The organism is Comamonas trifloxystrobinivorans (assembly GCF_043359985.1).
GTDB classification, from domain to species: Bacteria; Pseudomonadota; Gammaproteobacteria; order Burkholderiales; family Burkholderiaceae_C; genus Comamonas; species Comamonas trifloxystrobinivorans.
In genome coordinates this window covers 110,126-167,796 of sequence record NZ_JBHZGV010000002.1, presented here as the reverse complement: position 1 = coordinate 167,796, position 57,671 = coordinate 110,126, and the positions used below count along the sequence as shown (strand labels likewise).

Here is a 57,671-nt window from a genome sequence, read left to right as displayed (position 1 = left end):
CTGACCGCCCGCGCTGTGGTGCTGCAACCCAGCCAACACGCCAGCACCGACCGCCTTTGCGCCTTGCTGTGCTGGGGCCTGGCCGCCATGATGCTGGCCATGTTTGGCATGGCCATCTTTGCTTCGCTGGTGCAGTTCTGGCCGTACCAGCTGGGCCTGACCCTGTCGCACTACACCAGCGGCCTGGTGGATGCGGGCGTGGACACCGCCATTTTCAACAGCCTGACCATGGCCGTGAGCAGCGCGATTGTCGGCCCGATCGTGGTTTTTGTGGGTGCCTATCTGCTGGAGAAAACCAAGGGCATGGACGCCGTGCGCCCCGTGCTGCGCGTGCTCGCCATGGTGCCGATGGCCGTGCCCGGCCTGGTGCTGGGCCTGGGCTACATCTTCTTCTTCAACGCACCGGCCAACCCGCTGAATTTTCTGTACCAGACCATGCCGCTGATGGTGCTGTGCACGGTGATGCACTACTTCACCACCGGCCACATGACCTTGGTGACCGCGCTCAAGTCGATTGACGGCGAGTTCGAGGCTGTCAGTGCCTCGCTGAAAGTGCCTTTCTACCGCACCTTGCTCAGCGTCACCTTGCCGATGTGCCTGCCGGCGCTGCTGGAAGTGTCGCGCTACTTCTTTGTGGCGGCGATGACGACGATCTCGGCTGTGGTCTTTTTGTACTCGCCCGACACGCGCCTGGGTGCAGTCGCCATCTTGAACCTGGACGAAGCCGGCGACATGGCCGCCGCCGCCGCCATGGCCGTGATGATCGCCGCCATCAGCTGTGTCGTGACCGTGCTCTACCAGTTGCTGGGCTGGTGGCTGAACCAGCGCACGCAGGCCTGGCGCAAGCGTTGATTTTTCTGAAAACTGAATGTGATAGCAATAGAAGGTGAAAAGCAGTGAGCAGCAGTAGTTTTGATGTGTTGGTGGTAGGCGCAGGCATTGTGGGTTTGGCCCATGCTTATGAAGCCGCGCGCAAAGGCCTGAAAGTGTGCGTGGTGGACCGCGACGCGGCCTGCGTGAGCGCTTCGATCCGCAACTTTGGATTTGTCACCGTCACCGGCCAAGGTGCTGGCGACACCTGGCGCCGTGCGCGTTTTGCCCGCGACGTCTGGGCCGAGATTGCACCCCAAGCCGGCATCCGCGTGGTGCACGAAGGGCTGAACCTGGTGGCCACGCGCGACAAATCGGTCGACGTGCTCAACGCCTTTATGAAAACCGCCATGGCGCACGGCGTGGGCTGCTCGCTCTGGAGCCCCGAAGAAGCGGCGCGCCATGCGCCCGAGCTAAAGCTGGACCACGCCAAAGCCGTACTGCACAGCCCGATTGAAATGCGTGTGGAATCACGCGAAGCCATTGGCCAGCTCACCCGCTGGCTGGCCGAGGCCCATGGCGTGGTTTTCCGCTTTGGCGAAGCCGTGCTGGAAATCGCCACGCCCAAGGTGGTGACCGCCCAAACCACGCTGCATGCCGAGCGCGTGGTGGTCTGCACCAATGCCGACATTCATGGCCTGTACAGCGAGCTGTTTGCCAGACACCAGGTGCGCTTGTGCCAATTGCAGATGCTGCGTGTGCAGCCGCAAGCGGGTTTCAAGCTGAACGCATCCGTCATGGGCGACCTCAGCCTGGTGCGCTACCACGGCTACAGCCAGTTGCCCGAGGCGCAGCCATTGCTGCAAGAGCTGCAAAAAGAAGAGGGCGCCAGCCTGGACAACGGCATTCACCTGATCGTAGTGCAAAGCGCTGACGGCAGCCTGGTCGTTGGCGATTCGCACCACTATGGCGCGGCAGTGGGCCCGTTTGCGCACGACGCCGTGGACGAGCTGATGCTGCGCCACATGCGCGAGGCGCTGCACATCACCGATTACCGCGTGACCGAGCGCTGGGTGGGCATTTACCCGTCGGCGCCGAAAACCGACTGTTTTATCGAAGCTCCGGACGACGCCACCCGCGTTGCCGTGGTGACCAGCGGCACCGGAGCCAGCACCGGCTTTGGCGTGGCGCATGACACCTTCGCCGCCTGGTAAAGCACGCAGATATTGAGCACTATTTTTTGGATTGACGAGAAGAGGGGAGAGCACTCCATGACGAATTTTCACAACCCGCAGCGCGTACAAGCCGTTGTTTTTGATTGGGCCGGCACCATTGTCGATTTTGGTTCGCGCGCACCTATGGGCGCCTTTGTGCAACTGTTCAAAGACTTTGGTATAGACATCACGATTGCGCAGGCGCGCGGCCCCATGGGTTCGGCCAAATGGGACCATATCCACGCGCTGTGCAGCCTGCCCGAAGTAGCGGCGCAGTGGGAGCGCAAATACGGCAAGCCGGTGGCGACCAGCGATATCGACCATCTGTACGAGGTTTTCACGCCCATGAACGCCCGCGTGGTGGGCGATTTTGCCGACTTCATTCCCGGCGCACTCGACGTGGTGGCCAAGCTGCGCGCTGACGACATCAAGATTGGCAGCACCACGGGCTACAACCGCCCGATCATGGACATCTTGCAACCCATCGCCGCCAAAGCCGGCTACGCGCCCGACAACATCGTCTGCGCCGGCGACCTGGCTGCCGGCCGCCCCAGCCCCTTGATGATGTACCGCTGTTTTGCCGACCTGGGCGTGTGGCCCGCATCCACCGTGGTGAAGGTGGACGACACCGGCGTCGGCATCGCCGAAGGCCTGAACGCCGGCTGCTGGACAGTGGGCGTAGCCATCAGCGGCAACGCCAATGGCCTGTCGCTGCCCGAATGGCAAGCCCTGCCAACCGCCCAACAATCCGAAGTGCGCGCCACCGCCACCCGGCAGTTGCGTGACGCCGGCGCCCATTTCGTGATCGACAGCGTGGCCGATCTGCTGCCGGTGGTGGCACAGATCAACGAGCATTTGCAGCGCAAGGAGTTGCCAGCGCTGGCGGCTTGAGCCGCCCAGTTTCTGTGCCCATAGAAAAACCCGCTGCGAGGCTGACTCGCAGCGGGTTTTTTACTGGGTTTATTTACTGCTTGTCTTTATAGGTATCGCCCAGCACCACACCTTCGCGGCGCGGATCGGCGCCACCGGTCAGACGGGTTTCGCCGTTGCTGGACGTGCGGATCACCGTGCCCACGCCGCTCGATTGGGCGTTGACCGATACCGTGTGGCCCATGCCGCGCAGCGCGATGACCAGCGGATCGTTGTCGCCGCTGTTGGCCGCCAAAATGTTGGGGTGCTCGCCGCCGACGTTGGTGGTTTTGCTGTTGGCTGCGCCAAAGTTCACCATATTGGTGGCCTGTTGCGCGTCCATGCCCCAGTCCAGCGCGCCTACCAAGGTCTTGGTGACAAACTGGATGATGGTGCTGCCGCCAGGTGAGCCTGTCGCCATTTTGAAGGCGCCGGGCGTGCCATCGGCATTGGCTTCAAACACCAAGGTCGGCGCCATCGAGCTGCGGGGGCGCTTGCCAGCTTCCAGCTTGTTGGCAATCGGCAGACCGTCGGCGCTGGTGGGCGCGGCCGAGAAATCGGTCAGCTGGTTGTTCAGCACAAAGCCTTGCGTGACGTGGTAAGAACCCATGCCGGCCTCCACCGTGGTCGTCATGCTGACGACGTTGCCCTTGGCATCGACGATGGTCATGTGCGTGGTGCCGTTTTCATGCACGTTGCTCACACCCAGGCGCGCGCTGCCAAATTGGCCAGCCGTGGCCGTGCCCATGCTTTGCGTGCTGGACACCAGCGCAGCGCGGGATTTGAGGTAATCCTTGCTCAGCAGCGTGCTGTGCACTGGGCCGGGCAGGGGGGTGAAATCGGTATCGGCCACATAGACATCGCGGTCGGCATAAGCCAGGCGCTCTGCTTCGCTGACCAGGTGCACGCCCATGGCGGTGGGTTTGCCGCCTTCCACGTCCATGGCTGTGGGTTTGTGCGGTGCCAGATCGAAGTTCTCCAACACACCCATGGCCTGCGCCACAGCAATACCGCCAGACGATGGCGGCGGCATGCCGCAGATCACGTATTTGGCGCGGTAAGTGGTGCAGATGGCCTCGCGCTTTTTGGCCTGGTAGCCGGCCAGATCGGCCATGGTGGTAACGCCGGGCGTGATGGCGCTGCCGGTGGTAACGTTTTGCGTGACTGCAATTTTGTCGACAATGCCTTGGGCCACGGCACCGGTGTAGAAAGCATCGGCGCCGCCGGTGGCAATCTTGCTCAAGGTAGCGGCGTAGGCCGGGTTGGTGAAGGTTTGGCCCAGGGTCTTGGTGGTGCCGTCTGCGTTGAAATACAGCGCCAGTGCATCCGCATCAGCCTGCAGCGCGGTCTTGGCGCCGGCCAAAGCGTCCGACATGCGGCCGCTGACCTTGAAGCCGTTGGTGGCCAGATCAATACCGGGCTGGATCAGGTCCTTCCAGGGTTTGGAGCCGTGGTCTTTGTGCGCCATATCCAACATGCGCACAGCGCCGGGCGTGCCCACGGCGCGGCCACTGGCGCGGGCGCTCGGTTGCGGCGCGGTTTTGTCGCTGTCGCTGATGTAGCGCAGGTAATCTGGCGTGGCAGCGGCGGGCGCGGTTTCGCGGCCGTCATAGGCGGTCACTTTTTTGCTAGCCGCGTCGTAATACATCATGAAAGCGCCGCCGCCGATACCGCTCGATTGCGGCTCCACCAGGCCCAGCACCATCTGCACAGCCACTGCAGCATCCACCGCCGAGCCGCCAGATTTCAAAACCTCGCAACCAGCCTTGGAAGCCAGCGGGTTGGCTGTGACCACCATGTACTTGTGGCCCTCGACCACTTTTTTACCGGTGCGGTAGCCCGATGCCAGCTCGGGAAACGAAGGATCGCCGGGCAGGCCAGAGCCCACCACCACCGATCCATCCCCAGTTGTAGCCTCACAAGCACTGCTGACGAGCTGGTTGTCGCTATCGCTGCCCGAGCTGCCGCAGCCAGCCAAAGTCAGGGCAACAATCGAAGCCAGCGCCGCTACGCTGTAACGCGCAGGAATCGCAGAACGGATGGAACGCATGTATTTTTCTCCTCGGGTCAGTCCAAGCAGAAATTGTCTGAGGGAAATCAAACTTTGCGGCACGCAACGCACCCGCATTTACCCTGAAAAGTCTCGTAGCGGACTGGAGCAGAGCGCTTTTGGGCAAGTAGTGCTGATGGAAAGTAGGCAACTAGCGGTTGCTTAACTTCACAAGCTACTTAACATAATATACATCGTATTAATTAAGCAGCCTTTGGGCCAATAGGACATCAACAGAAGCAGTTACGGCTCTTTCCACGAAAACCCAGCGCGCCAAAAAAGCCTGCTCGCTGGGCTCGGTTCCATCACGGCGTATGCAGATCCGGGTCGTGTTTGTCGTTGCGTTGCTCTTCCACGCTTTGCAGCGCCTGGTCGAGGCGTTCGCTGGTCATTTTGGGCGCAGGTGGCACGCCGTGGTTGTCTTCCAGCGACTTCATCAGGTACTCGGCCATGCCTTGCAGTACTTCCAGATCGTCCTCGAACATGGTTCTGGGTTCGCGGTCGAGAATGCACAAGGCACCCAGCACGGCGGAGCGTTTGTAGCGCAACGGCACGGCGGCATAGAAGCGCACACCGTATTTGTCGACAAAGGAGTTATGCGTAAAACGCGGGTCGCGCAAGGTGTCTTCGATCACCAGCGATTCGTCATCGGCCACCACAAATGAAGCCAAGGCTTTGTCGCGCGCGATGCCGGTTTCGGCCAGCTCTTCGCTGGCTTCGTCCATCAGCGCGCCTGGTGTGTGGACCCAATCGCGGTCTACCCAGGCCACATGCGCCCAGGAAACCTGGAAAGCGTTGCAGGCCTGCTGGGCGGCGTCGCGGTACATGTCGAGATGACCCGGGTGCAGCACGCCACTTTTGTGCAAGGCCTTGAGGCGCTTGTCTTCATTGGCCGGGATTTCAGGCGCTACGGCTTGCTGCACCAGTTGTTCGTTGCCCGACTCCACCTGGATGCGCAGCACCAGTTCCTGGATGGTGCTGACGCCGTAATCGGCCTGGATGCTTTCGATTGCATTGGTTTCCAGCAGTTGGCCTTCGGTGTTCCACAGCGCCACCACAATGCCCATTTCTGGCCAGCGCTGGCGGATGCGCTTGCCCAGTTGGCGCAGCTTGGTTTGCGGGTGCGGGTTGAAGGTGCAGATGATCACCGCTTTGATGCCAGCCCAGTGCTCCAGATCTTCATCACGGGGCAAAACTGGCAGTGCCGCACTGTCATGGGCTGCGGGCAGACCGGCCAGTTGCAATGCATGGGCGGCCATGGCCGCAGCGTGTACGTCAATATCCCAGCGCAGGCCTACGCACAAGATGGCTGGTGCCTCTGCAGGTTGGGCGCCCTCTTCGCGCTTGCGTTTGCCGTTGGCTTGGGCCGGGTAATGTTCGCGCAGCTCTTCCACCAGTTCGGCTGTGCCTACGGCCAGGCGCAACCGGTGCTCGGCCGTGGATTGGTTCAGGTAGTTGCGGGCGGCGAGCTTGAGCGCGGGGATGGCCACGTCGTCATAAAAGCGCGTGACGGCCTTGGCCATTTCCAGCTTGCTGGGTTTGGAGGGCAGCTCTTCGTCGATGCTGCTGGTGGCTACATCCACGGCTTCGTCCACATCGCCGCCGAGCAAGCGCTGGAAGAGTTTTTGCGGCGGGTCGAACACCGCCTGGCTGCCCAACAGTATTTCAAAGAAGCCCAGCGCCGGTATGTAGCGGCCCAGCACCAGCAAGCAAACAGTCAGCGGCGTGGAAAGAATCAGCCCGATCGGCCCCCACAGTGCAGTCCAGAAGGTAGCGGCCAAGATGATTGACAGCGTAGACAGCCCAGTGCTCGATCCATACAACCACGGCTCGATGATGTTGTTGCTGATCAGCTCCAACAATAAGATCAGCGCCAAGGTCCACAAGAACAGATTCCAGCCCGGGTCTACCGCAAAGGCCAGCGTGAGCGGAAACACGGCCGAGACCATGGGGCCAATGTAAGGCACAAAACGCATCACCGCCGCCAGCGCGCCCCACAATATGGCGCCAGGCACACCAATCCACCAAAGCCCCAAAGCCATGGGAATACCGTAGCTGAGGTTCACAACGAACTGCATGCGCAGGTATTGGCCAATGCGGGTAGATGCTTCGTCCAGCGCATCGGTGGCCATGTGCACGTTGCGGCCCATCAGGCGCAGCAAGCGATCCTGGATTTCGCTGCGATCGAGCAAAATCAGAATCACGAACAGCAGCACAATGCCCGCCGTGGCTACCGGCTCCCCTACTTTGGCCAAGATGTCGAGCGCCTGCTGTGCGGGTTTGCTGGCCGGCCCCTGGATCTCTACCTTTTGCACGCGGTTTGCGCGTGTCTTGGCGTCGGGCTGGGTGATCTCGGTTTCGACGGTGCTGAATACCTTGACTGCGCCGTCAAAAATGCTCGGACCGTTGAAGTAGCCTTTGAGGTTGCGCAGTTTTTGGCGGATGGTGTTCTGGTACGTCGGCAGCTCGGCGCTCAGCTCGGTCACCTGACTGCCCACATACAAAGCGCCGGCGCCAATGCCGCCCAGCGCCACCGAGACCACCAGCAGCACGGCCAACATGCGCGGCAGGCCCCAGCGCTTGAGGCGGCTGACCGCCGGATCCAGCAAAAAGCCCAGCAAAGCAGCCAATGCCAAGGGCAGCAGCAGATCGCGGCCCACGTACAAACCCAGAATCACTACGGCGGCGATGACCAAGCCCACCATCAGCCGCAAGCCGGGCACCATCGACAGCAGCGGAGCCCAGCCCGGCGCTGTGTCACTGGCTTCGAGCATGCGCACACTGCCCTCTTCCTGTTTGCTGCGCTTGCCATCGGCCGGCAGGGCGGGCGTGGCTGGGGAAGGGTTACGCGGAGGCAAATCGGGCGGCATGGTCAACGCTGGTGGGTGCAGGGAAGGTTTGCTCTATTACACCCATAAATCCAGGACCCGCCTGTCATCCAGAGTTTATTTTTGTTGCGCCTTGTTCAAATCAGCCCACGCACCATGGCGCTTTGCACCGCATGGGCGCGGGAGCGCACATGCAGTTTGCGGTAGGTGTTGCGAATATGGGTGTTCACCGTCATCTGGCTGACCTGCAGGCGCTCGGCAATGACCGAGCTGGTGTTGCCGTCGGCCACCATGCGCAAGATTTCCGTTTCGCGCGGCGACAAGGGCTCCAGCATGGCGCCCGGCGCTGGCCTGGCCTCATCACCGCAGGCTGCCAGATCAAAACCATGCGGTTGCAGCAGACGCTTGGCCAACTGGGGCGACAAGGCGGCGCCGCCGTTGGCTACCTGCAACACCGATTGGGCAAAACTGCCAAACCACGAGTTTTTGAGTAAATAGCCTGCAACGCCTTGGTCAAATGCCTGGCGCATGTACAGCTCCTCTTCTTTGGTGGTGCAGACAATGGCCAGGCAGCGGGGTTGCTGGGTGCGTAAAAAATCCAGCAATTGGTAGCCCGAGCCGTCGGCCAGCTCCAAATCAAGCAGCAGCACGTCGATCTGGACCGAGCGCACCAGCCGCTTGCCTTTTTTGAAGCCCTGCGCATTGCCCACCATCTGCAGGCGCGGGTCTTGCGTCAGCTCTTGCTGCAGCACGCGGGCAAAGTGGATGTCGTCATCCACCACGGCCACGCGCACCGGTTTGTTTTTTTGCCCGACCAGAAACGACGGCCACAGCGACGGTGGGTTGCTGACCATCTCAAAGCCGTTGTCCAGCCCGTTCAAATCCTGGCCCGCCAGTGCCTGTTGTGCAAGCACCGTGTCCGGAATGTCTTCTGTATTGCTCACGTCCTACGTCTCCCCTGCCTCACCGATAGACAAAGCAAGCGCCATCGCGGCAGTTATTCAGTAATTCCTATTGTTAATCATAAATCAAATAGCAATTGATAATAAATATTTAACGTGGGATCTTGACTTTTAGGCTTGGATCAGTCATGCACCAATCACCCTGGAGAAGCCGGGAAAGCTGTTGCTGGGCGCCGAACCGCGCCTTCGCCACTGCTCAAACATGGCCTGTCTTGCAAAGCTCGGCTGGTCGGGCTCCACCGCAGGCGATGAGGCTCGTTGGCCAAAGCTCGCACCAGGCGTGTTGAGCGGAACTCAGGGCAGCGTGGCCGTCGATTCCAGCTTGGGCTGCTGGCCCATCACAATTTGCGCGGCAATGCGGCGCGTCAGCGGCTGCAGCACCGAGAAATGGTCTTCACCCGCTACCAGCACACATTGCACCTGGTCTGATTTGCGGGCTTGGCACAGCTCGGCCAGCGCAGGTACGTTGGCAGGCGGCTTGGCGCCTTCAATGATCCAGGTCGGTGCCGCTACCGCATGCATCCAGTGCTTGGGTGCACGCAGGCGCAGCTCTTCGTCGCCCAGCAGCTTCCAGTTCACCGGCAACTGATCGCGCGCATAAGTGCTGGGATCGGCCACCGGCCCAAAAGCGAAAACACCGGCAATCGGCAAACCGGTGCCCGCCGCCAACAAAGCCAAGGTGCCGCCCGTGCTGTGGCCGCCCAAATAGATCTTGGTCGGGTCTACATAAGGCAGTTTGGCCACGTGCAGCACGGCGGCGATTACATCGTCCACCTCGCCCCAAAAGTATTCGCGCGTGCCCGGGTTGCTGTTGCCGCCGCGCAATGCGGGGAACATCATCACCATGCCTGCCTTGCGGAAGGCGCTGGCACTTTGGTCGTTGCTTGGGTCGCCCTCGTTCCAAAAACGGCCCAAGGTATTGCTGTCACCGCCTGTCAACCAGACGATGGCCGGGTGCCGCTGCCCGTCCTTGGGATTGGGCGAGACAAAGCTGGCCAGCTCCATGCCGCCGCTTTGGTAGGTGCTGGGCACAAACAACTCAGCCGGTGGCTGCGGCAAAGCTTCGGGCTTTTCGGGTGCTTTGAGCAGCGCTTGGGCGACCTGCGTGCTTTTGCCGCTGCGCGCCTGGGCCAGGTTTTGCAGGCTGATGGCGCCCTGCCCCACTTGCTGGGCCACGGCCTGGTCCAGCTCGGCTTGCAGCTTTTGCTCCAGCGCCTGTTTGTTCTCGGTGGCTTCGCGCTGCGCACGCTGGGCAGCGCGCTCGGCCAGGTAAAGATCGTGCGCAGCCCGGGTTTCTCGGGTGATGCAACGCCGCGCCTGGTCTACCGCCAGACCCTCTTCGTTGGCTTTGTCCACCTGCGCCATAGTCAGCTTGACGCTGTCGCAAACGCTGTCCGATGCCGGCGCCGGCTTGGGCGGCCATTCCAGCGGCGTATTTTGCGCTGCTGCCTCCCTGGCCTCCAGCTTGGCTGCATAACCACGGTAGACCAGCTTGAGCCCGATCAACGCCGCAACCACCACGATCGCCAGCAAACGCAGCGTCGTGTTTCCCCTCGATATCTGCATGATTCCCCTCTTACAGCACCGCGCTTGGTTTATGGATGTAAAACGCCGCAAGCCCCTGGCGGAGCATGCGGCGCTGTGCGCGGCCTGGGCCCGATTATTTCTTCAAGCCCTGCAATTTGGCAAATGCCGAGGCCATGGCGCCTTGTTGTGCGGGCTGGTTGTTGCGTTGGGGCTGCGCGTATTCGTTACGGCCGCCGCGGCTTCCGCCATAGCTGTTGCCACGGCCTGCGCCTTCAAAGCGGTTGTCACGCGGGCCGTCGCGGCGGGCGGGAGCGGCGTCCAGCTTCATGGTCAGGCTGATGCGTTTGCGGTCCACATCCACCTCCAGCACCTTGACCTTGACGATCTGGCCGGTCTTGACCACTTCGCGCGCGTCTTCGATGAACTTGTGGCTCATCTGGCTCACGTGGACCAGGCCGTCCTGGTGCACGCCCAGATCGACAAAGGCACCAAACTGGGCCACGTTGCTGACCGTGCCTTCCAGCGTCATGCCTTCGCGCAGGTCCTTGATGTCTTCCACGCCGTCGTTGAAGCGGGCCACGACAAAGTCCGGGCGCGGATCGCGGCCGGGTTTTTCCAGCTCGCCCAGAATGTCTTTGATGGTGATGGCACCAAACTTCTCGCTGGCAAACTGCTCGGGCTTGAGCGCCTTGAGTACTTCGCTGCGGCCCATCAACTGGTCCACGGGCTTGCCGGTGGAGACAATGATCTGCTCCACCACCGGATAGGTTTCCGGGTGCACGCCGGTCATGTCGAGTGGGTTGTCGCCACCGCGAATGCGCAAGAAGCCGGCTGCCTGCTCAAAGGTCTTGGCACCCAGGCCGGCCACTTCCATCAGCTGCTTGCGGTTCTGGAACGAGCCATTCGCATCGCGCCAGCGCACCACCGATTTGGCCACCGAGCCGCTCAGGCCCGATACGCGCGTGAGCAGCGGCGCGGATGCGGTGTTCAAGTCCACACCCACGGAGTTCACGCAATCCTCGACCACCGCATCGAGCTGGCGGGCCAGCTCGCTCTGGTTCACATCGTGCTGGTACTGGCCTACGCCGATGCTCTTGGGGTCGATCTTCACCAGCTCGGCTAGCGGGTCTTGCAGGCGGCGGGCAATCGATGCCGCACCGCGCAGGCTCACGTCGATATCGGGCATTTCCTGCGCCGCAAACTCGCTGGCGGAATAGACGGATGCACCTGCTTCGCTGACGACTACCTTGTCGATCTTTTTATCTGCCTTGGCCGCGATCTTGATCAGATCTGCCGCCAGCTTGTCGGTCTCGCGGCTGGCGGTACCGTTGCCAATGGCGATCAGGTTGATATTGTGCTTTTCTACCAGGCGGGCGAGCACGGCCAGCGAGCCGTCCCAATCCTTGCGTGGCTCGTGTGGGTAGATGGTGGTGGTGTCCACCAGCTTGCCCGTACTGTCGACCACGGCCACTTTCACGCCAGTGCGGATGCCTGGGTCCAAGCCAATCACGTCGCGTTGACCAGCGGGTGCCGCCAGCAGCAGATCGCGCAGGTTGTCGCCAAACACCTTGATGGCTACCTTCTCGGCGTCTTCACGCAGGCGGCTGAACAGATCGCGCTCGGTCGAGAGGCTCAGTTTCACGCGCCAGGTCCAGGCCACACATTTGCGCAGCAGGTCGTCCGATGCGCGCTTGGCATGGCTCCAACCCAGATGCAGGGCAATCTTGCCTTCGGCCAGGCTCGGTTGGCCGGGTTCGGGCTCGATCGGCTGCACCAGCTTGGCTTCCAGAATTTCGAGCGCGCGGCCGCGGAAAACCGCCAGCGCGCGGTGCGAAGGCACGCGGCCAATCGGCTCGTCGTAGTCAAAATAATCGCGGAACTTGGCCACTTCGGGGTCGTTCTCGTTCTTGCTCTCGACCTTCTTCGATTTCAGCAGACCTTCGTCCCACAGCCATTCGCGCAGCTTTTGCACCAAGGCCGGGTCTTCGGCCCAGCGCTCGGAGAGGATGTCGCGCACGCCGTCCAGCACGGCAAAGGTGGTGCTGAAATCCGGGCCAGGTTTGCCGTCGTCCAGCGTGGTGGCGGGTTGGCAAAAGGCTTCGGCCTCTTTGTGCGGATCGAGCGTGGGGTCGGCAAACAGCTTGTCAGCCAGCGGCTCGATGCCGAATTCCTTGGCGATCTGGCCCTTGGTGCGGCGCTTTTGCTTGAAAGGCAGGTAAATGTCTTCCAGCTCTTGTTTGGTGGGCGCTTGGGCAATGGCCAGGCGCAATGCGTCGGTCAGCTTGCCTTGTTCGTCGATGGCTTTGAGCACCGTCTCGCGGCGGTCTTGCAGCTCGCGCAGATAGGTCAGGCGCTCGGCCAAGTCACGCAGTTGCGTGTCGTCCAGGCCGCCGGTCGCTTCCTTGCGGTAGCGGGCGATAAAGGGCACCGTGGCGCCGCCATCCAGCAGCTCGACCGCTGATTTCACCTGCGATTCAGCAACCTTCAACTCCGCTGCAATCTGCGCAATGATCTTTTGCATGCTCTGCTCTCGCTCCAATGCTTCTCTGGCAAAGCGGCAAGTGTGCCATAGGCGCTGCGCGCTACTGGGGATTTGCACAGGTATCGCAGCAAGATGCTATGGTGTTGATAGCTAAAATTCTATTGCCACCAATGCTTTTCCTAGTATTTGGCTCAAAAAGTAAAACAATGCGAGCGCGACAGACGCACCTTCTCAGGCGCCAAGCTCTACACTCTGCGTTGCTGGCCAGCACAGCAGAGCGTAGTGCAGCAGCGTAAAACCATGTCCAGTTCCAGCCCCGATCCTAATTTCGACCTGTTTGGCGAGCCCGTTGCAGCAACACCTGCCGAGGCCAAAGCCGCTGCGCCTGCGCCTGTCCGCAATGAGCGGGAGACAACCGCAACCGGCCGCACCTTAGCCGGCCGCACCTCAGGCGGCCCCGCCTTAGCCGGCCGCACCAAAGCAGTAGAACCTGCGCTGCCTTTGCTGGGCGAAGATTTGGCGCCTGCTTTGCCGGATTTGCTGCGCCTGGGCACCTCGTCCTGGTCTTTTCCCGGCTGGCAAGGCGCGGTCTGGGCCAAGGCCTATAGCGAACGCATTCTGGCGCAGCGCGGCTTGGGTGCTTATGTGCAGCACCCGCTGCTGCGCACGGTGAGCATAGACCGCAGCTTTTACCGCCCGCTGGCTGCGTCTGAATATGCGGTCTACGCGGGCCAGGTGCCAGCCGATTTTCGCTTTGTCGTCAAAGGTCCGGCCCTGGTGTGCGATGCCCAGGTGCGCAGCGAAGACGGCCGCGGCCGCGAGCTCAACCCGGTGTTTCTGCAGCCCGACTTGGCTTTGGACAGCTTTGTGCGCCCCGCGTGCGAAGGTTTGGGCGCCAACCTGGGCGTGTTGCTTTTCCAGCTCAGCCCTTTGCCGATTTCGCGCCTGGTAGATATGCAGCCCACGCTTGCGCAGTTGGAGCAGCTGGCGTTGGCCGTGCAAGCGCAGTTGGCACAAATGCCCGCTGCGCAGCGCCCGATTGTCGCCTTTGAGGTGCGCGACCCGGATTGGCTGCGCCCTGATGTCATGCCGCGCTTTGCCCAGATTTTGCGCAGCACGGGCGCCACCTACTGCCTGGGCTTGCACGCCAAAATGCCGCGCATGGCCGAGCAATTGCCCTTGCTGCGGGCGCTGTGGCCGGGCCCGCTGGTCTGCCGCTGGAACGTGAACCCGGTTTTTGGCCCTTACGGTTATGCCGACGCTGAGCAAAAACTGGCGCCTTTCGATCGTATTCAGCAGCCTGATGACGCCACCGTGCAGCTCTTGGCGCGCACCATTGCCGGCATTTGCGGCAAAGGCCAGCCCGCTTATGTCACGGTCAGCAACGAAGCCGAAGGCAGCGGCCCCTTGAGTATTCTGCGTTTGGCCGAGGCTTTGCAGGCTTTGGGCCAGAAATAGGAGAAATCGGGCCGGCTGTTTGCATCCGCTTGCGAAGTTTTTCGCAAATTTGCGCCAAATCAGGGACATGCGGCCAGCAGTGGTATTGGGCGGGCCTATCATTTCCGCACTGCAAAACGCCGCGTCTTGCAGCCACGACAACGCCAACTCTCGCCCGTTTACCCATGCGCCACCGCAACTCTTGCCGCCTTGCCAGCCTGGCGGCAACCTGTTTTATCAGTCTATTCAGTGCCATCAGCCCGCTTGCAGCCCAAGCCGGCGATTCAAAAATCAACTCTTTTGCTGTCGCCGACGCGGTGACCAATGTCCAGCTGTGCGGCGACCGCAACCACGGTAGCAAAAAAGCCGAGCAGCCCTACCGCGTGGTGCTGGGCGAGCAAAACGGCCAATCCGCCCTGTTTGTGCAGTGGATGAACCAGCCCGAAGGCGCTGACAGCTGGCGCGGCGTGGCCGCCCACACCATGGGTTTTGCCGAAATCAATGCTGACAAAACCGGCCTGACCCTGAGCAATCTGCGCTGCACTACACGCGGCAAAGGCATTGTGATCAGCGCCAACGTCAGCGGCGGCCCCAAAACCAGCAAGCGCCGTACCCTGCACCTGGAAGTGGGCCCGGCGCTGGAAAAGTACGAGATCAAGTTCACCCCGCCGCTCAAATAAGCCTGTGGCTTGGCCACGCAAATCGCGCCATGCGCAGCCCCCGTTTGGGAGCCAACGCATGGCGCGTTTCTTTTTGTACCTTGCCAAGGCGCAGTGTTCGCGTGCCTTGGCGGTTGGCAAGCTTACAAAATCCCCAGCGTCTTCACGTCTTTGGCCCAGCGCGTCAGCTCTTCGTCGATCAGGCGCTGAAACTCGGCCGGCGTGCTGGTTTCCGGCTCCACGCCCTGTTGGGCGAAGACCTCGCGCACTTCGGGCTTGGCCACAATGGCATGGATTTCACGTGCCAGACGGTCGATCACCGGCTGCGGTGTGCCGCCCGTGGTTAGCACGCCGTACCAGGAGGAAAACTGGTACCCGGGCAAGCCGGTTTCAGCCACCGTGGGCACGTCAGGCAGCGATTTCAAACGCTTGGCCGTGGTGACTGCCAGCATGCGCGTCTGGCCGGTGCGCACCGAGGCCAAGGCAGGCGGGATGCCGGAGAAAGCCATGTCCACCTGGCCACCGGACAAATCGGTAATCGCTTGCGAATTGCCTTTGTAGGGCACGTGCAGCATCTCCACCTTGGCCTGCTGCGCAAACAAGGCACCGGCCAAATGCAAGGTCGAGCCTTGGCCGCTGGAGCCATAGCTCAGCTTGCCCGGTTGCTTTTGCGCGGCGGCAATCACGTCTTTGGCGCTTTGATACGGCAATTTGCTGTTCACCAACAGCACGTTGCCCGAATCAGCCACCAAAGTCACCGCGGCCAAACCCGTACGTGGATCGTAAGGCGGCTTGGCCAGCAGGCTGGGCGCCACGGTTTGTGCGCCCATGGAGCCCAGCAACAAGGTGTGCCCATTGGGCTGCGCCTTGGCAACAATGTCGCCAGCAATCAAACCACCGGCGCCGGGCTTGTTCTCTACTACCACCGATTGGTCCAGGCGTTGCTGCAACTCTTTGGCAATCACGCGGGCCAGAATATCGTTGCCACCGCCGGCCGCAAAGCCCACCACCATGCGGATCGGGCCTGATGGGAAAGCGGGCTCTGCCGCTTGCGCACTGGCTGCAACACCAAACAAAGCGACAGCCGAGAGCAGCACACGGCGCTTGAAACAAAACTGCATACAACCCCCTTGGATTTTTTTGTAGAAAAAACTTACTTGGCAGCACCCGTTGCCGCCGTTACCTGCGGCGCAGCGGTGTCGGCCCGCTTGGCGTACTTGGCAGCCAAGATGGCGCACACCATCAGCTGCATCTGGTGGAACAGCATCAGCGGCAGCACCATCATGCCGACCGTGCTGCTGGCGAACAGTACCTTGGCCATGGGAACGCCGCTGACCAGGCTCTTCTTGCTGCCGCAGAACACGGCGGTGATCTCGTCTTCCTTGTTGAAGCCCAGGCGGCGCGAGACAAAGGTGGTCAGGCCCAGTGCCAGCGCCAGGATGATGGCGCAGATCACCAACAAGCCGATCAGCGTGCTGGCCGATACCTGCTTCCAGATGCCTTGTACCACGGCGGCGCTGAACGCGGTGTAAACCACCAGCAGGATGGAGCCCTGGTCGACCACCTTGGTCAGCTTGCCGTGCGCCTTGATGAAGGGGCCCACCCAGCGCTGCAGCAAATGGCCCAGTGCAAACGGCAGCATCAGTTGCAGCAGAATTTTGACGACCGCATCAACAAACGAGCTGCTGGCGCCGCTGTCCGTCACAAAAATGCTCACCAACAGGGGCGTGATGAACACGCCCAGCAAGGTAGAGGCCGAGGCGCTGCAAATGGCAGCCGGAATATTGCCGCGCGCCATGGACACAAAGGCAATCGACGATTGCACGGTCGATGGCAGCACGCACAAGAACATCACGCCCACATAAATGGCAGGCGAGACCAGCGGCGACAGCACCGGCTTGAGCAACCAGCCGATCAGCGGAAACATGACGAAGGTGCTGGCCACAATGAACAGGTGCAGGCGCCAATGCATGATGCCGTCGAGGATGGCCTTGCGCGAGAGTTTGGCGCCATGCAAGAAGAACAGCAGCGCCACGGCGCCGGTAGTCACTTTTTCGAGGGCCGATGCGGTAGCACCGGTGGCGGGCAAAAAACTGGCCAGCAGCACAACGGCGACCAGCATCAGGGTGAAGTTGTCGGGGCGGAATTTCATAGCCGCCATTGGACGCCAGTGGGGTGTAAAAGTAAAATTGATTTATAAGATAGATTAATGACTCTAGCTCATAAATATGACGGGCATGGCCGCTTTGCCGCCTGTCCCAACGCCTTTTCGCCACGCCATGCACGTCACCTTCCGCCAGTTGCAAGTTTTTTTGGCGCTCAGCCAGTGCCAGAGCTTCAGCCAGACCGGCCAGTCCCTGGGCCTCACCCAATCGGCCGTGAGCCGCGCCATGGTGGAGCTGGAAGGCCAGCTCAATGTGCGCTTGCTCGACCGTACCACGCGGGAAGTACTGCTGACCGATGCCGGCCAGCTCTTGGCCCAGCGCGTGGCGCCGCTGCTGCAAGAGCTGGGTGAAGCCTTGGCCGAAGTGGCCGATGTGGGCCACGCCGCACGCGGCCAAGTGCGGGTGGCCAGCAGCCCTACCCTGTCGGCAGCGCTCATGCCTGCTTGCATTGCCGCTTGCGGCCAGCAATTGCCGCAAGTGCAGTTGCAGTTGGTAGACCGTTTGCAGCAAGAAGTGCTGGCCCAGGTGCGCAGCGGCGAGGTGCACTTTGGTCTGGTGGTGGAGCCGCCTGAGTTGGGCGACCTGGAGCACATCACCGTGTTGTTTGACCCCTTTGTGGCAGTGCTGCCGGCCCAGCACGCGCTGGTACGCGACCAAGCCGACAGTGCCACCGTGGCGCTCAACTGGGCACAGCTGCAAGGCCAACCGCTGGTGTTGCTGGACCACGCATCCGGCAGCCGGCGCTTGATGGATGCCGCCTTGCTGCAGCACGGTTGTGGCCCCGAGCACTGCCCGGTGGTGCAGGAAGTGGGCCATGTCACCACCGCTTTTCGCATGGTGGAGGCCGGCATTGGCATCAGCATCATGCCGCGTTTGGCTATTCCGCCACATGGCCTGCCGGGTTTGCTGGTGGCGCAATTGCAGCCGCAGGTGCAACGCGCCATCATGCTGGTGCGGCGCCGCCAGCGCAGCTTGCCGGCAGCCGCCCAGGCGGTCTGGAATTTGTCGGCGGCCTTGCTGCAAGCGCCGCACCGGGCTGATGACAATGGTTCATCAATAGCGCCAGACCTACACATTGATGGTGGCTATGATGCTAAAAACTAGCCTTGGCCCAAGCCGCTACAACCATTCATCAGGAGGAAACCCATGGCCCCAGCCCGTACCCGAATCGCCGCCCTTGCCTGCGCTGCAGCGCTCACCGCCCTGCTCGGCGCCTGCGCCTCTACCGACCGCAGCACGCCGGTGGCAGAAGCCAATATCAAGCCGACGCAAGGCAACAACGTCAGTGGCACCATCAGTTTTTACCAAGCGACGCCCGACACCATGCGCGTGAACGTGCAAGTGAACGGCTTGGCACCGAACAGCGAGCATGGCTTCCATATCCACGAGCACGGCAACTGCTCGGCGCCTGACGCCATGAGCGCTGGCGGCCACTACAACCCCACGGCCAGCCAGCACGGCAAACATGGCCCGGATGTGCATGTGGGCGATCTGCCCAGCCTGGTGGCCAACCAGCAAGGCGTGGCGTACCTGAACTTCGAAACCAAGACCGTCTCCATCGGCTCGGGCAAGCCTACCGATGTTAAGGGCCGCGCCGTGGTGGTGCACAAGGACAAGGACGACTTCACCACCCAGCCCACCGGCAATTCCGGCGCGCGCCTGGCCTGCGGCGTGATCCAGTAAATCAACACCACGATGGCAGCCTGCGGGTTGCCGAAATTTTGCAAAGCCTGCCAGCCCTGTGCTCGCAGGCTTTTGCTTTGGGGCAACGCCCACTTGCCACCGCGCGCCGCAATCGGTGCACAATCGGCGCCATGAGCGAACTCTCCCACTCCATTGCCGACTTGCGCAAAAGCTACGAACGCGCAGAGCTGAACGAATCGGCCTCTTGCGCCGCCCCCATCGACCAGTTTGACCGCTGGATGAACGAGGCCGTGGCGGCCCAGGTGCCCGAGCCCAATGCCATGACGGTAGCCACCGTCGGCGCCAATGCGCGGCCGAGCACGCGCATCGTGCTCATCAAAGGCTACGACGAGCGCGGCATTGTCTGGTTCACCAACTACGACAGCCGCAAAGGCCGCGAAATTGCCGGCAACCCGTTTGCCGCTTTGATGTTCCACTGGGTGGAGCTGGAGCGCGTGGTGCGCATCGAAGGCCGGGTCGAGAAAGTCAGCGAAGAAGAAAGCGACGCCTACTTCAACAGCCGCCCGCTCGATTCGCGCATCGGCGCCTGGGCTAGCCCGCAAAGCCAGGTGATCGAGAGCCGCACCGTATTGGTCACCAACGCTGCCAAATTCGGCGCGCAGTTTTTGCTCAAACCACCGCGCCCACCACACTGGGGCGGCTTCCGCCTGGTGCCCGACACCTGGGAGTTCTGGCAAGGCCGCAAGAGCCGCCTGCACGACCGCCTGCGCTACCGTTTGGAAGGCGCAGACTGGCTGCGCGAGCGCCTCGCGCCTTGAACGCGCTGCACTCCATGGCAACCACGGCAGCTTCGCTGCGCTGGCTCACAGCAGATGATGCAGCGGCTTTTCAGGCTTTGCGCCTGGCCGCCTTGCAAGAAGCACCCTCGGCCTTTGGCTCCAGTTACCAGGAAGAAAAAGACGAAGCACTGAGTGCTGTGGCCCAGCGGCTGGCTCCTGCGCCCGGTCGCGGCATCGTCGGCGCCTGGGCAGGCGGGCAATTGGTCGGCACCTTGGCTATCCGCCGCAAAACCAGCGTCAAACAAGGCCACCAGGCTGTCATCTGGGGCGTCTACCTCGCCGCCTCTCAGCGCGGCCAAGGCATTGCCCAAGCCATGCTGGCCGAGGCCCTGGCCTTTGCCAGGCAGCAAACCGGGCTGCTGCAAATCCACCTGGGCGTCACCACCAACAACACCAGCGCATTGCGCCTTTACCAAGCCGCAGGTTTCAGCATTTATGGCACTGAGCCGGCGGCGCTGTGCATTGACGGGCAGTTGTTTGATGAGTATTTGATGGTGCTGCGTTTGGCGCCTCAGGGCTGAGGGCTCCTGCGCGATGGTTAGCGTGGTCAGCCCAGCTTCAACAACTGCGCCAGACCTAACAAAATCAACGGAATAGTCAGCAGCGCCAAGCTGGTAGATACGGCAATGCTCGCCGTTACCTCTTCGCGCCCCACTTCGTAGCGCTGGGTAAAGAGGAACACATTCGCGCCAACCGGCAAGGCGGCAGCCGTAGCCAGCACCACCAGCGGCAAGCCGCGCAAACCCCATAGCCAGCCCACAGCGAGCAAGACGACAGGGTGCAGCACCAGCTTGACCATGGCGATGCGGCTGGCCTGCTTTACGTAGCGGCCCACGGCGCTGTAGAACAAGGTGATGCCGACCAGCATCAGCGCAATCGGGCCCAAGGCCTGGGCCAGCATTTGCAGCGATTTGTCCAGCACCTCGGGCAGTTGCAGGCCGGTTTGCGCAAACAGCAGGCCGCAGATGATGGGCAGCGGAATCGGGTGGATGATGCCGTTTTTCAGCGCCCGGCCTACGGTGGTGGCCATGGCGCGGTAGTTGCGTTGGCCGCCCTGCGCGGCCTGCTGCTGGCGCATGACGGCCAGCTCAAAAACGATGGTGGCCGAGGTCATCAAAATCAGCGCATGCACCGAGACAATGGTGAACAGCGTCACCAGCCCTTGCTCGCCAAACACCATGCCCACCAGCGGCACGCCAATCATGATGTTGTTGCTGAAACAGTGCGCCAAGGCGCGCGCTGCCCCCAAGGTGGTAAAGCCCTGCCAAAACAAGGTAGCCACGAACAGCAGCCCGGCGGCGAGAAAGTAGACCGCAATTGTCTCCAGGTTCAGCTCTTGCACGCGTACCTGGCTCATGGTGCGGAACAGCAATGCCGGCGTCAGGATCAGGAACACGATGTTCGACAAATCTCGCACCGAGCTGGCCTTGACCCAACCTAGCCGCCCCGACAGATAGCCCAGCGCAATAAACAACACCACCGGAACCAAAGACACCATCACCGCCATTGCGCAGACCTTTTGTTTTTTGCAGCGGCGATTATCGTCGCTGCCTATCTGCCTTTGTAGCTGGAGTGCAAAGGGAGTGGAACGAAGGTTGGTCTGTGGTGGCCAGACCTAGAAATGATTTTTCCAGGATTTTTGGGACCTTGCTATCGAGACCGTTATTGCCTGCTTGCGCGGATTGCAGAAGGCTTTGTTGGATTACCGCCCCGTGCTTTTGCGAGCGGCGTAAGAAAAAGGCCATGACAGCAAAAGTCATGGCCTTTTCCCTGCGCTGAGCGCTTATTAACCGCGAGTCATCGCGTCCACCACCTGTTGCAGCGCTGCGGGATCTTCCATGGTGGAGAGATCGCCGGTTTCGCGCTTTTCCGCCACGGCTTGCAGCGCGCGGCGCAGCAGCTTGCCGCTGCGGGTTTTGGGCAGCATGCTGACGAAGAATACGCGCGCCGGCCGAGCCACCGCGCCCAGTTGCGCGTCAACGTGGCCGCAAACCGATTTTTCCAAAGCGGCGCAAGCGGCGGCATCACCGGCCACGTTGTTGTCGCGGGCCACGGCAAAAGCCAAGGCCACCTGGCCTTTGAGGCTGTCGGCCACGCCGACCACGGCTACCTCGGCAATGCTGGCGTGGCCGGAGATGCTTTCTTCGATCTCGCGTGTGCCCAGGCGGTGGCCAGCCACGTTGATCACGTCGTCGGTGCGGCCCAGGATGAAGTAGTAGCCGTCCTTGTCGCGCACGCCCCAGTCGAAGGTGCTGTAGACCTGGCGGCCTGGAATGCTCTTCCAGTAGGTGTTGACAAAGCGCTGGTCGTCGCGCCAGATCGTCATCAGGTTACCGGGCGGCAGCGGGCCTTCGATGGCGATCACGCCTTTTTGCATGGGCTCGGTCAGCTCCGCGCCGGTTTCGCCGTCGATCAGCTTGACGTTGTAGCCATAGACCGCCTTGCCGGGGCTGCCAAAGCGCGACGACTGCTTTTCCACGCCATTGCACAGCGTCAGGATCGGCCAGCCGGTTTCGGTTTGCCAGTAGTTGTCGATGATCGGGCGCTTGATGGCGTCGCTGATCCAGGCGGCAGTCGGCTCGTCGAGCGGCTCACCGGCCAGCCACAGCGCTTGCAGGCTGGAGAGATCGTATTTGGTGAGGTATTCAGGGTCGGATTTTTTCAGCACGCGGATCGCGGTGGGCGCCGAGAACATGTGCGTCACCTTGTACTTCTCCACCAGGCTCCACCAGATACCGGGATCGGGGCGGACAGGCACGCCCTCGTACATGATGGTGGCCATGCCGCCAATCAGCGGCGCGTAGATGATGTAGCTGTGGCCCACCACCCAGCCGATGTCGCTGGTGCAGAAAAAGGTTTGGCCGGGTTTGGCGTCAAAGATCGCCGGCAGGCTGGAAGCCAGGGCCACGGTGTAGCCGCCGGTGTCGCGCTGCACGCCTTTGGGTTTGCCGGTGGTGCCGCTGGTGTAGAGCGTGTAGCTCGGGTGCGTGGAATCCACCCATTCGCAAGGCACTTGTGCATCGAGGTGCTGGGCGCGCAGATCGGTCCACAAATGGTCGCGGCCGGCCTCCATGGCCATGGGCGCCAGGCCTCGGTCCACCATCAGCACGGCCTTGGGCTTGTGGCTGGCCAGGGCGATGGCTTCGTCGAGCAGCGGCTTGTAAGGCACTACGCGGCCAGCACGCGAGCCGGCATCGGCGCTGACGATGACCGTTGGCTGCGCATCGTCAATGCGCGTTGCTAACGAGCCGGAGGCAAAACCGCCAAACACCACCGAGTGGATGGCGCCGATTCGCACGCTGGCCAGCATGGCGATGGCGGCCTCGGCGATCATTGGCATGTAGATTTGCACGCGGTCGCCCTTTTTCACGCCCAGCGCTTGCAAGGCGGCGGCCATGCGCTGCACTTCGGTGTGCAGTTCGGCGTAGGTGTAGGTGCGCTCGGTGTTGGTTTCGGTCGATACCGCAATCAGCGCAGCCTGGTCGCCGCGTGCGGCCAAGTGGCGATCCACCGCGTTGTGGCACAGATTGGTCTGGCCGCCCACAAACCAGCGCGCAAACGGCGCGTTGCTGTAGTCGCAAATCTGCTGTGGTGGCACTTTCCAATCGATCAACTGCGCCTGCTCGGCCCAGAAGGCGTCGCGGTCTTCAATCGATCGGCGGTGGAAATCGGCAAAGGAAGTCATCGGGTTTTGTCTCCGGAAAAATGCTTGTGCCCCATTATTGGCCCCAGGCTTTCAGCGTGCTGACAATGGAGCCTCTTTGTTGCCCATACAACCTTATGGTTTTCCCCAGGGTGGAAGTGCAATGGGGCTGAACCGAATGTTCGCATGAAGCGCCATAAGCCGCTCAACAGGCTTGTCAGTTGTGGGCGACAAGCCCGCCAGCGCCGCCTGCAAACCGCTGCACAATAGCGCCAGGCGATAAAGGATAAGCAGATGTTGAACGGCCTGTGGCTGGGATTTTTTGTGGTGGCGGCCGTGGCTGCGCTGGCGCAGTGGCTGGTGGGTGGTAACAGCCAGATCTTTGCCGAGATGGTGCAGGCGCTGTTTGCCATGGCCAAGCTTTCGGTCGAGGTGATGGTGCTGCTGTTTGGCACGCTCACGCTGTGGCTGGGCTTTTTGAAAATCGCCGAGAAAGCCGGCCTGGTCGATCTGCTGGCCCGCTGGCTGGCGCCCCTGTTTGCTCGGCTGATGCCCGATGTGCCACGCGGCCATCCGGCCCTGGGTTTGATGACGCTGAACTTTGCCGCCAATGCGCTGGGCCTGGACAACGCGGCCACGCCCATCGGGCTCAAAGCCATGCGCTCGCTGCAAGACATCAACCCCTCGCCTGCTTCGGCCAGCAATGCTCAGATTCTTTTTCTGGTGCTGAACGCATCGTCGCTCACCCTGTTGCCGGTGACGATTTTCATGTACCGCATGCAGCAAGGCGCGCCTGATCCGACCCTGGTTTTTCTGCCCATCTTGCTGGCTACCTCGGCGTCCACCCTGGTCGGTTTGGTCTCGGTCGCTGTGGTGCAGCGCCTGCCTTTGTGGCACCCAGTGGTGCTGGCTTATTTGTTGCCGGTGGCGCTGGTGCTGGCCGGCTTTATGGCGTTTTTGGCTACGCTCACTTCCAGCGCCATGGCGCAAGTGTCTTCGCTGATGGGCAACCTGACCTTGTTTGGCCTGATCGTGCTGTTTGTGGTGGTGGGCGCGCTGCGCAAAGTGCCGGTGTACGAGAGCTTTATCGAAGGCGCCAAGGAAGGTTTTGACGTGGCCAAGGGCCTCTTGCCCTACCTGGTGGCCATGCTCTGCGCGGTAGGTTTGTTCCGCGCTTCTGGTGCGCTCGACTATGTGCTGGAAGGCATTCGCTGGTGCGTGAACCTGACGGGCATGGACACGCGCTTTGTCGATGCGCTGCCGACCGCTCTGGTCAAGCCGTTCTCAGGCAGTGCTGCCCGCGCCATGCTGATCGAAACCATGCAAAGCCAGGGCGTGGACAGCTTCCCGGCGCTGGTGGCCGCCACCATCCAAGGCAGTACCGAAACCACGTTCTACGTGCTGGCCGTGTATTTTGGCGCGGTGGGCATTCAGCGTGCGCGCCACGCAGTGCCTTGCGCACTGCTGGCAGAGTTGGCCGGCGTGGTGGCGGCGATTGCGGTTTGCTACCAGTTTTTTGGCTGATGCCGCTGTCCGTGGCTGAACAGTTTGCAGGAGACAAAACATGAGCAGCCACGCCAACTACCAGCAGACCTATATCGATGGCTGGAACCAGGCCTGCAGGCAATTGGGCCTGCAGCCGCAGCCCGGCGCATTACAGCAATTGTTGGAAGCGCATGCAGCGCCCGATCGCCATTACCACGGTCTGCAGCATATTGCCGAATGTCTGGGCTGGCTGGCCACTTGCCAGGGCCAGGTGGCCTGGCCGGCGGAGCTGGCTCTGGCGCTGTGTTTCCACGATGCGGTCTACGACGCGCAAGCCAAAGACAACGAACTGCGCAGCGCCCAATGGGCCGTGCAAGTGTTGCAAACTGCGGGCGCCAAAGCGCAGGCGGTAGAGCGCGTGCGGGCGCTGATCATGTCTACGTGCCATTTCCAGCCACAACAAGGGCTGCCAGCGGAAGACACGGATTGGATGCTGGATATCGATCTGGCCATTCTCGGCGCAGAAGATGCACGCTTTGCGGAGTACGAGGCGCAAATCCAAGCCGAGTACGCCTGGGTGCCAGCGCCTCTCTATGCCCAAAAGCGGGCCGCCGTTTTACGTGGTTTTTTGCAGCGCCCTGCTCTCTACCAAACCCCGCACTTCCACGCATTGCTGGAAAAGCCGGCGCGCCGCAATTTGCGGCGCGCTTTGGGTGAGCCAGAAGAATAGCGGGCGCTCAGCCGTCAAGCATCGGGCACGATCGCATCCGCATAGTCGTACAGCGTGCCCAGAATTTCTTCGGCGCGCTCGTCGGCGGTTTCGGAGAGCTGGTCGATCTCGGCAAACATCTGCTCGGCGGTGCGGGCGCCGGCATGGCCTTCCAGCAAAAAGGCCACGCGCAAACCTTGCCAGCGCTGCTGCTCGGCCGGGTTGAGCGAATCCGGGAAGTTGCGCGCCCGGTAGCGGAAGAGCAGTTCGTGCAAGCGCTCATCGTCAAAACCCGGCTTGGCCACGGCCAGCTCTTGCGGGTGCATGGCGGTGAGCTGGTTCAAGCGCCGGCGGTCGGCCTGGCCGATGAAGCCGCCGTACAGATCCTGGTCCACATCCACCTCTTGCAAGGCCGGGCGCTGAAAAACAGTGGCCCAGGTGGCGCTCATATCAGGCAGATCGCGGGCTATGGCGGCGTACTGCAGCGCCTGTTCCATGTCGATATGCCAGCGCGCGGCCTGCTCTGCGCTCAGGGTGCGCAGGCTGCTTACCACCATGGGCGATTTGTTCAGATGCACGGTTTTGATCGGCAAGCGCGTAACGCCTTCGGGCAAATCCGCGCTGGCAGTGAACATGCGCAGGCGAATGTCATCCACCGACAAATCGGCCAGTTGCGACGGGTCTTGCGCCAAATCCCAGGCGATGACCTCGTTCTTGTTGGTCGGGTGCTGCGCCAGGGGCCACATCACCGCGATGCAGCCGCGCTCTACGCCAAACATGCCCGATACGTGCAGGAAAGGCCGCGCATGCGCGGCCGTGGCCGGCAAGGCAAGCTCTTGCATGACGCGGTCTTTTTTGTGCAGGCCCAAAGCAAAATCGAACAAGCGCGGCTGCAGGCGTTTGATGAGCCGCGCCAGGCCAATGGTGGCGCGCACGTCGCTGAGCGCATCGTGCGCCGATTCGTGCAGGATGCCGTTGGCCTTGGCCAGGTCTTCGAGCTTGAAGCTGACCGTGCCGTCTTCCTTTTTCGGCCACTGAATGCCTTCGGGGCGCAGCGCATAAACCATGCGCACCACATCGAGCAAATCCCAGCGGCCGCAGCCGTTTTGCCACTCGCGCGCATACGGGTCGCGCAGGTTGCGCCACAGCATGTAGCGGGTGACCTCGTCGTCAAAACGGATGGTGTTGTAGCCCACGCCAATGGTGCCGGGCTGGCCCAGCTCAGCCTCGACGGCAGCGGCAAACTGGTGCTCGGGCACGCCCTGCTCCAGGCACAGCTGCGGCGTGATGCCGGTGATCAGGCTCGCCTGCGGGCTGGGCAGGTAATCGGGCGCGGGCTGGCAATACAGCATGACAGGCGCGCCGATCTCGTTGAGATCCATGTCGGTGCGGATGCCGGCGAACTGCGCCGGGCGGTCCTTGCGCGGCACGGCGCCAAAGGTTTCGTAGTCGTGCCAGAAAAAGCTGGCTGTGGCGGGCGTAGAGGTCTGCATAAGCCCTTAGTATGCCTGCGCCCGGCGCGCTTGCCGGCGAGAATAAGCCGGCACGCTGCGCCGGCTACAACAGTGGCGAGAACAAACGCGCCACAGAATCGCCGAGGCGCTGGTAGAAAGGCTGGGGCCGGCCGCGCTCGACCAGGCGCGATTTGGCCAGATCGGCCATGAACTGGTCTTCGAGCTTGGCGTTGAGCCCTGTGCCATAGCCGATGGCGCACACCTCGTAGTTCAGCCGGAAACTGCGGTTGTCGAAGTTGGCGGTGCCGATGATGGCCAGGCTGTGGTCCACCAACAAGGTTTTGGAGTGCAGCATGCGGGCGTGGTATTCGTAGACACGCACACCGGCTTGCATCAGCTCGTCAAAGTAAGAGCGTGCGGCTGCGGTGACAATGGCCGAGTCGGATTTTTCCGGCACCAGCAGCCGCACATCGAGCCCACGCAAAGCCGCGCTGGTCAGGGCATACATGGCCGCTTCGGTGGGCACAAAGTACGGCGTGGTGAGCCACACGCGCTCGGTGGCGGCCTGGATGGCTTCGACATGCACGCGGTGGATGGGTTCGGACGGGTTGTCCGGCCCCGATGTGACCAGTTGCATGGCCTGGTTGCCGTCGGGCAGATCGGGCAGCATGGCATCCAGGTCTTCGGGCATGTCCTGGTCGGTTTTCTCCAGCGCGTAAGCCCAGTCTTCCAAAAACGTGGTCTGCAGCCAGGTGACGATCTGGCCTTGCATGCGCAGATGCACATCGTGGTAGGCCTTGGGGTTGACGCGCCGGTCTTCCTCGTCGGTGATGTTGACGCCGCCGGTAAAGCCGATCTTGCCGTCGACCACCAAAATCTTGCGGTGGGTGCGGAAGTTGATGACCGGGCGCAGCCGACGGCCGATCTTGGTGGGGTGAAAGGTGGCGAACTCGCCGCCCGCATCGAGCAGCGGCTGAATGAACTTTTTGTTGACGCGCTTGGAGCCCAGCGCATCGACCAGCATGCGCACCTGCACGCCAGCGCGGGCGCGCTCAATCAGCGCATCGCGCAGGCGAGTGCCCGTCTGGTCGGGCTCATAAATATAGTATTCCAGGTGCACATGGTGCTGCGCGGTGGCCACGTCCGCCAGAATCTGGTCGAAGGTGGCCGCGCCACCACTGAGCAATTGCACGTTCTGCGCGGTACTGATGGGGAAATGGCTGGTGTTGTCGACCAACTGCACCAGCTCGCGCAACTGGGGCGGCGGGTTGGGTTGCGCATCGCGTATGCGGCGGGCGGTTTCGCGCACCCGGTTTTTGTTGCGCACGCGCAGGCGCTTGATGCGTTGCCGCTTGAGCCGTTGCGGCCCGATGAAGTAGTACACGAGCAGCCCCACCACCGGCAGCGCGCCCATTGACAGCAGCCAGCCCATGGTGGCGACCGGGGCGCGGCGCTGCATCAAGATCCAGATGCCGACGATGCACAGATAAATCGGCCAGATGACCGACAGCACATGCACCAGGTTTTCCTTGGTCAGGACCTGCGATATCCAATCCACAGCCAGCGCTCCCGAGTTAATTTGCACCGAGTGTAGCGGGTGTGGGTGACGGGCCGTTGCTGCCAAAAAAAACAGCCGCATAGCGAGCTATGCGGCTGTTTGCTTCTTTACCTGCAGCGGCTGCAGGCTGCGCTCAGTCGGCGGCGATCTCTTCCTCAGGCTCGCCGGGGGCGGGCTTGGCCCTTTCCTTCTTGGCGGCGGGCTGGATGTCCAGCTTCACCTCGGGCTTGGCGGCATCGCTGTCGTCCCAGTCCACCGTCAGGCGGCCACCGTCGGTCAGGCGGCCGAACAGCAGTTCGTCGGCCAGCGAGCGGCGGATGGTGTCCTGGATCAGGCGCTGCATCGGGCGGGCGCCCATCAGCGGATCGAAACCGGCCTTGGCCAAGTGCTTGCGCAGCTTGTCGGTGAAGGTGACTTCCACCTTCTTCTCGGCCAGTTGCTGCTCCAGCTGCAACAGGAACTTGTCGACCACGCGCAGAATGATCTGCTCGTCGAGCGGCTTGAAGCTGACGATGGCATCCAAACGGTTGCGGAACTCGGGCGTGAACAGGCGCTTGATGTCGCCCATTTCGTCGCCGGCCGCGCGCGGGTTGGTAAAGCCGATGGTCGCCTTGTTCATGGTCTCGGCACCCGCGTTCGTCGTCATGATGATGATGACGTTGCGGAAGTCGGCCTTGCGCCCGTTGTTGTCGGTCAGCGTGCCGTGGTCCATCACCTGCAGCAGCACGTTGAAGATGTCCGGGTGTGCTTTCTCGATTTCGTCGAGCAGCAGCACCGCGTGCGGCTTCTTGGTGACAGCTTCGGTGAGCAGACCGCCCTGATCAAAACCGACATAGCCCGGAGGCGCGCCGATCAGGCGGCTGACCGCGTGGCGTTCCATGTACTCCGACATGTCGAAGCGGATCAGGTCGATGCCCAGGATGTAGGCCAGCTGCTTGGCTGCTTCCGTCTTGCCGACGCCGGTGGGGCCGGAGAACAGGAAGGAGCCAATCGGCTTGTCGACCTTGCCCAGGCCCGAGCGCGACATTTTCACGGCCGAGGCCAGCACTTCGAGCGCCTTGTCCTGGCCGAACACCACGCTCTTGAGGTCACGCTCCAGCGTTTGCAGCTTGCTGCGGTCGTCGTTGGAGACGTTGGCCGGCGGAATGCGGGCGATCTTGGCCACGATCTCTTCGATCTCGGCCTTGCCAATGGTCTTTTTGCGCTTGCTCGGCGCCAGAATGCGCTGGGCGGCGCCGGCCTCGTCGATCACGTCAATCGCCTTGTCGGGCAAGTGGCGGTCGTTGATGAACTTGGCCGACAGCTCAGCCGCAGCCTGCAGGGCCGCCACGGCGTACTTGACGTTGTGGTGCTCTTCGAAGCGCGACTTCAGGCCTTTCAGGATGTCGATGGTTTCGGGCACGGTGGGCTCGACCACATCGACCTTCTGGAAGCGGCGCGAGAGCGCAGCGTCTTTTTCAAAGATGCCACGGTATTCGGTGAAGGTGGTGGCACCAATGCACTTGAGCTGGCCGCTCGAGAGCGCGGGCTTGAGCAGGTTGGATGCATCCAGCGTGCCGCCCGAGGCCGCACCGGCACCGATCAGGGTGTGGATTTCGTCGATGAACAAAATCGCGTTCGGCTTGTCCTTGAGCGCCTTGAGCACGCCTTTGAGGCGTTGCTCAAAATCGCCACGGTACTTGGTGCCGGCGAGCAAGGCGCCCATGTCCAGCGAGTACACGGTGGCTTCGGCCAGCACTTCGGGCACGTCGTTTTCGGTGATGCGCCAGGCCAGGCCTTCAGCGATTGCAGTTTTGCCCACGCCGGCCTCACCGACCAGCAGAGGGTTGTTCTTGCGGCGGCGGCACAGGATCTGGATCGTGCGCTCCACCTCGTACTGGCGGCCGATCAGCGGATCGATCTTGCCGTCCTTGGCCTGCTGGTTCAGGTTGACGGTGAACTGCTCCAGCGGCGAGGCCTTTTCGGCGCGCTCACCACCGCTGTTGCTGGCTTCTTCGGATTCGGAGCTCGATTCGCTCTTGGGCTGCTCGGGCGCGTCGTTCTTCTTGATGCCGTGGGCGATGTAGTTCACCACATCGAGGCGCGTCACGCCCTGCTGGTGCAGGTAGTAGACGGCGTGCGAATCCTTTTCGCCAAAAATGGCGACCAGCACATTGGCGCCGGTGACTTCCTTCTTGCCATTGCCGGTGCTTTGCACATGCATGATGGCGCGCTGGATCACCCGCTGGAAGCCCAGCGTGGGTTGGGTATCGACCTCGTCCTCACCAGCAACCTGGGGGGCGTTGTCTTTGATGAAATTGGTCAGCGACGCGCGCAAGTCGTCGATATTGGCCGAGCAGGCGCGCAGCACCTCCGAGGCACTTGGGTTGTCCAACAAGGCCAGTAGCAGGTGTTCGACGGTGATGAATTCGTGGCGCTGCTGCCTAGCTTCTACAAAAGCCATGTGCAAGCTGACTTCCAGTTCCTGAGCGATCATTTGAAACTCCTTTTTTGCTTGCCAAATACACTCAACTTGCTTCCAGATGAGGACCGATTTCGCTTATTCAACAGGCTCCGTCACTGCCTGTAGCGGATGCCCGGCGCCGTGCGCTGCATCCATGACCTGTGCCACCTTGGTCTCTGCGATTTCATGCGAATACACGCCACACACTCCTTTCCCGTCGAGGTGAATCTTGAGCATGATCTGGGTGGCAGACTCGCGGCTTTTGCCAAAAAAGTGCTGCAACACCTCGATCACAAACTCCATCGGGGTGAAGTCGTCATTGAGCATGACGACCTGGTACATCTTGGGCGGTTCCACCCGCTGCTGCAGGCGCTCTACCACCAGCGCGCCGCCACCATCTTCAGGGGCTTTGGGCGCTACAGGCAGATTCGGCGTGGGGGGTACAACAGGTTTCGTGGCCATCGAGATCATTCTAAAGGGGCAAATTTCCACATCGGCAAAGATGGTGATGCTTTTGTGAACTTCAATGGCTCTCGCCACCAGCGCCCGCACCACCAGTATGGTCGCTGTCAGGCCATGCTTTCGTAAACAATTTTGATAGCATCGTGGCCCGCTTCCTGCGACCAGGCGGCCAGCGCCTGGTCACTGGGGAAGAAGCGCGCCGCCTCGCCCAGGTTCAGCTCTACGCCAGCGCGGCTGTCCGGGCCTTTGCAGACCACGCCCAGGCGCACCTTGAGGCCATGGCGCAATACGCCCTCTTCGGTTTGCTCTTCCATCGGGGGAAACTCCTGCAGCAAGCGCGCAACATCGGGCTGGTGGCGGTCGGTGTTGACAAGCAGATAGCGGCCAAAACGGGCCCGCGCATCGGCCAGGCCCCAGACATGCTGCGCCTTGGCGCGCAGGCCGCCGCTGAAACGGTCGAGCCCGACGCGGGCGCTCAGGATGACGAACTCGTCGTCCTTGAGCTGCTCTTTGTGGCGGTTCCAGGTGGCCTCGTCCACCGAGGCCTCGATGGCGGCCGATTTGTCGTCAATCTTGAACAGCACCAGCTTGCCGCGCTGGCCGTTGATGACGCGCATCTCGCTCACAATGCCGGCTACCGTCTGCGGCTCGCGGCTGTCGCGCAAGTTGGCAATAGGAGTGCGCACAAACTGGCGCACTTCCAACTCCACCTCGTCGAACAAATGGCCGGAGAGGTAGAAGCCGATGGCGGTTTTCTCCTGCACCAGGCGCTCTTTCACGCCCCAGGGCAGCACATCGGCCATCGGTGGCTCCTGCGTGCTGGAGCCCACGGCGTCGTCGCCCATCATGTCGAACAATCCGCCCTGGTTGGCGTTGGCGTGCGTGGTGGCGGCAAACTCGAAGGCCACATCAATCGTCTCCAGCAGCGAGCGGCGATTGAGGTTGATGTTGTCAAATGCGCCGCCCTTGATCAGCGCTTCCACCGTGCGCTTGTTGAGCTTGCTGCGGTCCACGCGCAGGCAGAAATCGAACAGGCTCTTGAACGGGCCTTTGGTGTCGCCCTGCGGGCCGGTGCCCACGCCCTCACGCGCAGCCACAATCGCCTCGATGGCGGCCTGGCCCGTGCCTTTGATGGCGCCCAGGCCGTAGCGGATGACTTTGTCGGTCACCGGCTCAAAACGGTGGTGGCCGCGGTTCACATCCGGCATCTCGAAAGTCATGCCCATGCGCAAGGCGTCTTCGTGCAAGACCTTGAGCTTGTCGGTGTTGTCCATTTCCACGGTCATGTTGCCGCAGTAGAACTCTGCCGTGTAGTGCACCTTGAGCCAGCCGGTGTGGTAGGCCAGCAGCGAGTAAGCGGCAGCGTGCGACTTGTTGAAGCCGTAGCCGGCGAACTTCTCCATCAGGTCGAACACTTCGCCGGCCTTTTCCGGATCAATGCCCTGCTTGGCCGCGCCCTCGCAGAAGGTGGCGCGGTGCTTGACCATCTCCTCCACCTTCTTCTTGCCCATGGCGCGGCGCAGCATGTCGGCGCCGCCCAGGCTGTAGCCGCCCAGCACCTGGGCGGTCTGCATCACCTGCTCCTGGTAAACCATGATGCCGTAGGTTTCGGCCAGCACCTTTTCCACCAGCGGGTGCGGGTACTCGATCTTCTCGCGCCCGTGCTTGCGCTCGATAAAGCTCGGGATCAGGTCCATCGGGCCGGGGCGGTACAAGGCGTTCAGAGCGATCAGGTCTTCCAGGCGCGAAGGCTTGGCTTCCTTGAGCATCTGCTGCATGCCGCGCGATTCAAACTGGAAGACGGCTTCGGTCTTGCCCTCCTGGAACAGCTTGTAGGTGGGGTAGTCGTCGAGCGGAATCTCTTCAAACTTGAAGTTCTCCTGGCCCTTGTGGCGCTTCATGATGAATTCGCGCGCAATCTCCAGAATAGTGAGCGTGGCCAGGCCCAGAAAGTCGAACTTCACCAGGCCGACGGCTTCCACATCGTCCTTGTCGTACATGGCCACGGCCGAGGTGCTGCCTGGCTGCTGGTAGAGCGGGCAAAAATCGGTCAGCTTGCCCGGCGCGATCACCACGCCACCAGCGTGCATGCCGATGTTGCGGGTCATGCCTTCGAGCTTTTGCGCCATCTCGATCAGGGTTTTGACGTCCTCTTCCTTCTCGATGCGCTCGGCCAGCACCGGCTCTTCCTTGATGGCGTAGGTGTACTTGTCGCCTTCCTTGGGCGGGTTGGGCGGGTATTTGAGCGTGACGTGCAGGCCCGGCTTGTTCGGGATCAGCTTGGAGATGCCATCGCAGAAGGTGTAACTCATGTCGAGCACGCGGCCCACGTCGCGAATGGCCGCGCGCGAAGCCATCGTGCCGAAGGTGGCGATCTGGCTCACGGCGTTGCGGCCGTAACGGTCTTTCACGTAGTCGATCACGCGGTCGCGGTTGGCCTGGCAAAAGTCCACGTCAAAGTCGGGCATCGACACGCGCTCGGGGTTCAGAAAGCGCTCGAACAGCAGGTTGTAGTGGATGGGGTCCAGGTCGGTAATTTTCAGCGCATACGCCACCAGCGAGCCAGCGCCCGAGCCCCGGCCCGGCCCCACCGGGCAGCCGTTGTTCTTGGCCCAGTTGATGAAGTCCGCCACGATCAGGAAGTAACCGGGGAAATCCATCTTCAAGATGATGCCCAGCTCAAACTCCAGCCGCTCCACATATTTGGGGCGCTCCACATCGCGCTTGGCCACATTGGGGAACAGCAGCACCAGGCGCTCTTCCAGGCCCTCGTACGAAGCGTGGCGGAAATACTCGGCAATCGGCATGCCGTTGGGCGTGGGGAAATCGGGCAAAAAGTGGGTGCCCAGCTTCAGCGTCACGCTGCAGCGCTTGGCGATCTCCACCGTATTGCTCAGGGCGCTGGGCACATCGGCAAACAGCGCCTCCATTTCGGCGGCCGATTTCAGGTACTGGTCTTGCGTGAAGCGCTTGATGCGCTTTTTGTTGCCCAGGGTTTCACCCTCGGCAATGCAGACCCGCGCTTCGTGCGATTCAAAATCGCTCGGCTTGTTGAACTGCACCGGGTGCGTGGCCACCACGGGCAGCTTGAGGTTGGCCGCCAGCGCTACGGCTGCGCTGACGTGGGTTTCGTCGTCCGAGCGGCCGGCACGCTGCAACTCGATGTAAAAGCGGTGCGGAAACAAGCTCGCCAGGCGCAAGGCGCTAGTGCGGGCCGCCATTTCGTCGCCGCGCAGCAAGGCTTGGCCCACCGGGCCGGCTTGCGCGCCAGACAGCGCAATCAAACCATCGGACAGCTCTTGCAACCAGGCCCAGCTGCACTGCGCGCCCTTGATATTGTCGGCCGTCCACATGCGCGCCAAAATCTCCGCCAGGCTCAGGTAGCCCTGCTGGCTCTGGATCAGCACGATGATGCGCGAAGTAGGCCCGCCCGACACCTCCGGCTCCATCACCAGCTCTGCCCCCAGGATCGGCTTGACCCCGGCACCGCGCGCGCTCTTGTAGAACTTGATGCCGCCGAACAGGCTGTTCAGATCGGTCAGCGCCATGGCCGGCTGGCCGTCAGCGGCGGCAAACTTGACCAGGTCACCAATGCGGTTGGTGCTGTCGATGATCGAGAATTCGGAGTGGATGCGTAGGTGGACGAACATATCCCCGCATTGTAGGAAAGCTGGCGGCCCTCCACTGCAAACAAAGCCCTGCCAGCCCTGCTTTGTTACGCAATGGAGCAGCGCACTAGCCCGCTCGCTCAGATTGGATTGCCCAGCCTATTACAATGGGCCGGATTCGGGTGGCGCGAGCTGCTGCCCTGCTGCGCGGCAACTTTGGGAGCTGCGCGCTTTTTTCTGCTTTCTGTCCATGGGTTTTAAGCCAAAAATGCTGTTTGCGCACCGAACACCGAAGCTTGCCGCCGCCTCCTCCCTGGCGTCTGCCTTGTTGCTGGCTGGCTGCTCGTCCACCGATGTGGACCCCACCGTCGGCTGGAGCCCGAACAAAATCTACACGGAAGCCCGCGACGAAGCCTCAACCGGCTCCTTCGACAAGGCCGTGCCGCTGTACGAAAAGCTCGAAGGCCGTGCCGCTGGCACCGCTCTGGCCCAGCAAGCGCAGCTGGAAAAAGCCTACGCCCAGTACAAGAGCGGCGAAAAAGCCCAGGCCATTGCCACGCTCGACCGCTTCGTCAAGCTGCACCCGGCCAGCGAGGGTGTGGATTACGCGCTCTACCTCAAAGGTCTGGTCAACTTCAACGAAAACCTGGGCCTGTTCTCCTTTGTGAGCCGCCAAGATCTGTCCGAGCGCGACCAGAAGGCGGCCAAAGAGTCTTTCGAATCCTTCCGCGAGCTGGTCACCCGCTTTCCCGAGTCGAAATACACGCCCGACGCTGAAAAGCGCATGCGCTACATCGTCAACTCGCTGGCGCAGTACGAAGTACACGTAGCCCGCTATTACTACGAGCGCGGCGCCTATGTGGCCGCCATCAACCGCGCCCAAACCGCGCTGACCGATTACAAGGAAGTGCCCGCGCAAGAAGACGCGCTCTACATCCTGATGCTGTCATACGAGCGCCTGAACATGACCGACATGGCCGCCGACACGCGCCGCGTGCTGCAAGCCAGCTACCCCAACACCACTTTGCTGAGCAGCGGCTTCCGCAAAGAAGACAAGCCCTGGTGGAAGATCTGGTAAGCACCGGCCAACCACTTTCCTCATAAAAGCTGCCCGCGTTGGCAGCTTTTTTATTGGGCTAAACGAGCCAGTCCTCATCATCTGACACGCCCGGTGCCAGCTTCAAAGCTGCCACATAAGCGGCGACATCATCGTCTTGCAGCTCAGGCATGGCGGGCAAGGCTGCTTGCAGGTAGGCGCCGTAGTTGCGGGTGCGCAGGCGCTCGTCGGCAATCACTACCAGGCCACGGTCGCTGAAGGAGCGCAGCAAACGCCCGACGCCCTGGCGCAGTTGCATGGCGGTTTGCGGCAAGGTGTAGGCCAGAAAACCGTCTTCACCCGCATCTTGCATGGCGGCAGCACGGGCGGTATGCAAGGCGTCGTGGCGCGGCGGGAAAGGAAGTTTGTCGATCACCAGCAGCTGCAGTGCATTGCCCGGCAAATCCACGCCTTCCCACAAAGCCATGGTGCCAACCAGCACCTGGCCGCGCTGGCTGGCCACCGCAGACCGCATGCGTTGCAAAAGCAAGCGCTTGGGAGCTTCGCCTTGAGCCAGCACGTCGATGGCGTGGTTGGCCAATGCGCGGCGCAAGGCCTCTGCCAAGGCTTGCATGGCGGCGTTCGACGTGCACAGCAGCATGCAGCGCCCGCCCAAACTGAGAATATGCGGCAGTAACCAAACCACCAAAGCCTGGGCCCGCGTGGCGTGCGGCGCGTCCGCTGCAGGCAATTGCTGGGGCACGACGAGTGCTGCCTGCACCGCCCAATCCAGAGCTTGGTCCAAGCGCAAGCAGCGTACGCCTGGGCGGCCGGGCCCGTCAGTTTCCGGGCTGGCGACTACGGCGTCTGCTTCCGGCAAAGCCTGTAAACCCAGACCTTGGGTGAACCAGGACAGCTCCGCATCCTGCCCCAAGGTGGCCGAGGTAAACAGCCAGCGGCGCGGTCGAGCATGGCTTGGGTCCCACTCACCGGGCTCGACATCGGGCGAGTCCTGCGGAGCCAGCCAGGTGGCAGCTTGTACACCCGGCCGCAAGTCAGCCAATGCTTGCCACAGCCACAGCGGAGATTCACGGAACCCCTGGCGCAGCCAGCGGCTTTGCGCCAGGGCTTGACCAGCGCCCAGCGGCGCCATGGTTGAGGTGTCCCACCAACGCACCAGGCCAGGCGCAGGCGCACTGCCCCATTGGCGCAAGCGGGTAAGCAGGCTCAAGCCCTGCTCGACCAACTGCGCCAGGCTCGCCGCACTGTCTGCCACGGCCTGCAAAGCCGCTACCAAGGCTGACAAACGGTTGTGCAAGCCAACCAAAGCGCTGCGAGCGCCGAGCGCCGCACTCTCGCTTGCAGAATCCTCTGCCATGCTGGCCAAACTGGCATCGAGCCAGTGCGCCAAAGCCTGGTCGCAAGCGGCCAGAAGCGCAGGCCATGGCGCATAGCCACGGGCATGGCGCTCGCTTTGCTGCGCCACGGTTTGCAGGTATTGCTGAATATCGGCCGCGTTCAAGCCCTTGGCCAGCACTTTCAGGCCAATGGGTTGCAGCTGGTGCGCCTCGTCCATGATGACGGTGGCGGCCAGCGGCACAAAGCCGTGCGCATCGCCCAGCATCTGGCGGTGCCGCAACTCGCTGAAAAACAGGTGGTGGTTGATCACCAGCACATCAGCGCGCGCCGCAGCCGCCCTCGCCCGGTTGGAAAAGCAGGCGTCAAAATGCGTGCAGCGCTGGCCAAGGCATTCGCTGTGGCTGGCAGTGACTTGCGGCAGCAAGGCGGGCAAGGCGCGCACATCGTCCAACTCGGCCAAATCGCCGCTGCGCGTGCTTTGCGCCCAGCGCGCCACCTGTTGTAAAGCCTGTGCATGTGCCGGCTGTTGCTGGCTTTGCACGGCCTGGTTCAACCCGTGCAGACACAGGTAGTTCTCGCGCCCTTTGAGCACAGCCACCCGCCGCTGCATTTGCAAATGGCCAAGCAGCGCAGGGATGTCCTTGTCGACCAACTGGTCCTGCAATGCCCGCGTGGCAGTGCTGACGACAAAGCGCTCATTGCGCTCCAAGGCAGCCAAAAGGTAGGCGTAGGTTTTGCCGGTGCCGGTGGGCGCTTCCACCGCCATCGGCTCGCCAGCCTGCCAAGCGGCGCTGATGGCCTGCACCATGCGCTGCTGTTGCGCCCGCAATTGCAGTGTGGCGCTGTGAGTGGTGGCAAGGCAGGTCGGCATGGGCTCGCCAGTCTAGCGCGAGGCAGGCCTGTGCCAGGCCGCAGTACCCCCAACCATGGCGTACAAACATCAAAAGCCGGCCGGCGGCAGTGCGGAACATGTAACTGCAGCTTGATCTGCTCTATGATGACAACCAACCTCATAAATAATAGGTTTTTAGCGCATGAGCACCAGTTACCGTCTGTCCGCCGCCACGGGCTTGCACAAGGGCGATCGCCCTTACCAGCAAGACCAGGTCATCCTGCTGGCCCACCCACGAGTCAAGGGTTGTGTGCTGGCCGTGGTGGCCGACGGCATGGGCGGCCGCAGCGGCGGCCGCGCAGCTTCGGACCAGGTGGTGCTGACGGCCAAACAGGTTTTTGAGCGCTTCTCGCCCGAAACGGACAGCGCCGAAGCCATGCTCGACAGCATTTTGCGTGAAGCGCACCTGCTGATCCGCCTGGTGGCCATCTCGGCCGAGCAAGAGCCGCACAGCACCATCGCAGCCTTTGTCATCATGCCCAATGGCACTTGTGCCTGGATCCATGCGGGCGATTCGCGCATCTACCATTTTCGCGAAGGCAAGCTGCTGTTCCAGACCAGCGATCACTCCTATGTGCAGACCCTGGTCGACAAAGGCGAGCTGACGCTGGAAGAAGCCCGTTACCACCCGCAATCAAATATTTTGCTCAGCTGCCTGGGCACCTCGGAAGACCCGCCGCTCATCCACCACCGCATTCCGGTGCTCAAGCAAGGCGATGTGCTGATGGCCTGCAGCGACGGCATCTGGCACTACTTTGCGCCTGAAGAGCTCTCGTCCATCACCCGCCTGCTCTCGCCGCGCGAGGCCAGCCAGTTTTTGATCGAGCGCGCCGGCATGCGTGCTACTGGCACGGGCGACAACATGTCGCTGGCCATCGTCAAGATCGAGCCCATTCCCACCGACAAGCCCGAAAAAGCCAGCGCCAGCAAAAGGCGCAGCAAGGCGCCCAGCGCTGCCAGTGGCGATGTGCCAGCGGTGCCCTGAGCCTCAAGTGTTCCGCCCCTAAAAACAAAAGCCTCGCAACCATTAGCTGCGAGGCTTTTGTTCATTTGCGCGGGCCAGCGACTGTTGGCGCTGGTGCTTTCAGCTTTGGAGCGGCTTAGAAACCCGGCGCCACCGAGCCCTTGAACTGGGTGTCGATGAACTGGCGGATTTCTTCGCTGTGGTAGGCCTTGACCAGCTTGCCCACCCAAGGTTGGTTCTTGTCGGCCTCACGCACCACCAAGATGTTCACGTACGGGTTCTTGGCGCTTTCCAAGGCGATGGAGTCGGTCTTGGGGCTCAGGCCGGCCGAGATGGCGAAGTTGGTGTTGATGGCGGCGGCGTCCAGATCGTCCAGCGAACGGGCCAGTTGGGCAGCGTCCAGCTCGACGAACTTCAGCTTTTTGGGGTTCTCGATCACGTCCAGCGGCGTGGCTTTCAGGCCGGCGCTTTCCTTGATTTTGATGAGGCCTTGGGCCTGCAGCAGCAGGAGCACGCGGCCACCATTGGTGGGGTCGTTGGGCAGGCCAAAGCGGGCGCCGCTCTTAAGCTCCGCCAGGTTCTTGATCTTCTTGGAGTAGATGCCGATCGGGAAATTCACCGTATCAGCCGCCACCACGAACTTGTAGCCACGGTCCTTGATCTGGGCGTCCAGATAAGGCTTGTGCTGGTAGCTGTTGGCATCGAGCTCACCCGATTGCAGGGCCGCATTGGGCTGGACGTAGTCACTGAACTCGATGACCTTGATCTTCAAGCCATCCTTCTCGGCGATCTTCTTGACCTGCTCCATGATCTGGCCATGGGGGCCGGCGGTGACGCCGATCTTGATTTCCTTGTCCTGCGCGACTGCCGCGCCCGTCAGACCCGCGGCCAGCGCCAAAGCCAGCACCGATTGCAGCAAACTCCGTTTTTGCACTTGCAAACCCTTTCAAATACGATGCCAGCACTGTAACCAAGTTTTTGCGCTGCAACAAAGACAGATTGGAGATTTGCTTAGACAGGTTTGCTGCGGTAGGTGCAGCTATCAGTAGTGCGGCAACGGAGGCAGCGCTTGGCTAGCTGGGCTATTCGGGCTTGAGCGCCACATTGTTGAGCTTGTCCAGGCGCTCGGGCCAGTTGCCGTTGCGGGCGTGCTGCTGCAGAATGCGCGTCCAGGCCACCCAAGCGTCCCACTGCACACGCTTGTCCCAGGCGTTGCCCCATTCGCTGAAGCACTGCAAGGCGCTCTCAGCGGCAGCCAGCGCCTCGGCATCGCGCCCGGCGCTCAAATACAGCTGGGCCAAGACCATTTGCGGCTCGCCCACCCAAGGATTCAGACGCACGGCCTGCTCCAGCACGCCGGTAGCCACATCCAGATCCGTCAGCGGTTGGTCTTGCTGAATGACCGACCAATACAGCGAAGCTGCCGCCGCATCGGCGCTGGCGCTCAGCCCTTGCGAGCACTGGGCAAATACGGGCGGCATGGGCAGCAAGCCCTTCAATGCCGGGTGCTGCAAAGCCAGGCCGAGACTGGCGATTTGGGAAAGCATGCGGCCGCTGGGGCGCATCGGGCCGGGCCAGAGCGATGCCATCCAGTGCGCTTTTTGCGAGCGCTGCGGCACCTGCGGAAAACTGGAGAAGATGTCGTCTTGCCAGCTGAACCACTGCTCCATGGTGTCGGCCATGCTGACGATGATGAAGGCTGCCACCGTGTACGCATCCACCACACGCTGCGCACCTTTGTGGTCGAGCACCACCGTGCCGTTGCCCTCGATCTGGCCGGCCAGCACTTTTTGCACAAACTGCGCGCGCGACAAGGTGCAGAACTCAAACACCAGTTGTTCGGCCTTTTCGCCCACCAAGGCGGCGAGCTTGCTGCGCTCGCTGTTGACGTCAAACTTCACCAGATCAACGAAGGCATTGCCATACACGCTGTGCAGCAGGCCAAGCAGTTTGACTTCTTCGGGCTGCTGCCACAGCTGCAACGTGCGCGTGACGCCCAGCAAATGGTGGCGAAAGGTGCCGGCCTTGTGCCAATCCAGGCCCACATCGCGCGCCAGCACCACCGGCAAAGCGGCGGCCAGGCGCGGCTCGGCCTGAATCCAGTTGTCGTCCAGCAAGGGCTTGGCGCGCAGCCATTGCTCTGGGTCGAGGCGGTGCAAGGGCAAGCCTGCGCAAGCAGGCGCAGTCGATGGCAAAGCGGCGTTCATGTGCGTCTCCGTTGTTGTAGTGCTTGAGGCGCATTGTAGGCAGAGTGCAAGCGGCGATTGCTAGCCTGGGTGACAGTTTCTCTGGTGCCGAAACCCAGCAAGGCAACTGCTGAAGCGCCGTTGGCGCAGCAACTGGCCTGGCTGGTTAGCGTATACCCACGCGTATGCGGTGCCCGCCTTTGCGCCGCATCTGTCCCACCCATTCCAGCTCAATGGCTGCAGGCTCGGAAACCTCGAACCGGAGTTGCTGCACCAGTTCTGCCAACACCACGCCCAGCTCCAGCATGGCGAAGTTGCGGCCAGCACAGACCCGTGGCCCCCAGATAAAGCTGGTGTGCGTGCTGGTGCCTGGACCGTGGCCCTCTTGGCGTGCTGCATCAATATCCGGGAGCCATGGATTGGCGCGATCTCGGGTTTTCTCGTTGATCCCGACCAGCGAAACCACGACCGCATCGTCCGCTTGCACCTGCAGATCAGACAGCTGGTCCGAAGCCTGCGCTCTGCGAGTGACAAATGGCACTGGCGGGTAGATGCGCAGCAGCTCGGACAGAAAATATTTCAGCTCCGGACACGCGCCCAAGGCTTGCTGGCGCGCCACCACATCACTGTGTTCGGCGTAGATCTGCGCGATTGCTGCATGCAAGCGCTCTTGCAGCTTGGGGTTTTGCGCCAGCAAATACAAAGCCCAGCCTATGGAATAGGTCACGGTGTCCGTGCCAGCGCCCATCAAGGTGACGATTTCTCTTTCCATGCGGAAGTTTTCTGCTTCGTGCTGCTCAGCCTCCAGCATTTTCGCCAACATGGGGGCAGGCTGCGGTTGGCTGCGCAGGCACTGCAAAGCTTCTGTAGTGGCGTTTTTCAGCTGCAAGATATCTCGCAATTGCTCACGTGAGAACCGGCCCGCTGTGGGTTTGGCGGTGACAAATGCGTATTGCGAAGCCCATTCCACCAATTGGGTGGCGCTGCGGTGGTGCATGGGGATGTCTTGGGCATCCAGCTCCAGAAACATCTCGGTGAAAATGGCAAACACTTCCCGGTGGATCAGTTGCTCATCCAGCACCGCGCTGGCCGAGCGAGCCAGTGCCTGCGCAATGTTTTGTGCATGCCGCGCGCTAACTGTAGCTGCCTTGTGCTCATCGTATCTGCTGAACGCCGCTTGAGACAGGCTGCGGCGAAAACGCCAGGCCTGACCCTCTTCCGTCACCCGCGAGCTACCCGCAATCTGCTCCAGCCAGCGCAGGTTTTTGGGGTAGTTGGCCATGTTGACGCGCATGATGCGATCCGCGTCTTGCCAGTTCTGAATAACCAGCACCCTTTGGCCATCTGAATCCAATACCGAATTGCGCCCGGGCGCTGTCCGAGCTTGTTCATAAACATAGGCACAGCAATCCGAGCCTGATTTCAACTGTTGCATCTGCCCCCCTCCAGCCGGCATTGGCCTGCATCGACCTTAGCACTGTTGTCGCGCATCAACCCAATGGCGCCGGAAGAAAGCGAGCCAGATCGCCCGCTTTTTGCAGACTCAAGAGTTCGGTCGGCGCAATATCGCGCCCGGATTCCATCTCCAGACTGACAATGATCATTTCAAAGCTCAGGCTGTCGATATTGGGCAGCTCCAGCAAAGGCGTGTCCTCGGCAATGCGCGCACTGTCGGTTTGCAGAACCTCAGCAACAATGCTGCGGATTTTTTCAAAACGGGGATCCATGGGATGCTTTCCAAAATGCCTGGGCCATGGGCTGGTGCAGGCGGTGCATGCCGGTTATCGCTTGATAAAGCTCGGCATGGGGTTGACGGGTTGAGGCCGTGTCGATGCGTCTTTGAAGCAGGAGAACACCAACAGATCATGGCGCTTGCCGTCAATACCCTGGCATTCTTGTTTCAGTGTCAGCTCGTGTACAAAGTGCTTGTTCATCAACAAGGTGAACAGCATGCGGCGGTTGGAGCCAAGCACCATGCCTTTGATTTTTTCTACATTGCGGTGCTGAAAAAACTCTTCGAGCACCACCTCCACCGTGGGCCACAAGATGGGGCCGCCGATTTTCAGCTCGGGCAAGATGCCCAGATTGAGCGTGCCGGTCTGGTGCTGCAGGTTCATGGCAAAGTTGTAGAAGCCCAGCAGTTGGCCCGTCTCGCGCTCGAAGATGCCCAGAAAATAGTTTTCCCGGTTGTCAAAACTGGCAATAAAGGCACGCAGCCCGTCCAGCGAAAAGTTCAGGGCTTGCAGGTTCAGGCCCGCCAGCATGGCCGGGTTGTTGAACCAGGCCACCACTTCTTCGGTCATGTCGACAGCTTGCAGGCTGCGAATCACGTAGTGCGGCGTTTCAACGTGGAACGGCTGACCGCGGCCATGGGCAAGGCCCGCTTGGTTGGGCGTGGGGTGAAGGCTCGTATCTGTCATGGCTTCACAAAGCTCCACTACCGGCGGTGTTCAATGCGTTTTTCGGGTTCAGCAAGCCGTACACCAAGACGTCATGGCGCTGCCCGTCGGCACCTCGGTACTCACGCTTGAGCGTGCCTTCCAATTCAAAAACAGCACTTGCTGCCAAGGCACGAACCAATGGCGCTTGCAGCTCGGACACGTGCATGCTCAGTTTGGCAACGCCTTTTTTCTCGAACAGCACATGGGCAAGTGCTGGAATACAGCGCTGCAACAAATCCGTATAAGCCGCTTCGGACATGCGAAAGACCAGAACCAGATGCGCCACCTGGTGCAAACCGCTGACTTGCAGCCGTAGCAGTGCCAACAAAGCCTGGCTGGTGGCGTCGGTGACCGAGAGCAGGTAGGCGCTTTGCTCGTCGAACAGGTGCAGATGCTGGCGCAAATACTCCGCGTTCAGTCTCTCATCCGCGCGAATCAGGTAGTTGTCTCGGGGCTGCTGTTCCAAGACTTGCATGAACTGCGGGTTATCGACATCTTCGCCGCGCACGGATCGCAGCCACAGCCCATTGGCTTGCAGATCGACAGCACGGGGACGCTGCTCTGCGCGGACATCAGCTGCTGTTGTCAGTTGGATGGAGAACGGCCTCCCCTTCATTGAGCACCTCTCTCAGCGCTTGGTGCCCCGTCAGACTTTTGCCGAGCAACAGCGGCCGCATGGCGTTGAAAATGCATGTGCTGCAAACGGCCCCAGTTGCGTTGCATCGACTGCAAATGCAAGCCCAGCAACGAAGCCCAGCCATTGCGTAGCCATTGCGCCAACACGGCATCTGGCAAGGCGTTGAATCTGGCTTCATCCAGTACGTAAAAGCCGTCCAGTTGGTATCTGGAGTAGCCAGGCAAAGGCAGCTCCAGCTTGCCCGGCTTGAGCAAGCCGTGTGTGCTCAGTGCTTGCATGAAGGCTTGGGTGGCGTGCTCATCGCGCGCTGCCTGTTGCATTTGCAGCAATACCTGGCGCAAGGCTTCGTTGGGATTTCCCAGATAGTCAAACAAAGGCAAGGCATCTGCATCGTCCACCAAGCGAACGAGGCGGGACGACGTGGTGTCGATCCAGAAAAATGCTTCGCCCTGCTCCACGCTCATCCAAAAAGGCCAGCGACGCAGCAAGCCTGGCACATGGCAGCCGGCTTGCCATTGGCCCTGAGCGTCGACAAATACGTTGTTGCCAATAGCGATAGAAGTCATGGCAATGGGCACTGCAGCCTCGCCCTGGCCACTGAAAACAATGGGGTATTCCCACATGGCGGCCGCGAACTCGGTGACCGCCAACGGGACGGCACTCATGCCTTGGGCCTGCGGGTAACAGCCACGGTCGGGCAGCAAGCCCCAGCCCAGGTGCTCTTGCGCTGACAAAGGCTCCAAGACGGCGTAGCCCGGAGGAAGCGTTGGTGTGTTGACCATATTCCTATGCAAGATGGGGTTTCAAACGGGTAGATGCAGAGCGAACGATGGGTTTCGTTCGCTCTGCATCTGTTTTAGGGCACTGCCCTGCCGAGGCCGCTGGCCCGGCTTTCTCTGCTTAGCGGCTGGGCAGCCGTTTGCGCCCCAGCCATGCCAAGGCGGCACCCAACAGGCCCAGCATCCAGCCGGCATCTACGGGGACGGGCTTCGGCTCGCCGGAGCCAGTTCCGCCTCCGCCACCACCACCGTTGCCATCACCACCACCGTTGCCGTCGCCACCACCGTTGCCGTCGCCACCACCTTGGCGGTCGACCGTCACCGTCACCTTGCCAAGAGCCACCTGTCCTTGCGCGGATCTGGCCTGGTAAGTGATTTCTACGGTTCCGCTATATCCGGCATTGGGGGTGAATTCGATCTTGCCGCCAGCGTAGCCCACCGTGCCTGCTGCAGGATCGCTCAGTATCAGCGCAAATGTCGTATCGAGCTGGGGCGGTGTGCCATCAGCGGTGGTGTCGTTGGCCAGTACATCGATCGTTACTGTACCGCCTTGGCTCGTCTCCTGGTCTGGCTGCGTGCTTACCGGGTTGTCGGTGACAGGCGCTTTCTGCACATCTACCAGCAACTCACCTATGGCGGTTTCGCCGTTTGCCGATCTGGCCTGGTAGCTGATGCGAACCTGGCCCACAAAACCCGCCGCAGGCGTGAAAACAATCTTGCCATCGGCGTAAGCCGCCGTTCCAGCCGAGGACGGGTCCGGCTCCAGGGCAAAGCTGGTGTCCAGCTGCACGGCGCTGCCGCTTTGTGTGGCATCGTTGGCGACCACGTCGACCGTCACTGCTTCCCCCTGGCTGATCACGCTGTCGGACGTGGTCAGCACTGGATCGCTCTTGAGCAAATACCAGTTGAAGCCCTTTTGCTGCAACACATAGCTGGTAGTGCCGGCAACGACACGGCCGCCATCCAGCACGAAGCTCTGCGGCGCGTTCGCCTTGGCGGCCTTGACCACCAGGATTCCATTGGCGGTATTACCGCCCTGCCCGTTGAGGTTGTTGATCTTGAGCGTGGTGGTGCCGCTGATGTCGCCTGCCACCTCGATCAAATCGCTGGGGCTGGTATCGTCGCCCAACTCGGTATCTAGCTGCACGGTGCCGCCACCAGCCCAGTCTTTGGCCTTGAGCAGGTCACCTGCCACCGCCACGCTGGGCAGAGGTACTGGGTTCGTGGCTCGTGTGGTGCTGCCTTCCTGGCTGGCGTTTTTGCTGCTGGCTTGAGCCACCCCAGACATGTCGATCACACCACCAGCCAGCAAGTTGACATTCCCCAGCGCCTGCTCCTGGGTTGAGCCCATTACCAATTTGGCACCAGCATTGATCTCGTAGGCGCTTGCCGCAGGCATCAGATTGGGGATGGGCAGCTGCAAGGTACCGCCCTCAACGGCTACCGTACCAGCAAATGCGCTCTGATCGCCGGGGAGCTCGGGCAGGCCGCAAACGGGGTCAAAAGCCCATAGCTGGGACCAGGTGCTGCCTTGCGGCAGGCTCCCGTTCTGGTCCAGTACCGCCTGGGACAAATCAGGTACCCAGCCCAAATTGTCAATCGTGGTAGTGCCAGCCATCTGTACGATACGACCTGCCCCTTGCAAGGGAACGGCAAAGGTGACCTTGTCGGTGTGGTTGAACACCAGCTTGGAGGCGGCATCCTTCAAGTTCACGGAGGCGGCCAGCACGCTGCCTGCAGCTGTAGCCACACCTTCCTGCCCCAGCACAATGGTGCCGCCCTGAACGTCGGCTTGGCCATAACCGTCGAAAAACAGATTTTTTTGAACTCTGTCGCTGGGATTACCTTGTTGGTCGTATTCCAGCACTTGCGCCGCAATGGCTGCACCCAGCCCTAACACGCCCTGGTCAGCAACAGTGAGCACGCCTTGCGAACCCACCAGCATCCGGCCAAAGTCCTGCCGCTTGAGCACCACACCCTGGATCAATGAGCTGGTGGCGTAGGGATCGTTCGGATCGTAGTAATACTCGTTCTGTGACCCTTGGCCCAAAATATGGGCAGCGCCGGACGCGCCGTTAATCGCCACACGCCCCTTGCCAGTAACACCCACGCTCAAGGCATGCCGAGCCTCCAAGGGCAGGGTACAAGCGCTCGTGAAGCTGCGCTGATAACGCCCCATGTCAAACTTGCCAACGCCCATCAGCTCAATAGCACCGCTTCCCCCTTGGACACCGACTTGCGTGCCCAGGCTGAAGCTCAGCAAACTGCTGGCGTCCACACTGACGGTGCCCGAGCTCCCCGCCCCGCGGCCAATGGCCACGCGATCGCTGGGCAACTGCGGGTTGTCCTCTTTGTATTCGTAATATTCGGCATTACCGCCGGACAGTTTGCCCCCACCCATCACATGGATGTCGCCTTGCCCGCCCTGGTCCCCAACCAAAACCGCAGGCTCAACAGGCCAAAGCTGCTCTCCACCATGGTACGGGGTTCGGCTGAAAGACATCCGGGCTTGCTGGATGTTGACCGTGCCCTGACCGGTTGCGCCCACACCCACCGCCAGCTGTGGTGCCATTCTGGGAACGATAAAGGGGTCCAGCGGCCAAATTGCTTCCCTGCCAAATCCCCCTTGCTTTCCTTGGCCGACCAGATCAACGGTACCCGAGCCTTCCAGGCCGACGGCCACGTTGCTGGTGCTGAGACCAAAATAAAGCTCGTGTGCAATACCGCCCAGCATATTACCGTCGACCGTGATGGCCAGCGTACCCCTGCCCTGCTTTTCGCCCACCACCAAGCCATAGGGCGTTTGGCCGAAGTCGACCATGTAAGAGCGCAATTCGGCTCTAGACAGGTCCACCTTCATGGCAAGCTCGCCTTGTGCACCTGCACCAGACCCTATGCCCAGGTAGCTGTCCAGCTGAACCGTATTCGAGTTATCCCAAACCGGCGCCAAGCGCCCGTCACCAGGGGCATTGATGATGTTGGGGTCCGTGGCAAGCGAACTGTTGCTGACCCAGTCGTAAGTTGACAAGGGCCCCTGCCAATTGCCTGCTTGCGAAAAATCGTTGCCGTTGGCGCCGGTCCAAAAATTCTGGGCCTGCGCCGATGGCGCTGCCGCGCCCAAGACGAGCGGAAAAGCCAGGGCCAAAGCCACCGTTAACGGAGTTGGATTCGAGGAAAGCAATCGGGCAGAGCTTTTGGTGGGAGCAGATGAGGACAAAACGAGGAGTTCTCCTAGGGGTTGGAAGGCAGACCAGGTACATCTGCCTGACCAAAGATAGATAACCCTTATTTATATAGAAAATGTATTAGATGTTTATTGATGAATATCAAGTGTGAATCATCGATATGGATTTTCAATACTTTTGACATTTAGAATGCTCCTCCCGCCGGCTGCTGCCCGCCTCGATCACCACTGTCGAAAGCAAAAAAGCCCGCCACTGATCTCAGTGGCGGGCTTTTTTTGAGGAGCTTTGAGTGCTTTACTTGTGGCTCAGGCGGCGCACGGCCCAATCGCCCAGGCTTTGCACCAATTGCACAAAGATGATCAGGATCACCACCACGGCCAGCATGATGTCGGGCAAGAAGCGCTGGTAGCCGTAACGGATACCCAAGTCGCCCAGGCCGCCGCCACCGATGGCGCCTGCCATGGCCGAGTAGCCGGTCAGCGAGACAAAGCTGATGGTCAGGCCCGCCACAATGCCGGGCAGCGCCTCGGGCAACAGCACTTTCCAGACGATTTGCCACGAGGTGGCACCCATGGCCTGCGCGGCTTCGATCAGGCCGTTGTCCACTTCACGCAGCGAGGTTTCCACCAGGCGGGCGATAAAGGGCGCTGCAGCCAAAGTGAGCGGCACGATGGCAGCGGCCGTACCGATGGACGAGCCGGTGATCAAGCGCGTGAAAGGGATGATGGCCACCAGCAAGATAATGAACGGTGTGGAACGCACGGCATTGACGATCCAGCCGACGATCTTGTTGGCGGGGCCGTTTTGCAAAATACCACCATGGTCCGTCAGGCGCAAAAACACGCCCAGCGGCACGCCGATCAGGGCGCCGGCAATGCCGGAGACGCCCACCATGATGATGGTTTCCCACAGCGAGGTGGCAAACAGCTCCAGCATCATTTCCGAAAAATTCTCAAACATGGTTTAGCTCTTAGCGGGGTTACGCGGCTTGCGCGGCCGTATTGACTTCTTGCACCTGCACGCCCGAGGCACGCAGCGCAGCAATGGCCGCCTGCAGTTGCTGCAGGTCGCCGCTGGCGTAGACGGCCAGGAAGCCGAAGGTCTGGTCTTGGATTTCGTCGACCTGGCCATTAAGGATGCTGACATCCAGACCAAAGTCGCGGATCAGGCGCGAGAGGATGGGCTGGTAAGCCTGGTTGCCCGCATAAGACAGGCGCAGCAGCTTGCCGTGGCCGGCGGTGAGCGCGTCGTTGAGCGTGCGTACACGCTCAATCACGCTGGCCGGCAGCTCTTGTGGCACGATCTCGTCGATCAGGCTCTTGGTGATGGGTTGCTGGGGGCGGGTGAAGACGTCGATCACCGAGCCCTCTTCCACCACCTTGCCCGCTTCCATGACGGCTACACGATCGGCAATTTGCTTGATTACCTGCATCTGGTGCGTGATGAGCACCACAGTAAGACCCATCTCTTTGTTGATCTGTTTGAGCAGAGCCAACACTGAGCGGGTGGTTTCCGGGTCGAGCGCCGACGTGGCCTCATCGCTCAACAGCACCTTGGGTTCGCTCGCCAAAGCGCGGGCGATGCCGACACGTTGCTTCTGGCCGCCCGAGAGCTGGGCCGGGTAGCGGTCTTTCAAGGCTGAGAGGCCCACCAGATCGAGCAGCGGATCGACCCGCTTTTTGATGCTCGCTTTGTCAATGCCTGCCAGCTCCAGCGGCAGAGCGGCGTTGTCAAACACGGTGCGCGAGGACAGCAGGTTGAAGTGCTGGAACACCATGCCGATTTCGCGGCGTGCGGCACGCAGCTCGGCATCTTTCATGGCCGTCAGATCGCGGCCATTGACAATGACCTGCCCCGTGGTGGGACGATTCAACAGGTTGATATTGCGCACCAGCGAGCTTTTGCCAGCGCCGCTGCGGCCGATGATGCCAAACACCTCGCCCGCAGCGATGCTCAGGTCGATGCCGCGCAGTGCCTGTACCGGGCCATTTTTGCCCGGATAGGTTTGGGTGATACCCCGAAGTTCAATCATGGGAATAAAGAAAGCGCCCGGCTTGCATCACCGGGCGCTCGAGAAAACCGTGAATAGAGGTACTGTACGCGATGCGACAGCACCCACCAACGAATGAAATTTTAGTTCGTTACAACTGCCAGTTATTTCAGTAGGTCTTTTTGACCCGCGCTCGAAGCGGCCTGCTCCGCGCTCTCCGCACGCAGCACCTGCTGCACGGCGGCGGCCACGGCATCGCGGATGCTGGTGTCGATTTCGAGTTGCAGCGAAGACTGTAACAGCGCCGTCTGCTGCTCTACCACCTTGAGCACGGCGGAAGTGAGGCGCTCGTCCAGTGTTTCCTGCACGCGGCGCAGCACCCGGCGGGTGATGGCCTCTTCCAAAGCTTGTGCGGTTGCAGCTGCACTGGCCACCAGACTGGCCGTGGCCGCTTGCATGGCAGCATCGCTGCTGGCGCCTTCTACTGGCGCTACGTGCAAAGCCGGAGCACGCACGCCCTGCTCCACCGCAGCTGGTGCATGGGAAACCACTGGCGTGACCGGCGCAATGCTTGTGATTGGTGCGATTGGTGCGATCGGCTCGGGCAGCACCACGGGCGGCGGCAGGTCAGGCAGTTGGTCGGTATCTACCTGGAATTGCCTGGGGTCCAGCTCCTCGGCAGCGCGCAGCGGCAGAGCCGTGCTTTCCGGCACGGCCTGCGCCCAACCACTGGACGTGGGCAGGCTGGCAATTTCCGCATCGCTGGGCATGGCCTCCAGCGCCGCACTGTCCAAGCCACGGCGCAAACGGAATACCTCGATCGGTGCAGGCTCGCTGGCCGGAAAGGACTCAGCGCGGCTTTCTGTCTCAAGCTGCTTTGGCGCCGGTGCCTGCACGCTGGGCGCAGGCGGCATCAGGGAGTCGTCAAAGACCGGCTCCATCTCTTGCGCCGCCACTTCGGTCAGCGTGGGCACAAATTTGGGTGGGGTGCGGGGCTCAGTCATCGCTCTTCATCACCAGATCGTGGCGTTCAATCGCGTAGCCTTGGGCGGTGTAGGCGCGCCAGCGTTGGCGCGCCTGCTGGCGGTCTGCCTCGTCGTCGGCGCTGACCACCTCAATCACCCGCTCGAAGCGGGCAAAGTCCGGCGGCATCTGGCTCGACAGATTCAGCAGCACACGCGTATGCGGCAAGGCCGGCGGCAGATCATCAGCCAGCACGGTGGGCGATCGCTGCAGCACCGCAGGCTCGGCCTGCAGCGTGCAGTGCGCCAAGAACTGCGTCTCACCACCAAACGACCACAGCGCAGTGTCCAGCTCGGCCACGGTAGCCGGCTCGGCCAGCACCACCAGAGGCATTTGCATGCGCTGCAGCTTGCGCGCCAACTTGCAAGCGTAAGCCAGCTTGTTGGGGGCGTTGAAGTGGAAGGCGACAGCAGTCGATTCACTCATGCTTGGCCCGCTTTATTCGGATTTGAGCGACTTGTTGGCGACGACTACAGGTGTCTCGTCTTGCACCGGCGCTTTGGCTGCCTTGTCCGCCTTGGTCTTGCTGGTTTTATCCGCCTTGGCTGCTTTTTCTGCCTTCTCGGCCTTGGCTGCTTTTTCTGCCTTCTCGGCCTTGGCCGGCTTGCTGCTGCCCGCGGTAGCCAGCAGATAGTTCAGCAACAAGGGCACGGGGCGGCCGGTTGCACCTTTTTTGGCGCCGCTTTTCCAGGCCGTGCCAGCAATATCCAGGTGCGCCCAAGGCGTGTTGCCCACAAAGCGCTGCAAGAACTTGGCAGCCGTGATGGCACCACCGGGGCGGCCAGCCACATTGGCGACGTCGGCAAAATTCGTTTTCAGGCCTTCGGCGTACTCGTCATCGAGCGGCATGCGCCAGCAGCCGTCCAGCGCCTGCTCACCCGCATTTTGCAGAGCCTGCGCCAGCGCGTCGTTGTTCGAGAACAGGCCGCTACGCTGGCCGCCCAAAGCAATGACGCAAGCGCCGGTGAGTGTGGCTATGTCGATGATGGCTGCGGGCTCAAAGCGCTCGGCATAGTGCAGCGCATCGCACAGCACCAGGCGGCCTTCGGCGTCGGTGTTCAAAATCTCGATGGTCTGACCGCTCATGCTGGTGACCACGTCGCCCGGCTTGACGGCGCTGCCGTCGGGCATGTTCTCGCAAGCGGGGATCAGGCCGACCACGTTGATCTCGGGCTTGAGCTCGGCCAAAGCGCGGAAGCTGCCCAGCACGCTGGCTGCGCCGCCCATGTCGAACTTCATCTCGTCCATGTCGCCCGCAGGCTTGATGGAAATGCCGCCGGTGTCAAACGTGATGCCCTTGCCCACCAGCACCACAGGCGCAACCGATTTGTCAGCACCGTTGTAGTGCAGCTCAATAAAGCGCAGCGGCTGGCTCGAACCCTGGGCCACGGCGATGAAAGCACCCATACCTAGCTTGGCCACATCCTCGGGCTTGTGGATTTTGCATTTGATGCGCTTGTTGCCTTCGGCCAGCGCCTCAGCGGCATCGGCCAGCATTTTGGGCGTGGCGTGGTTGCCGGGGCGGTTGGCCCATTCACGGGCAAAGCCTACACCGATGGCGGTGGCCTGCGCCACCGCAAAAGCGCCCGACAGCTCGGCTGCATTGGGCGCACCCACGGTGATGGAGGCCAGCGACGCCGCTTTGGCCGACGGTTTGGTGGCCGTGTATTGGTAGCTCAGATCACCCAGGCACTGCACCAGTGCATCAAGCGCGGACGCAGACAGTTTGCTGGCCGATACCAGAGTGACCTGCTTGATGCCTTCGCGGTTGAGCTGCGCGGCCACACCCGACAAGGCCTGGCGCACCGACTTGGCCGATGCATCGCCCACGCCCAGCAGCAGCAAATGCCGAGCCTGGATGGCGGGCACCGCGTACATGGCCAGCGACTTGCCGGTTTTTGCCTCAAAATCACCACTTTTTTGCGCATGCGCCACAAGGGTGGACAATGCGTCACTGGCCTTGGGGGCGTTGTCCGCCACCAGGGCTACCAACAGATCGCCAGGCTGCAATGCGGCCGAGGCCAGATCCAGAGTCTTGAGTTCAAAGTTCATAATCGGTGCTTTCCTTGTCGCCAATGTTATTCGATTCTTCGATCCGTAAAGAGTTATCCCGCAGCTTTGGTGCCACCTTGGTGGTGCTGGTCACCGTGGTGATGACGATGATGCTCATCAAAGTGCTGGGCCAGGCCTCGCGCGGCAGCGTCAACCCCTCCGACGTGATGCTGGTCATGGGTTATACCGTGTTGGGGCAGCTGCCGACCATTTTGAGCCTGTGCCTTTTTATCGCGGTGGTTGCCACGCTCTCGCGCATGTACCGCGACAGCGAGATGGCGGTCTGGTTCAGCAGCGGCCAAAGCCTGATGAGCTTTTTGCGCCCGCTGATGCGTTTTTCCTGGCCAGTGATGGTGGTGATCGCGGTGCTGGCCCTGGTGGTCTGGCCCTGGGCTAATCAGCAGATCGTGCAACTGCGCGCCCAGTACGAGCAGCGCGGCGACATCGACCGCATTGCACCAGGCGAGTTCCAGGAGTCGTCAGACGGCTCGCGCGTGTTCTTCATCGACCGCGAGCGTGCCTCGGACACCGAAGCCAGCAATGTCTTCATCGTGACCAATGAAGAGAAAAAAGACACGGTCACCAGCGCCAAGAGCGCGCACCTGGAGGTCAAGGACAACGCCAAGATGGCAGTGCTCAACGACGGCCAGCGTGTTGAAAAAAACAAGGCCGAGGACAAGGGTGGCCTGAAAGTCAGCGATTTTCAAGAGTACGGCACGCGCATCGGCAAGGCTGCTGCCATTGACTTGAACGACCCCAACGCGGTCAAAAACATTCCCACGCAACAGCTGATGGTCAGCGATCAGCCGCGCCACAAAGGCGAGCTGGGTTGGCGCCTGGGCCTGGCGGTAGCGGCCATCAACTTTGTGGTGCTGGGCCTGGCCATGGCCAGCGTCAACCCGCGCGCGGGCCGCAGCAGCAGCTTGCTGTTTGCACTGTTCGCCTTTGTCGTCTACTACAACATGATGACTTTCTCGCAAAGCTGGGTTGCCTCGGGCAAGGTGCAGCTGTGGACTTCGTTCTTCCTGATCCACGGCATTGCCGCGTTGATCGCCTGGGGCCTGCTCCAAAGCCGCAGCCACCAGTTCTCACTGTGGCATTGGCTGCGCAGCAAAGGGAGCCGCGCATGAAAACCTTCCGCAAAATGATTTACCGCGACATCGTCACCTCGGTGGGCTATGTCACGCTGGCCTTTTTGGCGCTGTTCTTCTTTTTCGACATGGTTGACGAGTTCCGCTGGATCGGCACCGGCACCTACGAGCTCAAGCACGCGGTGATGAGCGTGATGCTCAACATCCCCAGCCACGTGTATGAGCTGCTGCCGATCACGGTGCTGATCGGCACCATTTTTGTGATGGCGCGCATGGCGCAAAGCTCGGAATTCACGATTTTGCGCACCAGCGGCCTGAGCCCCTGGAAAGCCCTGGGCACCTTGCTGAGCATTGGTGCGGCTTTTGTCATGCTCACCTTCGCGATTGGCGACTACGTAGCCCCGGCCAGCGACCAGGCTAGCCAGCTGCTGCGCGCCCAGCGCTTTGGCCAGCTGAGCACCGGTCGCACCGGCGCCTGGCTGCGCGAAACGCGCGAAGACGGCATGGTGGCTGTCAACGTGCGCGCCATCAGCCCTGGTGGCGATCTGCAGCGCGTGCGCATTTTCAGCTTCGACGACCAGGGTCGCATCCGCAACCAGATCACCGCCGCTGGCGGCAACGTAGTCAATGGCGCCTGGCAATTGCACCATGTGCAGGAGCAGCGCTATTTTCTGAACGACGAGAGCAAGGCCCGCGTTGAGGTGAAAAACCTCGAAGAGCTGTCCTGGCCCACCTCGGTCACACGCAACATGGTCTCGGCCGCCGTGCTCAAGCCCGACCAGATGAGCACCTACGACCTGTTCCAGTACGTCAGCCACCTCAAAGCCAACAGCCAGTCGGCGCAAAGCTACGAGATCGAGCTGTGGCGCAAGGTGTTCTACCCGATCAGCTGTCTGGTGATGGTAGTGCTCGCCCTGCCCTTTGCCTACCTGCACTTCCGCTCAGGCGGCATCACCGGCTACGTATTTGGTGGCGTGATGGCTGGCATCAGCTTCTTCCTGCTCAACAACGTGTTCGGCTTTGCCGGCAACCTGCAGCACTGGCACCCGGTGCTGACGGCTGCGGCACCTTCGATCATCTATTCGCTGCTCTCGCTGGGCGCGTTCAGCTGGTTGGTGCTGCGGCGTTAGCGGCAGCGTACAAACACATCAAGGCGCTTCGGCGCCTTTTTCGTTTCAGACGTATCAGCTTTTTTCCACCGAGCCCAGCGACTGCGCCATGGTGCGGATCAGGTCGGTTTGCGTCACCATACCAACGAGCTTGCCCTGCGTGTTGACCACGGGCAAGTGGCGCAGGTGGCCGTGGCTGAACACCTCGATCAGGCCTACCACACGGTCGTGCGTTTGCACACGGGCGACATCGGTGGTCATCAGGTCGCCCACCACGACTTCGCTCTTTTTCTTGCGCAGCACCAGGGATTTGAGCTTGTTGCCCCAGCTCACCGGTGTTACTTCCAGGGCCTGCTCCAGCAAGTCGGTGGAGGTGATGATGCCCACCACCTGCAGTTGCTCGGTCACCACCGGCAAGGCTTTGACCTTGCGCTCTTGCATGCGCTCCCAGGCTTGCTGCACCGGCATATCGGGCGTGGCCACAAACACAGGGCTCACCATGATGTCTTCGCAGCGCAGGTTGCCCAGCGTACGCTTGAAAGCAGCTTGGCTGGCTCCACGCAGCAAGGCTTCCAGGTCTGCTCGGCTCACGTCCAGCACGCCATTGAACTGGGCGAGCGCAGCATCCAGATCGCCGCCTTCGATATGCATGCTGCTGGCTGCGCTAGCGCCCGGCTTTTGGCTGTGTTGCGGCGCCGGGTAGCGCTTGCCGCTGGCGCGGTTGTAGAGCGTGGCCAAAACCAGCAGCAACACCAGATTGGCTGCTACCGGGTAGAGCAAGACCTGCAGATCCAGCTCGCGCTCCAGCGCCATCCACATGGCCAGCGCTGCGCCAGGCGGGTGCAGGCAGCGCAGCACCACCATCACCATGACCGCCAGGCCCACAGCCAGCGCTGCGGCACTGACCGAGTCTTCCAGCACCAAGGTAGCTGCCCAGCCTGCCACACCCGAGAGCACGCTGCCCACCAGCACCGGCCAGGGTTGCGCCATGGGGCTGGACGGCGTGCAGATCAGCAGCATGGCGCTGGCGCCCATGGCGGCAAACAGCCAAGGCGCATGGTGCGCCTGGCCCCACCAGCGACTGAGCAAACCGGTCAGCAGCAAAATCAGCGCCACGCCCAGCACCATGCGCAAGAGCTCTTTGCCGTCAACCCGCGCCGACGGCGGCAGAAAATTGCGCAGCCAATGGCGGGCGCGCTCGGCCCGGCCAGTGGAATTTTCGGTACGGGTTGGCGGTAATTCAGGCATGCAGCAATGCAAGGGCAAATAAGGCAATGGCGCCATCATAAGCAGCATGGCGACAGTTTGCCGGCTGGCGGGCCGCGTTGCAGTGCAGCAATGTGTCGGCAATCCGCTCTTTTGCGTGCTTTTCGCTGCCCGATCGCGCCGGGCATGTCATGGCGCTGACACAGTGTCTATAGAATCCATGTTTTACGGAAAACGGACCACCATGCGCGATCGACTTGCAGTTTTGCCCCAATACCTGCTGCCCAAGAAGTGGCTCACCGCAGCAGCGGGCAAGCTGGCGTCGGCGCAACTGGGCGGCGCCACCACCTCGTTCATTCGCTGGTTTGTCGGCAAATACCAGGTGAACATGGACGAAGCAGCGCAGCCCGATATTGCGCATTACCGCAGCTTCAACGAGTTTTTCACACGCCAGTTGCGCGCCGGCGTGCGGCCGCAAGCCAAGGCCGATCTGGTGTGCCCGGTGGACGGCGCCATCAGCCAGTGCGGAGCCATTGAGCAAGACCAGATCTTCCAGGCCAAGGGCCACAACTACAGCACCACAGCCTTGGTGGGTGGCGATGCCGAGCTGGCGGCCAAGTTCAACAATGGCCAGTTCGCCACCATTTACCTCAGCCCGCGCGATTACCACCGCATCCACATGCCACTGCGGGGCAAGCTGCAAAAAATGGTCTATGTACCGGGCGATCTGTTCTCGGTGAATCCGCTCACCGCGCGCGGCGTGCCTGGGCTGTTTGCGCGCAACGAGCGCGTAGTCTGCGTGTTTGAGACGCGCATTGGCCCGGTGGTCATGG

General features: G+C 61.5%; 45 protein-coding genes (2 of these 45 running past the window's edge). 16 read left to right on the top strand and 29 right to left on the bottom strand.

The features are described 5' to 3' along the window. The 3 genes in view from ACFIQF_RS02455 to phnX are tightly spaced (at most 57 nt apart) and all read left to right on the top strand, a layout consistent with a single transcriptional unit that may run on beyond the window. Window positions 1-852 carry the end of a putative 2-aminoethylphosphonate ABC transporter permease subunit gene (locus ACFIQF_RS02455; protein WP_393939746.1) on the top strand. Its footprint begins 873 nt before the window's first position, so only the last 852 of its 1,725 coding nucleotides appear in the window; the start codon falls outside the window, past its left edge; the stop codon is at window positions 850-852. A gap of 44 nt (window positions 853-896) precedes the next feature. Further along, the gene (locus ACFIQF_RS02450) at window positions 897-2,024 is read left to right on the top strand and encodes a TIGR03364 family FAD-dependent oxidoreductase (RefSeq protein WP_393939744.1); all 1,128 of its coding nucleotides are present in this window, start codon (window positions 897-899) and stop codon (window positions 2,022-2,024) included. Window positions 2,025-2,081: 57 nt separating this feature from the next. Next, the gene (phnX, locus tag ACFIQF_RS02445; protein ID WP_393939742.1) at window positions 2,082-2,915 is read left to right on the top strand and encodes a phosphonoacetaldehyde hydrolase; all 834 of its coding nucleotides are present in this window, start codon (window positions 2,082-2,084) and stop codon (window positions 2,913-2,915) included. A 73-nt stretch (window positions 2,916-2,988) separates the two neighbouring features. On the opposite strand, the gene ggt is transcribed toward phnX, so the two are convergent. The 5 genes from ggt to ACFIQF_RS02420 form a co-directional block, all read right to left on the bottom strand. Further along, on the bottom strand, window positions 2,989-4,983 hold the full coding sequence (ggt, locus tag ACFIQF_RS02440) for a gamma-glutamyltransferase (RefSeq protein ID WP_393939741.1): 1,995 nt from the start codon (window positions 4,981-4,983) through the stop codon (window positions 2,989-2,991). A gap of 305 nt (window positions 4,984-5,288) precedes the next feature. Further along, a complete protein-coding gene (locus ACFIQF_RS02435) occupies window positions 5,289-7,853 on the bottom strand; it encodes an AI-2E family transporter (protein WP_393939739.1) in 2,565 nt (854 codons plus the stop codon). 95 nt (window positions 7,854-7,948) lie between these two features. Beyond that, complete coding sequence (locus tag ACFIQF_RS02430; protein ID WP_393939737.1) at window positions 7,949-8,755, bottom strand: LuxR C-terminal-related transcriptional regulator; 807 nt, start codon at window positions 8,753-8,755, stop codon at window positions 7,949-7,951. A 312-nt stretch (window positions 8,756-9,067) separates the two neighbouring features. Further along, on the bottom strand, window positions 9,068-10,339 hold the full coding sequence (locus tag ACFIQF_RS02425) for an alpha/beta hydrolase family protein (RefSeq protein WP_393939735.1): 1,272 nt from the start codon (window positions 10,337-10,339) through the stop codon (window positions 9,068-9,070). 94 nt (window positions 10,340-10,433) lie between these two features. Next, window positions 10,434-12,821, bottom strand: coding sequence for a Tex family protein (locus ACFIQF_RS02420; RefSeq protein ID WP_393939733.1), 2,388 nt, complete (start codon window positions 12,819-12,821; stop codon window positions 10,434-10,436). Between the two features lie 261 nt (window positions 12,822-13,082). Between ACFIQF_RS02420 and ACFIQF_RS02415 the strand changes: the two genes are divergently transcribed. Together ACFIQF_RS02415 and ACFIQF_RS02410 are read left to right on the top strand one after the other, a co-directional pair. Beyond that, on the top strand, window positions 13,083-14,240 hold the full coding sequence (locus ACFIQF_RS02415; protein WP_393939732.1) for a DUF72 domain-containing protein: 1,158 nt from the start codon (window positions 13,083-13,085) through the stop codon (window positions 14,238-14,240). A gap of 296 nt (window positions 14,241-14,536) precedes the next feature. Then, the gene (locus tag ACFIQF_RS02410; RefSeq protein WP_393939731.1) at window positions 14,537-14,899 is read left to right on the top strand and encodes a hypothetical protein; all 363 of its coding nucleotides are present in this window, start codon (window positions 14,537-14,539) and stop codon (window positions 14,897-14,899) included. A 122-nt stretch (window positions 14,900-15,021) separates the two neighbouring features. On the opposite strand, the gene ACFIQF_RS02405 is transcribed toward ACFIQF_RS02410, so the two are convergent. Both ACFIQF_RS02405 and ACFIQF_RS02400 read right to left on the bottom strand, forming a co-directional pair. After that, on the bottom strand, window positions 15,022-15,999 hold the full coding sequence (locus tag ACFIQF_RS02405) for a Bug family tripartite tricarboxylate transporter substrate binding protein (protein ID WP_393939730.1): 978 nt from the start codon (window positions 15,997-15,999) through the stop codon (window positions 15,022-15,024). A gap of 32 nt (window positions 16,000-16,031) precedes the next feature. Beyond that, complete coding sequence (locus ACFIQF_RS02400) at window positions 16,032-17,039, bottom strand: bile acid:sodium symporter family protein (protein WP_393939728.1); 1,008 nt, start codon at window positions 17,037-17,039, stop codon at window positions 16,032-16,034. A gap of 67 nt (window positions 17,040-17,106) precedes the next feature. Here ACFIQF_RS02400 and ACFIQF_RS02395 point away from each other — a divergent pair, with 67 nt between their 5' ends. The 4 genes from ACFIQF_RS02395 (at window position 17,107) to ACFIQF_RS02380 (ending at window position 20,047) form a co-directional block, all read left to right on the top strand. Then, a complete protein-coding gene (locus ACFIQF_RS02395) occupies window positions 17,107-18,147 on the top strand; it encodes a LysR family transcriptional regulator (RefSeq protein ID WP_393939727.1) in 1,041 nt (346 codons plus the stop codon). 42 nt (window positions 18,148-18,189) lie between these two features. Continuing rightward, the gene (locus ACFIQF_RS02390) at window positions 18,190-18,726 is read left to right on the top strand and encodes a superoxide dismutase family protein (RefSeq protein WP_393939726.1); all 537 of its coding nucleotides are present in this window, start codon (window positions 18,190-18,192) and stop codon (window positions 18,724-18,726) included. Window positions 18,727-18,857: 131 nt separating this feature from the next. Beyond that, window positions 18,858-19,505 (top strand): pyridoxamine 5'-phosphate oxidase, encoded by a 648-nt coding sequence (gene pdxH, locus ACFIQF_RS02385; protein WP_393939725.1) that lies wholly within the window; start codon window positions 18,858-18,860, stop codon window positions 19,503-19,505. Between the two features lie 14 nt (window positions 19,506-19,519). Next, a complete protein-coding gene (locus ACFIQF_RS02380) occupies window positions 19,520-20,047 on the top strand; it encodes a GNAT family N-acetyltransferase (protein WP_393939724.1) in 528 nt (175 codons plus the stop codon). Between the two features lie 26 nt (window positions 20,048-20,073). Here the strand turns inward: ACFIQF_RS02380 and ACFIQF_RS02375 are convergent, their stop codons facing one another. Both ACFIQF_RS02375 and ACFIQF_RS02370 read right to left on the bottom strand, forming a co-directional pair. Next, window positions 20,074-21,033 (bottom strand): AEC family transporter, encoded by a 960-nt coding sequence (locus tag ACFIQF_RS02375; protein WP_393939723.1) that lies wholly within the window; start codon window positions 21,031-21,033, stop codon window positions 20,074-20,076. A 279-nt stretch (window positions 21,034-21,312) separates the two neighbouring features. Next, complete coding sequence (locus ACFIQF_RS02370; RefSeq protein WP_393939722.1) at window positions 21,313-23,211, bottom strand: propionate--CoA ligase; 1,899 nt, start codon at window positions 23,209-23,211, stop codon at window positions 21,313-21,315. 252 nt (window positions 23,212-23,463) lie between these two features. Between ACFIQF_RS02370 and ACFIQF_RS02365 the strand changes: the two genes are divergently transcribed. Beyond that, window positions 23,464-24,693 (top strand): nucleoside recognition domain-containing protein, encoded by a 1,230-nt coding sequence (locus ACFIQF_RS02365; RefSeq protein ID WP_393939721.1) that lies wholly within the window; start codon window positions 23,464-23,466, stop codon window positions 24,691-24,693. A 40-nt stretch (window positions 24,694-24,733) separates the two neighbouring features. Then, complete coding sequence (locus tag ACFIQF_RS02360) at window positions 24,734-25,384, top strand: HD domain-containing protein (protein ID WP_393939719.1); 651 nt, start codon at window positions 24,734-24,736, stop codon at window positions 25,382-25,384. A gap of 14 nt (window positions 25,385-25,398) precedes the next feature. Here the strand turns inward: ACFIQF_RS02360 and sbcB are convergent, their stop codons facing one another. The 5 genes from sbcB to dnaE form a co-directional block, all read right to left on the bottom strand. Further along, on the bottom strand, window positions 25,399-26,856 hold the full coding sequence (sbcB, locus tag ACFIQF_RS02355; protein WP_393939718.1) for an exodeoxyribonuclease I: 1,458 nt from the start codon (window positions 26,854-26,856) through the stop codon (window positions 25,399-25,401). Window positions 26,857-26,920: 64 nt separating this feature from the next. Then, window positions 26,921-28,375 (bottom strand): cardiolipin synthase, encoded by a 1,455-nt coding sequence (cls, locus tag ACFIQF_RS02350; protein ID WP_393939717.1) that lies wholly within the window; start codon window positions 28,373-28,375, stop codon window positions 26,921-26,923. 133 nt (window positions 28,376-28,508) lie between these two features. Continuing rightward, window positions 28,509-30,851 (bottom strand): ATP-dependent Clp protease ATP-binding subunit ClpA, encoded by a 2,343-nt coding sequence (gene clpA, locus ACFIQF_RS02345; RefSeq protein ID WP_393939715.1) that lies wholly within the window; start codon window positions 30,849-30,851, stop codon window positions 28,509-28,511. Between the two features lie 63 nt (window positions 30,852-30,914). Continuing rightward, on the bottom strand, window positions 30,915-31,280 hold the full coding sequence (gene clpS, locus ACFIQF_RS02340) for an ATP-dependent Clp protease adapter ClpS (RefSeq protein WP_393939713.1): 366 nt from the start codon (window positions 31,278-31,280) through the stop codon (window positions 30,915-30,917). A 107-nt stretch (window positions 31,281-31,387) separates the two neighbouring features. Then, the gene (gene dnaE / locus ACFIQF_RS02335; protein WP_393939711.1) at window positions 31,388-34,930 is read right to left on the bottom strand and encodes a DNA polymerase III subunit alpha; all 3,543 of its coding nucleotides are present in this window, start codon (window positions 34,928-34,930) and stop codon (window positions 31,388-31,390) included. Window positions 34,931-35,156: 226 nt separating this feature from the next. Here dnaE and ACFIQF_RS02330 point away from each other — a divergent pair, with 226 nt between their 5' ends. Further along, a complete protein-coding gene (locus tag ACFIQF_RS02330) occupies window positions 35,157-35,966 on the top strand; it encodes an outer membrane protein assembly factor BamD (RefSeq protein WP_393940013.1) in 810 nt (269 codons plus the stop codon). 58 nt (window positions 35,967-36,024) lie between these two features. Here ACFIQF_RS02330 and ACFIQF_RS02325 read toward each other — a convergent pair whose 3' ends face one another. Further along, complete coding sequence (locus tag ACFIQF_RS02325; RefSeq protein WP_393939710.1) at window positions 36,025-38,154, bottom strand: ATP-dependent DNA helicase; 2,130 nt, start codon at window positions 38,152-38,154, stop codon at window positions 36,025-36,027. A 163-nt stretch (window positions 38,155-38,317) separates the two neighbouring features. Between ACFIQF_RS02325 and ACFIQF_RS02320 the strand changes: the two genes are divergently transcribed. Continuing rightward, window positions 38,318-39,160, top strand: a complete 843-nt coding sequence (locus tag ACFIQF_RS02320; protein WP_393939708.1) for a PP2C family protein-serine/threonine phosphatase — start codon at window positions 38,318-38,320, stop codon at window positions 39,158-39,160. Window positions 39,161-39,275: 115 nt separating this feature from the next. On the opposite strand, the gene ACFIQF_RS02315 is transcribed toward ACFIQF_RS02320, so the two are convergent. The 13 genes from ACFIQF_RS02315 to ACFIQF_RS02255 all read right to left on the bottom strand — a co-directional run bounded on the left by ACFIQF_RS02315 (window position 39,276) and on the right by ACFIQF_RS02255 (window position 53,432). Continuing rightward, window positions 39,276-40,073 (bottom strand): MetQ/NlpA family ABC transporter substrate-binding protein, encoded by a 798-nt coding sequence (locus tag ACFIQF_RS02315; RefSeq protein ID WP_393939706.1) that lies wholly within the window; start codon window positions 40,071-40,073, stop codon window positions 39,276-39,278. A 148-nt stretch (window positions 40,074-40,221) separates the two neighbouring features. Further along, window positions 40,222-41,346, bottom strand: a complete 1,125-nt coding sequence (locus ACFIQF_RS02310; protein WP_393939704.1) for a DUF6817 domain-containing protein — start codon at window positions 41,344-41,346, stop codon at window positions 40,222-40,224. Between the two features lie 145 nt (window positions 41,347-41,491). Continuing rightward, window positions 41,492-42,760 (bottom strand): cytochrome P450, encoded by a 1,269-nt coding sequence (locus ACFIQF_RS02305; protein WP_393939702.1) that lies wholly within the window; start codon window positions 42,758-42,760, stop codon window positions 41,492-41,494. Between the two features lie 55 nt (window positions 42,761-42,815). Then, window positions 42,816-43,052 (bottom strand): acyl carrier protein, encoded by a 237-nt coding sequence (locus ACFIQF_RS02300; RefSeq protein ID WP_393939701.1) that lies wholly within the window; start codon window positions 43,050-43,052, stop codon window positions 42,816-42,818. Window positions 43,053-43,106: 54 nt separating this feature from the next. Then, window positions 43,107-43,745 carry a GNAT family N-acetyltransferase gene (locus tag ACFIQF_RS02295; protein WP_393939699.1) on the bottom strand — a complete coding sequence of 213 codons (639 nt, stop codon included), beginning with the start codon at window positions 43,743-43,745 and terminating at the stop codon, window positions 43,107-43,109. 4 nt (window positions 43,746-43,749) lie between these two features. After that, window positions 43,750-44,241: a hypothetical protein gene (locus ACFIQF_RS02290; RefSeq protein ID WP_393939698.1), complete on the bottom strand. Its 492-nt coding sequence runs from the start codon at window positions 44,239-44,241 to the stop codon at window positions 43,750-43,752. Window positions 44,242-44,378: 137 nt separating this feature from the next. Beyond that, window positions 44,379-45,185: a SapC family protein gene (locus ACFIQF_RS02285; RefSeq protein ID WP_393939696.1), complete on the bottom strand. Its 807-nt coding sequence runs from the start codon at window positions 45,183-45,185 to the stop codon at window positions 44,379-44,381. Window positions 45,186-45,303: 118 nt separating this feature from the next. Next, window positions 45,304-48,210 (bottom strand): Ig-like domain-containing protein, encoded by a 2,907-nt coding sequence (locus tag ACFIQF_RS02280; RefSeq protein WP_393939694.1) that lies wholly within the window; start codon window positions 48,208-48,210, stop codon window positions 45,304-45,306. A gap of 451 nt (window positions 48,211-48,661) precedes the next feature. After that, window positions 48,662-49,327 carry a methionine ABC transporter permease gene (locus tag ACFIQF_RS02275; RefSeq protein WP_393939693.1) on the bottom strand — a complete coding sequence of 222 codons (666 nt, stop codon included), beginning with the start codon at window positions 49,325-49,327 and terminating at the stop codon, window positions 48,662-48,664. A 19-nt stretch (window positions 49,328-49,346) separates the two neighbouring features. Next, entirely contained in the window at window positions 49,347-50,399 is a 1,053-nt protein-coding gene (locus ACFIQF_RS02270) for a methionine ABC transporter ATP-binding protein (RefSeq protein WP_393939691.1), read from the bottom strand. A gap of 122 nt (window positions 50,400-50,521) precedes the next feature. Beyond that, window positions 50,522-51,361 (bottom strand): hypothetical protein, encoded by an 840-nt coding sequence (locus ACFIQF_RS02265; protein ID WP_393939689.1) that lies wholly within the window; start codon window positions 51,359-51,361, stop codon window positions 50,522-50,524. Beyond that, a complete protein-coding gene (locus ACFIQF_RS02260; protein WP_393939687.1) occupies window positions 51,354-51,806 on the bottom strand; it encodes a DNA polymerase III subunit chi in 453 nt (150 codons plus the stop codon). Before ACFIQF_RS02260 ends, ACFIQF_RS02265 begins: the two co-directional genes overlap by 8 nt. A gap of 12 nt (window positions 51,807-51,818) precedes the next feature. Next, window positions 51,819-53,432 carry a leucyl aminopeptidase gene (locus ACFIQF_RS02255; RefSeq protein ID WP_393939685.1) on the bottom strand — a complete coding sequence of 538 codons (1,614 nt, stop codon included), beginning with the start codon at window positions 53,430-53,432 and terminating at the stop codon, window positions 51,819-51,821. Window positions 53,433-53,455: 23 nt separating this feature from the next. Between ACFIQF_RS02255 and lptF the strand changes: the two genes are divergently transcribed. Beyond that, entirely contained in the window at window positions 53,456-54,562 is a 1,107-nt protein-coding gene (gene lptF / locus ACFIQF_RS02250; protein WP_393939684.1) for an LPS export ABC transporter permease LptF, read from the top strand. Next, window positions 54,559-55,653 (top strand): LPS export ABC transporter permease LptG, encoded by a 1,095-nt coding sequence (gene lptG, locus ACFIQF_RS02245; RefSeq protein WP_393939682.1) that lies wholly within the window; start codon window positions 54,559-54,561, stop codon window positions 55,651-55,653. The genes lptF and lptG overlap by 4 nt, the downstream gene beginning before the upstream one ends. 54 nt (window positions 55,654-55,707) lie before the next feature. Here lptG and ACFIQF_RS02240 read toward each other — a convergent pair whose 3' ends face one another. Beyond that, window positions 55,708-56,880, bottom strand: a complete 1,173-nt coding sequence (locus ACFIQF_RS02240; protein WP_393939680.1) for an HPP family protein — start codon at window positions 56,878-56,880, stop codon at window positions 55,708-55,710. A 202-nt stretch (window positions 56,881-57,082) separates the two neighbouring features. Between ACFIQF_RS02240 and asd the strand changes: the two genes are divergently transcribed. Further along, window positions 57,083-57,671, top strand: the 5' portion of a protein-coding gene (gene asd, locus ACFIQF_RS02235) for an archaetidylserine decarboxylase (protein WP_393939679.1). The gene runs 260 nt beyond the window's last position; the window shows 589 of its 849 coding nt (coding positions 1-589); its start codon is at window positions 57,083-57,085; its stop codon lies beyond the right edge, outside the window.

What these genes read in the sequence shown, in the direction of transcription:
- phnX (WP_393939742.1), top strand. Translation starts at nt 2,082, where the DNA reads ATGACGAATTTTCACAACCCGCAGCGCGTACAAGCCGTTGTTTTTGAT.
- ggt (WP_393939741.1), bottom strand. Translation starts at nt 4,983, where the DNA reads ATGCGTTCCATCCGTTCTGCGATTCCTGCGCGTTACAGCGTAGCGGCG.
- ACFIQF_RS02435 (WP_393939739.1), bottom strand. Translation starts at nt 7,853, where the DNA reads ATGCCGCCCGATTTGCCTCCGCGTAACCCTTCCCCAGCCACGCCCGCC.
- ACFIQF_RS02425 (WP_393939735.1), bottom strand. Translation starts at nt 10,339, where the DNA reads ATGCAGATATCGAGGGGAAACACGACGCTGCGTTTGCTGGCGATCGTG.
- ACFIQF_RS02420 (WP_393939733.1), bottom strand. Translation starts at nt 12,821, where the DNA reads ATGCAAAAGATCATTGCGCAGATTGCAGCGGAGTTGAAGGTTGCTGAA.
- ACFIQF_RS02415 (WP_393939732.1), top strand. Translation starts at nt 13,083, where the DNA reads ATGTCCAGTTCCAGCCCCGATCCTAATTTCGACCTGTTTGGCGAGCCC.
- ACFIQF_RS02405 (WP_393939730.1), bottom strand. Translation starts at nt 15,999, where the DNA reads ATGCAGTTTTGTTTCAAGCGCCGTGTGCTGCTCTCGGCTGTCGCTTTG.
- ACFIQF_RS02400 (WP_393939728.1), bottom strand. Translation starts at nt 17,039, where the DNA reads ATGGCGGCTATGAAATTCCGCCCCGACAACTTCACCCTGATGCTGGTC.
- ACFIQF_RS02395 (WP_393939727.1), top strand. Translation starts at nt 17,107, where the DNA reads ATGACGGGCATGGCCGCTTTGCCGCCTGTCCCAACGCCTTTTCGCCAC.
- ACFIQF_RS02390 (WP_393939726.1), top strand. Translation starts at nt 18,190, where the DNA reads ATGGCCCCAGCCCGTACCCGAATCGCCGCCCTTGCCTGCGCTGCAGCG.
- pdxH (WP_393939725.1), top strand. Translation starts at nt 18,858, where the DNA reads ATGAGCGAACTCTCCCACTCCATTGCCGACTTGCGCAAAAGCTACGAA.
- ACFIQF_RS02380 (WP_393939724.1), top strand. Translation starts at nt 19,520, where the DNA reads ATGGCAACCACGGCAGCTTCGCTGCGCTGGCTCACAGCAGATGATGCA.
- ACFIQF_RS02375 (WP_393939723.1), bottom strand. Translation starts at nt 21,033, where the DNA reads ATGGCGGTGATGGTGTCTTTGGTTCCGGTGGTGTTGTTTATTGCGCTG.
- ACFIQF_RS02370 (WP_393939722.1), bottom strand. Translation starts at nt 23,211, where the DNA reads ATGACTTCCTTTGCCGATTTCCACCGCCGATCGATTGAAGACCGCGAC.
- ACFIQF_RS02365 (WP_393939721.1), top strand. Translation starts at nt 23,464, where the DNA reads ATGTTGAACGGCCTGTGGCTGGGATTTTTTGTGGTGGCGGCCGTGGCT.
- ACFIQF_RS02360 (WP_393939719.1), top strand. Translation starts at nt 24,734, where the DNA reads ATGAGCAGCCACGCCAACTACCAGCAGACCTATATCGATGGCTGGAAC.
- sbcB (WP_393939718.1), bottom strand. Translation starts at nt 26,856, where the DNA reads ATGCAGACCTCTACGCCCGCCACAGCCAGCTTTTTCTGGCACGACTAC.
- clpA (WP_393939715.1), bottom strand. Translation starts at nt 30,851, where the DNA reads ATGATCGCTCAGGAACTGGAAGTCAGCTTGCACATGGCTTTTGTAGAA.
- clpS (WP_393939713.1), bottom strand. Translation starts at nt 31,280, where the DNA reads ATGGCCACGAAACCTGTTGTACCCCCCACGCCGAATCTGCCTGTAGCG.
- dnaE (WP_393939711.1), bottom strand. Translation starts at nt 34,930, where the DNA reads ATGTTCGTCCACCTACGCATCCACTCCGAATTCTCGATCATCGACAGC.
- ACFIQF_RS02330 (WP_393940013.1), top strand. Translation starts at nt 35,157, where the DNA reads ATGCTGTTTGCGCACCGAACACCGAAGCTTGCCGCCGCCTCCTCCCTG.
- ACFIQF_RS02325 (WP_393939710.1), bottom strand. Translation starts at nt 38,154, where the DNA reads ATGCCGACCTGCCTTGCCACCACTCACAGCGCCACACTGCAATTGCGG.
- ACFIQF_RS02320 (WP_393939708.1), top strand. Translation starts at nt 38,318, where the DNA reads ATGAGCACCAGTTACCGTCTGTCCGCCGCCACGGGCTTGCACAAGGGC.
- ACFIQF_RS02310 (WP_393939704.1), bottom strand. Translation starts at nt 41,346, where the DNA reads ATGAACGCCGCTTTGCCATCGACTGCGCCTGCTTGCGCAGGCTTGCCC.
- ACFIQF_RS02305 (WP_393939702.1), bottom strand. Translation starts at nt 42,760, where the DNA reads ATGCAACAGTTGAAATCAGGCTCGGATTGCTGTGCCTATGTTTATGAA.
- ACFIQF_RS02300 (WP_393939701.1), bottom strand. Translation starts at nt 43,052, where the DNA reads ATGGATCCCCGTTTTGAAAAAATCCGCAGCATTGTTGCTGAGGTTCTG.
- ACFIQF_RS02295 (WP_393939699.1), bottom strand. Translation starts at nt 43,745, where the DNA reads ATGACAGATACGAGCCTTCACCCCACGCCCAACCAAGCGGGCCTTGCC.
- ACFIQF_RS02290 (WP_393939698.1), bottom strand. Translation starts at nt 44,241, where the DNA reads ATGCAAGTCTTGGAACAGCAGCCCCGAGACAACTACCTGATTCGCGCG.
- ACFIQF_RS02285 (WP_393939696.1), bottom strand. Translation starts at nt 45,185, where the DNA reads ATGGTCAACACACCAACGCTTCCTCCGGGCTACGCCGTCTTGGAGCCT.
- ACFIQF_RS02275 (WP_393939693.1), bottom strand. Translation starts at nt 49,327, where the DNA reads ATGTTTGAGAATTTTTCGGAAATGATGCTGGAGCTGTTTGCCACCTCG.
- ACFIQF_RS02270 (WP_393939691.1), bottom strand. Translation starts at nt 50,399, where the DNA reads ATGATTGAACTTCGGGGTATCACCCAAACCTATCCGGGCAAAAATGGC.
- ACFIQF_RS02265 (WP_393939689.1), bottom strand. Translation starts at nt 51,361, where the DNA reads ATGACTGAGCCCCGCACCCCACCCAAATTTGTGCCCACGCTGACCGAA.
- ACFIQF_RS02260 (WP_393939687.1), bottom strand. Translation starts at nt 51,806, where the DNA reads ATGAGTGAATCGACTGCTGTCGCCTTCCACTTCAACGCCCCCAACAAG.
- ACFIQF_RS02255 (WP_393939685.1), bottom strand. Translation starts at nt 53,432, where the DNA reads ATGAACTTTGAACTCAAGACTCTGGATCTGGCCTCGGCCGCATTGCAG.
- lptF (WP_393939684.1), top strand. Translation starts at nt 53,456, where the DNA reads ATGTTATTCGATTCTTCGATCCGTAAAGAGTTATCCCGCAGCTTTGGT.
- lptG (WP_393939682.1), top strand. Translation starts at nt 54,559, where the DNA reads ATGAAAACCTTCCGCAAAATGATTTACCGCGACATCGTCACCTCGGTG.
- ACFIQF_RS02240 (WP_393939680.1), bottom strand. Translation starts at nt 56,880, where the DNA reads ATGCCTGAATTACCGCCAACCCGTACCGAAAATTCCACTGGCCGGGCC.